The following is a 57514-nucleotide window of genomic DNA, read 5'->3' on the forward strand; positions in this document are numbered from 1 at the left end:
GAATCCCGGTGGCGATGCGATGCGCCTCATAGGCGGCGCTGTCGATGAGGTCGGCGCCGATGAGATCCGCGACCTTGGCTTTCAAGTCTTCCGGCACGAGGATGCGGAAGCCCAGCGCGTCGTTGCGGGGATCGCGGAAGCAGAGGTCGGGCTTCATCGCCGGTTCGCCGTCCCAGGCGGCCAGCACGCCGAGCCCGTCGGACAGGTTCTCGACCGCGACCTTTGCGCGCAGCTTGTAGAAGCGCAGCTTGTCGGTGAGCGCTTGCGCAAGGACGCGCGGGGCGTCGATCAGGAAGCCGCCGCCATCGCCCGCGGGCGCCTCCGTGATCAGGAAATCGACGATGATCTTGCCCTGCGGGGTCAGCAGCGCGCCGAACCGGCCCGCGCCTGGCTCGAGGTCGGTCAGGTCTGATGTGACGAGGCCGTTGAGAAAGTTGCGGGCGTCCTCGCCCGTCACCTTGACCACGCCCCGATCTGGTAGAAATGCTGCTTTCATGCGGCTCTATTCGGCCTTTTCCAAGGTTCCTTTGGGAAACGGAGCTGGCGGATATTCCTTCCGAAGTTAAGGCGCTAAACTGCGCCGAACAAGGCCCGGCAGGCAGCTTGAACACGGGCGCGAGGAGCGATGAATCAGCGTTTTGACACCATTCTAAAATCCGGCACCGTGGTCAATCAGGATGGCGAGGGTGTTCGCGACGTCGGCATCAGGGGCGGCCGCATTGCCGAGATCGGCGGCCTGAACTGCGATTCGGCCGACGAGGTGATCGACTGCAAGGGCCTGCATGTCCTGCCCGGGGTAATGGATACCCAGGTGCATTTCCGCGAGCCCGGCCCGACCCACAAGGAAGATCTGGAGACCGGATCGCGCAGCGCGGTGCTGGGCGGCGTCACGGCCGTGTTCGAGATGCCGAACACCGATCCGCTGACGGTGACGGAGACGGCCTTCGCCGACAAGGTGCAGCGCGCCCGTCACCGCATGCATTGCGATTTCGCCTTCTTCATCGGTGGCACCCGCGAGAATGTGCAAGACCTGCCGGAGCTCGAACGCGCGCCGGGCTGCGCCGGCGTCAAGGTGTTCATCGGCTCCTCCACCGGCACACTGCTGGTCGAGGACGACGAGAGCCTGGCCCGCATCTTCAAGGTAATCCGCCGCCGCGCCGCGTTCCACGCCGAGGACGAGTACCGCCTCAACGACCGCAAATCGCTCAGGATCGAGGGCGATCCGCGCTCTCATCCGCTCTGGCGCGACGAGGTCGCCGCGCTGATGGCGACGCAGCGGCTGGTCAAGCTCGCGCATGAGACAGGCAAGCGCATCCACGTGCTGCACATCTCGACCAAGCAGGAGATCGATTTCCTGCGCGACCATAAGGACGTCGCCTCCTGCGAGGCGACGCCGCATCACCTCACCATGGCCGCGCCGGAATGCTACGAGCGGCTCGGTACCCGCGCGCAGATGAATCCGCCGGTGCGTTCGGCCGACCATCGCGAGAGGATCTGGTACGGCATCGAGCAGGGCATCATCGACGTGCTCGGCTCCGACCACGCCCCGCACACGCTGGAAGAGAAGGCGAAGACCTATCCGGCGTCGCCCTCCGGCATGACCGGCGTGCAGACGCTGGTGCCGTTGATGCTCGATCACGTCAACGCCGGCCGGCTGTCGCTGGCGCGCTTCGTCGACCTCACCAGCGCGGGGCCGGCGCGGCTCTTCAACATCGCCTGCAAGGGCCGCATCGCGGCCGGTTATGACGCCGATTTCACCATTGTCGATCTCAAGCGCAGCGAGACCATCACCAACAAGTGGATCGCCTCGCGCGCGGGCTGGACGCCCTATGACGGGATGCGCGTCATCGGCTGGCCGGTCGGCACGTTCATCCGCGGCAAGCGGGTGATGTGGCAGGGCGAGGTGGTGACGCCGTCGCTGGGCGAGCCGGTGCGGTTTCTGGAGACGTTGAGGGCGTAGCGTCCTCCGTCATTGCGAGCGCAGCGAAGCAATCCATTTCTCCACTTGCGGAGGCATGGATTGCTTCGTCGCTATCGCTCCTCGCAATGACGGCGAAAAAAGCGGCGATGACGGTGTGTTGAAACGGTACTACTGCCGCGCCAGCGTCAGCGAGAATTCGCCGTTGCGCACGCGTGCCGGCAGCCCCTCGACGAACTTCGCCACCGCTTCCTCGCCATAGGTGCCGACCAGTTCGGCCAGCGCGGCGAACAGGCTCGCCTGCGCGAGGCAGTCGCCGTCGATGCCGTCATGGCGCGCTTCGGCCCAGGCCTCGTTCAGATAGGTGAGCGCGGCCTGCTTCTGCTCGTGGTCAGGCAGGGGATCGCGGGCAATCGAGAACGCTGGAATGCGCATGAAACTCACAAGGCATGTCGGCGCGATTCACGGCGAATCGCGTCATGCACAAAGCTGTAGCACGCGGATTGGGCACGCCTAGGCCACTTCTTTAGGAAAGGTTAATGGCGGCGCTCAAGGTGAATCGATCGTCTACGCGGTCAGTTCGCATAGCGCGCGGTCAGGTCCCGGGAGATCTTCGAACCCTCTTCGACGTAGCGGCGGATCGCCACGACGGCGGCCGGCGTGCAGGTGCGGTAGGTCTGCTGGAAGCCGTTATAGCCGCGGTTGAAGCCCGCGATCATGCGGGCGCGGCGGTCGCCGGAGGGGGTTTCGGCGTCGATCAGCGCCTGCATCTCGTTGCGCCATTTGGCGCCTTCGTTGCTGCCGCAGATGCCGCGCAGATAGTGCAGGGTGCCGAGGATCTCGGCGAGCCGCTGCAGATCGCCGTCGAACGGCGCTGCGGCATCCTCCGCCCGCGCAGGCGAGAGATTGCACGCCGTGACGAGGACGAGGGCGGCCAGGAGAACTTTCGACATGGGAGCGTCATATGCCCCCGGATTGTGCTGCAGGCAAGGCGCCGGAACCCGCCCCATAGGGCATCAAATCAGCCGCCGGGCGGCCTGGATCACCTCTTGCAGGCCGCCGGTGACCTTGAGGTCGCCGATCGCCTCGGGCTCCAGCCATTTGAAATCATCATGCTCGTCGTTCAGATGGGGTTCCCGCGCCACCCATCGTGCCGCGAACGACATGATCAGGTAATGCCCGCCACCGGTCGGCCCGGGCAGCACCTCGCGCCAGCCGGCCAGCGCGACAATGTCGATTCGGAGCCCGGTTTCCTCGTCGACCTCCCGGTGCAGCGCCGTATGCAGCGACTCGCCGAATTCGACCCGGCCGCCCGGCAGCGAATAGAAGCCTTTGCCGGGCGAGCGCGCGCGGCGGACCAGCAGCACCTTGCCGTCGCGAAAGATCGCGCCGGAGACGGCAAGCTGGGGGCGGGCAGGCAGGGTGGGGGAGGTCAAGAAGCGATCCAAAACTGTCGGAAACTGGCTGGATCATGCCCGAACAGGGCCGAAAGGTCTAACCGCAGAACTCGTCATGCCCGGGCTTGTCCCGGGCATCCACGCCTTCCTTCGCGGCTCCAGGACGTGGATGGCCGGGACAAGCCCGGCCATGACGGCGAAGGTGCAATTTGCGGCCGGCCAGCTACTCGCTGGCCATGATTCGCTCGATGTCGGCTTCGGTGCCGCCGTTGATGATGCCGCCGGCGAGGGCGACCAGTGGCTTGACCCAGATCGTGGCCTGTTCAGCCAGCTTGGCACGGGTCTTGTCCTGACGCACCTTGCCCATCGCGGCGCTCACCGCGGTCAATATCGAGGTCATCGTGTTCGTAATGTTGTCGAACTCGGCGCGGGTGGTGGGATCGGCCGATTCATAGGCCTCGATCGCGAGGTCGCGCGCCCTGAAATTGGAGGCCGTGAAGTGCTCGGCATAGGACAACGGGTGCCAGCTCATGAAATCCTCGGCACATTCCGGCATATCCGGAATCATCTCGAGTAGCATGATGGCTTCGTTGAAGTGATTGAGGTAATCGGTGGCAAGCCCGGTGCGCGGATTGATATTGCCGGCGCGCAATGCCGCCGCGCGGGCCTCGTCAGGGCCCGCCGGTCGCGGCGTCGGACGATTGGATTCCGCTGCTGGTGAGCCCATGGAGATCATTGTGCGCAGTGTTTGACAGGGGCGGTTAAAAGGTCCTGAACGAGTACTAAATTTTCCCGGATTATGTGCGGACGCTTCGTTATCACCTCGCCGCCGGAGGCGATCAGGCTGCTCTTTGGCTACCTTGAGCAGCCCAACTTCCCGCCACGGCACAATATCGCGCCGACCCAACCCGTTCCCGTGGTGATCCTGGAGAACGGTGGACGGCATTTCCGCCTGATGCGCTGGGGCCTGGTGCCTGCCTGGGTCAAGGATCCCCGTCAGGTCGGCCTCTTGTTCAACGCCCGCTCGGAGACGGTGCTGCAGAAGCCCGCCTTCAAGAACGCGATCCGGCGGCGCCGCTCGCTGATCCCTGCCGACGGCTATTATGAATGGCACGATCAGGGCAGCCGCAAGCGGCCCTTTTTCATCTATCGCCGCGACCAGCAGCCGATCGGCTTCGCCGCGCTGGCGGAAACCTGGATGGGCCCGAACGGCGAGGAGGTCGACACCGTTGCGATCATCACCGCGCCGGCCAGTGCCGATCTGGCGAGGCTGCATCCCCGCGTCCCCGTGACGATTTTGCCCGATGCCTTCGAGCGCTGGCTCGATTGCCGCAACGACGATGTCTCACTGGCGATGCCGCTGCTGAAGGGTCCGGCGGTCGGCGAATTCGCCTGGCACGAGGTCTCAATGCGGGTCAACCACGCCGCCAATGACGATGCGCAATTGCTGCTGCCGATCACGGACAAGGAGCGCGCCGCCGAAGCGCCGAAGCCGACGGCACCACGCAAGGCGTCACCGGCCGTGCCGGAAGACGACGGGCAGGGATCGTTGTTTTAGAGGAATCGTAGGGTGGGCAAAGCGCAGCGCGCCCACCATTACGAACTGAATGCTTGATGGTGGGCACGCTTCGCTTTGCCCACCCTACACCTTACCGAAAAATATTCAGCGCCGCGTATTGCACGAGCATGATGGTCTTGGCGTCGACGATGCGGCCGCCTCTGGTCATTGCGAGCGCTTCATCGATCGACAACTCCAGCACCTCGATGTCCTCGCCTTCGTGCGCAAGGCCGCCGCCGTCGCCGATCCGCATCGAGGAATCATATTCGGCGACGAAGAAATGCAGTTTCTCGGTCACCGAGCCCGGGCTCATATAGGCTTCGAACACCTTCTCGACGTGATGAAGCCGGTAACCGGTTTCCTCTTCCGCTTCGAGCCGGATCCGGTTCTCCGGGGTCTCGTCGTCCAGCATGCCCGCGGCCGCCTCGATCATGAGATCATCATGGCCGTTGAGGAACGGCGGCAGGCGGAATTGCCGCACCAGCACCACGCTGCGCGTCGCGAGATTGTAGGGCAGCAGTGTCGCGGCATTGCCGCGGTCGAAGACCTCGCGGTTCAGCGTCTGCCAGGAACCGTCGCCGCGGCGATAGTCGAAGGTCACCGACTTCAGCAGGTAGTGCTCGTCCGAAAGCACGCGGACGTCCTTGACGCGGACACGGTCGGAAATACTCATGGCGGCGTGCGCCCGTCGATCCATCTGGAAAACACGAGAAGCTGCTGCTCCTCATAGCCGATCGAGTGATAGAACGCGCCGACCTCTGCGTTTTCCCGCCGCACCAGCAATTGCAGCTTGGCGATTCCGGCCGCCCGCAGCCAGTCTTCCGCCGCGCGCATGATCGCGCGGCCGAAGCCGGCACCCTGCCTGTCAGGATCGACCGCGACGTAATAGACCCAGCCGCGATGGCCCTCATGGCCGACCATCGCGGATGCGACGATCACGCCATTGTCGCGGCCGACCAGGATGTCCGAATTCGGCCCCCGTCGCGCCAGCGCGATATCGGCGAACGGATCGTTCCACGGCCGCGTCAGGCTGCAGCGCTTCCAGAGCGCGACGACATCGGCGACGTCGCCGTCTGCGATCGGTGCGACGGCGAGCGCGGCGATGGGGGATCGGGGTGCTACGTTCACAGCACTTTGCCGGGATTCATGATGCCGAGCGGATCGAGCATCGCCTTGATGCTGCGCATCAGTTCGATCGCGACCTTGTCCTTGACGTCGGGCAATTCATCGCGCTTGAGCACGCCGATGCCGTGCTCCGCCGAGATCGACCCGCCCATCCGCAGCACGATGTCGAACACGACGGCGTTGACCTCATGCCAGCGGCTGAGGAAATCGGCGCTGTCGGCGCCGATCGGCTGGCTGACATTGTAGTGGATGTTGCCGTCGCCGAGATGGCCGAACGGCACCGGCCGCGCGCCGGGGATCAGCTTGACGACCGCCGCGTTGGCCTCCTCGATAAAGGCCGGGACTGCGGCGACCGGTACCGAGATATCATGCTTGATCGAGCCGCCTTCCGGCTTCTGCGCCGCCGACATCTCGTCGCGCAATTTCCAGAACGCCTGGCGCTGGCTCAAATTGGCCGCGATCACGGCGTCGTCGACGATCCCGTCTTCCATGCCCTCGGCGAGGATCACCTCCAGCGTATCGCGCGCATCGTCGCGCGGCGAGGAAAGCTCCATCAGCACATACCAAGGGTGCTTGCTGGCAAGCGGATCGCGGATGTCGATGCCGTGGCGGATCGAGAAATCCACCGCGATGTCGGCGAGCAACTCGAAGCTCGTCAGGCTGCCGGCGGCTTCGGCTTGCGAGATCGACAACAGCTTCAAGGCGTCCGCCGGCGATTTCAGCCCGACAAAGGCGGTTTCGATCGCGCGCGGCTTCGGGAACAGTCTTAGCGTCGCCGCGGTGATGATGCCGAGCGTGCCCTCGGCGCCGATGAAGAGGTTGCGCAGGTCGTAGCCGGTATTGTCCTTCTTCAATTTCGACAGCGCGTTGAGCACGCGCCCGTCGGCGAGCACGACTTCGAGCCCGAGCGCCATTTCGCGCGCCACGCCATACGCCAACGCAGCGGTGCCGCCGGCATTGGTCGAGAGGTTGCCGCCGATGGTGCAGCTTCCCTCGGCGCCGAGCGAGAGCGGAAACAGCCGGTCGACGTCGCTGGCGCGCTGCTGGGCCACCTGCAGCACCACGCCGGCCTCGCAGGTCATGGTATTGGAGGCGGTGTCGATCTCGCGGATCTTGTCCAATCGCTTCAGCGAGATCACGACCTCGCCATTATGCGGCGTCTGTCCGCCGACCAGACCGGTATTGCCGCCCTGCGGCACCAGCGCGATGCGATGCTCGCTTGCGAGCTTGCAGATCGCGGCGACTTCCGCGGTCGAGCCCGGGCGCAGCACCAGCGGCGAGCGGCCCTGGAACAGGTTACGCTCCTCGACCAGATAAGGCGCGATGTCGGTGGCGTCAGTCACCGCATATTTGTCGCCGACAATGGCGCGGAACTTATCGATCAGTTCCGGCGGAAGCTGTGGCGCTGGCGGCTCTGCGATGTTCATCCCGGTCTCTTTCACTCCGGCCGCTCTTCATTCGCGGCCAACGGCTGCGCGGCGCAGCCGGTCGTTGATGGCTTCGCCCAGACCTTCACCCGGAATGGGCATCACCGCGATCGCGCGCGCGGCTTTGGTATCGAGCGCGCGCAGATAGCCGAACAGATTGGCGGCGGCCTCGGCAAGATCGCCGCCAGCGGACAGATTCATTACCGCGGCCGCCGAATCAACCCCCGATATGCTCAAGGGCCCAAACGCCAGAAGCGCCTCTCCGGGCTCGATCCTGTCGGCGTTAAGCCGCACGCGCGTGCGCGGCGCGTAGTGGGAGGCAAGCATGCCCGGCGCGAGCGGCCTGCCGCCGTCGCCCGGTGCGAGCGGCTGGCCGCTGTCGCTTTCGACACCCGCCGGCAGTTGGTCGAGCCTGTGGCCGAGCACGCGTTCGATCTCCGCGCGCGGCAGCCCGCCCGGCCGCAGCAGCGTCGCGCGGTCGAAGCAGCCGACGATGGTCGATTCGACCCCGACGTCGACCGGGCCGCCATCGACGATCAGGTCGACGCGCCCCGAAAGATCGCTTGCGACATGTTCCGCCGTGGTCGGCGAGACATGGCCGGAGAGGTTGGCGGAAGGCGCCACCACCGGCCGGCCGAAGGCACGCAGGATGTCGCGGGCGACAGGGTGGACGGGCACGCGCACCGCGACGGTATCGAGCCCCGCGGTCGCAAGCTCCGCCACTGGGCAATCTTCCGTTTTCGGCAGCACCAGCGTCAGCGGCCCCGGCCAGAACGCCTCGGCGAGCGCGGTTGCCACCGCATCGAAGCGGGCGATCCGCCTCGCGGCGGCGAGATCGTCGACATGAGCGATCAGGGGATTGAACGCCGGCCGTCCCTTGGCCTGGTAGAGGTGGGCAATCGCGGTCGCATTGGTGGCATCGGCGCCGAGCCCATAGACGGTCTCGGTCGGGAACGCCACCAGGCCGCCTTGCGCGAGCACGCCGGCGGCCGCCGCGGTCGCGGCTGTTCCGGCCGGCAGGATCCGGGTCTTCAGACTGATTTCCACTGTGACTAAAATCCTCAAATGCGCTGCTTGCGGTCGCCCGAGCCCGACGCTATAAGCCGCGTTCTCAGTCGGAGTGTGGCTCAGCCCGGTAGAGCACTGCGTTCGGGACGCAGGGGTCGCAGGTTCGAATCCTGCCACTCCGACCATTATTTCAATGGCTTATAGTTTCGCTATTCTGGCTGCGCAACGAAATGCGCAGCGAATTGATGCGCTTATGCGCTTCTAAAGCGCCGATTTCCGGCAAATTCCGCCCTTTCGCCGCCGCAATCGAGTAATCAGCCGGACCCGACGTGCGGCGGGCCGGGAATTTCGGCCGACACACCTGCTTAGGTGCTGACGCGCGAAGCATGCGGCGCGCCGGTGCGCGGATGAGCGGTGATGGTCGACGCTGACAGGCCTGTATCAACGACGCCTTCTTGAAGTAGTCAGGCTTCCCGGTCATCCACGTCTCTCACCAAATTGGCCACCACTGTCTACGGTGAGCGTCTCCCATGTGGCGCGCCGCGGACGCCAACTCGGCGTAGCTCAGCGAACGCGAGGGCTTCGTATCGACGTATACGGAGCCGCTGTAGAACATGAGACGATCCGGCCCGGCGCCGAGCAGGTGAGATGCCATCAATCTCATCTTTCGCTTAAGCAACCGGCAGGCGCCGGGACGAACAACCCAGACGCGCCAGAAATTTCTTCAACCAAAAGGCGAGATCCTATTGCAACGTATGCGGGTTATTCATAAAGTGGACAATTATGCGGTGAATTAGTTTTAGAGGGATTTTATGGCCGGTCAGCAGAGCGATTGGCGGCGGCGAATTCATCCAAAACTTCGTATGGCATTGAATGGCGACCCGGAGGTAAACGCCTGCCGGGCCGAAACCATGGGCGCGCTGGTGGTTTCGCCAAAGCTTGCGCGCGCTGCACTGCCACTACAATCCGCAGTGGAAGCCGCTTCATTGCCTCTGGCCGTCGTCAAGAAGAAGAAGCTTGCGAAGGACGCCCCGCGCAGCGATGTCAAAGTGAATGTGTTCGTGCGAACGACCGAACACCTCAAACTCCCCGGTCTGCGCGCGCAAGAGGGAAACCTATCCATTCTGCGCGTGCCGCTGGACGAGGTCGAGAATCTTGCGAAGACGCCAGGTGTCACCTTCGTCGAGCAGGCCGAGAATCTCAAATGGCCCGGCATCATCCGTTCGAGCACAAGCGATCAACCGCCGGCGCCGCGCGCCAAACCGATCGAGCGTAAAGATCTCCATGGCGACGGCGCGAACGTCTTGATCGGCATCATCGATGTCGAAGGTTTCGACTGGCTGCACGAGGATTTCGATGACGGAAAGGGAAACAGCCGCTTCGTCAGAATTTGGGATCAGGGGGCCCTGGACGGAAACCATCCAAAAGGTTTCGACTACGGCCACGAGATCATGCCAGCGGCAATGAAAAAGGCCCGACAGACTGCGGCGAAGATCGGAGTTTCGCCGCACGATGTCCAGCGCCAATCGCAGATGGTCCCCGGGGCTCACGGCACCCACGTTGCCAGCATTGCAGCGGGAAACACAGGTGTCTGTCCCAAGGCGGCAATCGCTGCCGTTCTCATCGCTACGCCTCCTGGAAAGGCGGATCGCCGAAAGTCGTTCTACGACTCGACAAGATTGATCGATGCGATCAACTACCTGCTTGGTGTCGCGCGGGACCTGAAGCTACCCGTGTCGATCAACATCAGCCTTGGCACCAACGGCGCCGCCCACGACAGCACGAGCGCTCTCGATCGCTGGATCGACGCATTAACGGCAGAACCCGGCCGGTGTGTCTGTGTTGCCGCCGGAAACGCTGGTCAGGAGCGCGCCGAGAAGGCAGGCGACGTGGGCTACATGTTGGGCCGCATCCACACATCGGGTCGGATTCCGGCGCGCGGGCTCGATCATGACATTGAGTGGATCGTGGCCGGCGATACCCTGATCGACGTTTCGGAAAACGAGCTGGAATTCTGGTACGAGCCGCAGGATCTCATCGCCGTCAGCATCAAGCCACCGGGTGGTAGTGCGTGGATCGGCCCCATCGCGCCCGGCGAATACCTCGAGAACTATCAGTTGCCAAGCAAGATGATGCTCAGCATCTACAATGAGAGCTACCACCCCGCCAACGGCAACAACTTCATCTCAATCTATCTGACGCCCTTCATCAGCAAGGAGGTGGTCGTCGGTGTCGACGCCGGCACGTGGATGGTGCGCCTGCACGGCCTCGATATTCGCGATGGCCGCTTTCATGGCTGGATCGAACGTGACGACCCCGTTGACGTTGAGGATGGCCGCTACTTTTGGCCATCGTTCTTCTCCAGCCGTTCCAACGTCGACAGCTCTTCCGTCAGCTCACTCGCCTGTGGACACCGCGTGGTATCGGTCGCCAACCTGGACGAACTCCAGCAACGAATCAATATTTCGAGCAGTCAGGGGCCGACCCGCGACGGAAGGCTCAAGCCCGACGTGGCCGCGCGCGGCACCGACGTCCTCGCCGCTAACGGCTTTGGCCGCGAGGATGAGCCGTGGATCGCCATGACCGGCACGAGCATGGCAAGCCCGTTTGTCGCCGGCGTCGTTGGGTTGATGCTCTCGGCCGAGCGCAATCTCACGGCAGCACAGATCAACGGTATCCTGAAGGCCACGGCCAAGCCACTGCCTGGCGGCACTTATGAGTGGGTCAACGATTGCGGTTTTGGCGTGATTGCACCGCAGGCGTGCGTAGAGCAGGCTGCACGGGTCCAGAAGCGAACGGACGTCAAAGGACGATATCCATGAAGCTGACGATTCTGCCTTCGGATAAGGGCGACTGTATGTTGCTCGAAGCTTCCGACGGCACGTCGATTTTGATCGACGGTGGCATGAGCGATTCATATGCCCAGCACGTGCGACCATTCCTCGGCAAGTGGCGGGAGGAGAATGGCCGTCCGCTTGATCTCGTCTATCTATCGCACATTGATCAGGATCACATCGCCGGCATACTTCAATTGATGAACGATATCGCCGAATGGCGCGTCTATCGCCACATGAAGGCGAGTGGCGAGGCACCGAACGAGCCGGATTCCCCGGAGCCGCCAGACGTCGCGCGGTTATGGCACAATTCCTTTCACGATCAAGTCGGCAAGAATGCCGGGCAGATCGGCTCGATGCTCGCTGCGAGGGGGGCGGAGCTGTCGAACAGCGTCAATCTCCGCGCTCAGCGCATTGGCGCCGCCTACCAGGCCATCGCAGCATCCATCCCCGAGGCGATCAAGCTGTCGAGCCGGATCTCGCCCAAGCAACTCAAGATTCCGCTGAACCAGGAGTTCGGCGGCTTGCTTGCCATGGTTCGCGATCCGCCTGACACCATCCAACTGAATGGCGCCGGCTCGCCGGTCATCAAGGTGCTCGGTCCGTTCGAAGAAGACTTGAAGCGACTGCGCACGAAATGGAACGAATGGCTTCGCGATGCCGAAAACCGGGACAACCTCGCACGTACCCGCAGGTGGCGGAACGAGGAGGATGCGCGTTTCGACTTGCGTGGCGCCCTGGTGCGCGAGTTCGATGACGACGAACTCGGCGACCGGGAGGAAGTCACCGAAGAAAATCTCGCCTCGCTGATGCTGATGATCGAGCATGGCGGCGAACGCATGCTGCTAACCGGAGACGGCCATCACACCGATATCTTGGAGGGACTTCGCCACAATGGGCTCATCCAGGACGGCGGCGGGCTGCACGTCAACGTCCTGAAGGTTCCACACCACGGTTCCGAGCACAACACCGATCGCGACTTCGCACGCCGTGTCACCGCCGACCACTATGTCATCTGCGGCAATGGTCGTCACGAGAATCCCGACCGTCGCGTGCTGCAGGTTCTCGCCGAGTCTCGCGTCGGCGGTCCGAGTGTTATTAGCTCGAATCCGCAGGCCGCCGATCCCTGTTACTTCTGGTTCAACTGCAGCGTCGCGTTTCTTGAACGGCAGATCAAGCAACGAAAAGAGGACAAACTTGGCGTGAAGGAATATACGAAGGCACTCGAGCATTTCACGAACGTCGAGAAGGACATGAAGGACTACGCCAAGCTGTCTGGTGGCAAAATCAAGGTGCACTTCCTGAACAAAAAGCCGCTTGAGCTTGACCCCGCCAAGTTCTGATTCCGGTGAGCCTTGAGGGGTGCAAGTATGTCCCATCGCTGCCCCTGCTGCGACGATTCGATCGGATGTCACAAGCATGTGCTTTCGGTCGCCAGCCGGCGATTGGCCGGCTGTCAAAACGTCTCGGTGATCTTGCTCAGGCGAGGGGGACGATCGGGGTCAAATCCGCAGGCGCGCGCTGTCTGCTCGATCATCCGATAGGCTGGAACGAGCATGGTGATCGGGTCGGTGGCGGGGTCATCCTCGGCCAACCAGGGCAGCGAGCCATGCGGTCCGCCGCATAGATGCAGCGCGATCTTTTGTCCGCGCAATTCTTCTGCCAACGCATCCACCGTATCAGCCGTTTCATCCATGAGGCGCATCATGACAACCGGCGTGCGCGATGATAACGCAGCCCGCGGTCCATGCTGCAGCTCGGCCGCGCTCAGACCGATGGAAGGCAGGCGCAGGATTTCCGAAAGCTTGAGCGCGATCTCCCGCGCCGAGCCCAGGCCCAGGCCCCGCGCCGCCACAAACACGGCTGACGCCTTGGCGAGATCATCGGCAATCTCGGACCAGTCGAGCGCCAGCGCGCGGTGCAGGCGCTCGGGCAGCCTGTCGAGGGCTGACCGCAGCGCATGATCTTCCGCCAGCTCGGCAACAAGTCCGGCGCTAGCGGCCATCGAGCCGATCACGGTCTTGGTCGCCGCTACGGAGTGCTCGCTGCCGGCTTCGATCGGAACGACGAACTCCGCCTCGTCAGCCACCGGCGATGACGTCGCGTTGACGATGGCGATGGTGCGGGCGCCCGCGGCGCGCGCCGACCTGGTCGCCGCGACAAGATCCGGGCTGCGTCCGGATTGCGAGATCACGATGAACAGCGCATGGCGCAGCATCAAGGGCGTGCGAAATGCCGTGATCACCGAAGGAGCGCTGGCTGAAACGGGAAGGCGAAGCCGTGTCTCGACAAGGTATCTTAAGAAAACACCTGCATGCCCGGAGCTTCCTCGGCCGCACACGACGCACAGCGGGGCGGAGCCAATCCCAATTCGCTGCGCGATGTCACGCGTGGCGGGGCGGTTACGAACAATTTTGGCGACGACCTCCGCGCCTTCCCCGATTTCGCTCGCCATCGCGGATGCTGTCACGGCTCAACCGCTCCGCCTTGCTTGCGGCCCGTCGCTTCCTTGGGATGCCGGTCATGATCCTTGACGAGATCCTTGGCGAGCTCGGCAAACACGCGCCGAAGGTTGCCGTCACAGTTTTTCAGAATGGTCTCGGCATCAGCCCTGTCGACACCCAACGCCAGAAGGCCTGCCGTCTTGATGTCTCCCCCGGCCTGCTCAAGCGAGCGTGCCGCGTGCTGCGGATCACAGTGCGCGATTTGCGCCACCATGGCTTCGGCGCGCCGCTTCAGCTTGGCATTGGTCGGCTGCATGTTCACCATCATGCCGCGATACACCCCGGCCAAGGCGCAGCATGATCCCTGAGGAGATGAGGTTCAGCACAACCTTCTGCGCGGTGCCCGCCTTCATCCGCGTCGAGCCGGCGATCAGCTCGCGGCCGGTCTCGATCAAGATCGGAAACTTTGCCGATGCCAGCAGTGTAGTGCCGGGATTGTTGGCGACACCGATCGTCACAGCACCGTAGGAGCCTGCCTGCTGCAGCGCAGCCACCGTGAATGGCGTTGTCCCGCTGGCGGCAACGGCGATCACCACGTCGTGCGGCGTGAGCCGGGCGGCATTGATCTGCGTGACCGCATCATCGACATCGTCCTCCGCGCCCTCGATGCTGGTGACGAACGCGCTGTCTCCGCCGGCGACGATGAAGCGGACGCGCTCGTTGGGCCAGGCGAAGGTCGGCATCAGTTCGGCGCCGTCCTGGACCGCCACGCGGCCCGAGGTGCCGGCGCCGACATACACAATGCGTCCGCGATCGCCCAGCGCCGCCTTGGCCGCTTCGGTCGCCGCAGTGATCGCGGGAAGGGCGTGGCCGATCGCCGCGACTGCCGCAAGCTGGCCCTCCCACATCGCTTCCATCGCCGACGTCAGCGACCATGCATCAAGATCGGCAAAGCGGGGATCGACTTCTTCGGTGGCCATATAGTTGATCCATGCGCCGTCAAACGCGGAACTTTGAGCCTTGTTCATGGTCAGCTTCTCTCTTGGGCAGGTCAAGCCGCCCTCGCGCCACCAGTAACGCGCCGGCCGCCGCGTCGGCGTCAGGGCGCCTCAGGCGGGCGCGCAGGTCAGGCGTCAGCCAGGGCGTAATGGAATCCGCGAGCCCGCCCACCAGTGAGAGCCGGTCAATTCCTCTCGCCAGGAACAGATCGAGCAGATCGCCGATGGCATCGGCCGCGCGTTCGACAATGCGACGGCCGACCGGATCGCCCTGATTGGCGTGCCGTATCACGATCGGCGCGAACGCAGCGTAGTCTGTGGCCCTGGCTTCTTCAGACCAAGCCACCGCCTGATAAGGATCATCATCGAACGCGCCCAACACCTCTGAAAGCAATGGGGTCAATTCGCCGCGGCGATCCGCAGCCCGCAGAGCCAGTCGAACAACCTGCAGGCCGATGTCGGCGCCGCTGCCCTCATCCGACACGGGAAAGCCGTAACCGGCGAGACGGATTTCGCGGCCGCCGATCAGGCCGACACCCACCGAGCCTGTGCCGGCTACCACGATGGCCCCGTCCGCTCCGCTATGGGCGCCGAGACAGGCCGCCAGGCCATCGCTGATGAAGATGACGGACGCAAAGGGATGCGCGATCTTGTTGAGCGCCGCTTCCGCGCCCCGACGACTAAGACCGGCAAGGCCAATTCCGGCGTGCATCCGCGCGAAATCCTCGTGCGTCAGTCCGGCCTGTGCGGCTGCCGCTTCAGTGGCCTCCATGATGGATCGCCAGGCTTTCTCGAAGCCAATCCGCGTCGTGGCAGGCCCCGAGTTCGCTTCACCGAGGACCCTGCCGTTTTCGTCCTCGATCCGGGCGCGGCAGCGGGTTCCGCCGCCATCAATGCCGAGATACGTGATACCTTCTGTTCCCATGGAAAGTTAACGCGAGGGTTTCGCTCTGGGTCCTCCCAAAGCCCCTTCGTGTACATTATGAAGTCTTGTACGGGACTCGCCTCACGAGTCCGTGACTGCCACCCTCGGATCGATACTGATGGGCCACGCCGGGTCTTCCGTCTCTCTCTCGATTGCCGCGCAGCACATCTTTGATGGTGTCGACATGCGGGGGCCGGGGGCGGTCAGGCTCTCGCAGGGGCGGATTGAAAGCATCACCTTCGGTGAGGCGGAGCCGCGCGCCTCAATCCACCTTCCCGCAGATGCAATCCTTGCACCCGGATTTATCGACATCCAGGTCAACGGAGGCGGGGGCGTTCTTCTCAACGATCAGCCAACGGAGGCTGGCGTTCGACGCATCGTTGAGGCGCACCGCAAGCAGGGGACCACGGGCTGCTTGCCGACCCTGATCACCGATCGCAGTGAGGTCATCGAGCGATTGGCTGCGGTTGCCCAGGCCTGTCTGAAGATTCCCGGCGTGCTCGGCTTTCATCTGGAAGGGCCGGCCCTCAACAGGTCTCGCAAGGGCATTCATCCGGAAGCCGAGATACGCGTGCCTGATCGGCGCGATCTCGCCGCGATCAAAAGCTTTGGGGGCCGCGGCCGCTCCATCGTCACCTTGGCCCCGGAATGCGTGCCCGCGTCGATGATTGATGAATTGATCGGCGCCGGACTGCGTATCGCGGCCGGCCACAGCGACGCCACCGCAGCCGAAATCGGCCAGGCGGTCGATCGCGGTGTCTCGGGGGTGACCCATCTGTTCAATGCCATGTCGCAGTTGAACGCCCGGGAGCCGGGCTTGGTGGGTGCCGCGCTTTGGGATGACCGGCTGTTCGCAGGGATCATCTGCGACGGCATCCACGTTGACCGCGCCGGTTTGCGTGTTGCCTTCCGCTGCAAGGGACGCGATCGATTGATGCTGGTCACCGATGCGATGCCATTGGCGGGCACGAACGACCGGCAATTCATGCTGCAAGGAAGGCAGATCACGTTGCACGAAAATCGCCTGACTGGCCCCGATGGAACACTCGCGGGCGCTCACCTCACCATGATCGAAGCGGTGCGCAACGCTGTTGCGCTGCTCGGAATCTCCCTTGTCGATGCCCTGATCATGGCCTCTCGGACACCAGCGGCGTTTCTCGGCCTTGAGTCCGAGCTTGGACGGATCACGCCCGGATACCGCGCGGACCTTGTTGCCTTCAATCCGAACTTCGAAGTCGTCGGCACATGGATAGGAGGTGTCGGTTCGACGGGCGAGGCGAGCGAGGCTTATCACCGAGGTTAGATGAGCAACCATCCCATCATCGTGCAAAAATATGGCGGTGTCTGCCTTGAAACACCGGAGAAAATCCGCGCGGTTGCGCGCTGTCTCGCCGACCTGCACGGCCGTGGTTATCGTGTCGTGGCGATCGTCTCCGCCATGGGCAAGACCACCGACCAATTGATCCGGATGGCTTATCAGGTAAGCCCTAATCCCAATCGCCGTGAACTCGACATGCTGCTAACGACCGGTGAGCGCATCAGCATGTCGCTGATGAGCATGGCGCTTTCCGACCTCGGTGTATCAGCGATCAGCTTCACCGGCAGCCAGGCCGGCGTGATGACCGACGACTCGCATTCCTCGGCACGCATTCTGGATGTACGGCCCATTCGCGTGCGTGAGGAACTTGATCGTGGGCGCGTCGTGGTGCTGGCAGGATTTCAGGGCGTGAACCCGGCGACCAGGGAAATCACCACGCTCGGCCGGGGCGGCAGCGACACCACGGCCGTTGCGATGGCCGCGGCGCTGAAAGCCGAGCGCTGCGAGATCATCAAAGAGGTCGACGGAATTTGTTCGGCCGATCCGCGCCTCGTGCCGGATGCAAAGCCCCTGCGGCGAGTGGACTTCGCATCCCTGTCCGAAATGTGCTTCTGGGGTGCAAAGATCCTGCACTTTCGCAGCGTAGAGCTGGCGCAAAGTCAGGATGTGCCTCTGGTTCTGAGGCAGTGGGGTGGCCTTGAACACAGCACGCAAGTGATGAAAGAGGTTGCAGGCATGGAAAACGGAAAGGTTCTGGCCGTCAACTCGATGGCTCGCGTCGAGCATGTGGAAATCGATTCCAAGGATCTCAATCACGGTTTCGAGAAATTTGCGCAGCATCTCAAGCAAAACAGCCTGTCCTGGCCACAGCTTCTCGCCTCGAGCTTCACCGCGGGAAAAACCAGCATGACCGTGGCCTGTGATTCAGAGTGGCTCGACGCCCTGTTGCGCACGCTGGAGGAAAGCAAGGATCTGCGCAAGCAGCGCGAGGCCTCAAGCTCGGTGAGTCTCACCTGCTTCGGCGGCGTTTCGTCGGAATTGCCATTCAGGGCGTTGCAGGTTCTCGGACATCACGGGATTGTCCCCGACAAGTACGTGTTGTCGCCGCATTCGGTCAGCCTGTTTGTCGCTGTTGAGAACCGGGAGGCCGCGGTCAAGGCGTTGCATTCGCTCGTCCAGCAAACATAGGTTTGAGAAATGGACTCGCATTCTGCTCTTGCGCAGGACGGTATCCCGCGCTCTCATGCAGGAAAGAGCAGGAGATCGTCGGCGTTCCAGGATATCGTGGTCGGCTGGCCAACCGTCGTGGCCGCCTTGGCAACGTCGGCGCCTGCATTTGGAAGAGCGACGGAAATCGAGCCGGCATCGGTCTGCACAAACACGTTGAGGCGCTCGCCATTGAAGACGGCATCGCTGGTCACGCCCGCCAACATCCTGTCGAGGTCGCCCACCTGACAGAACTGCATCCGCTCGGGACGGATCATGGCCAGTGCTTCGTCGCCGATCGCGAGCGCGGGGTTGTCGCGGGCCTTCAAGGGAGTCTGCAGTTCCGGAACGGCCAGCAGCGCATATCCATTGGCACGGCCGACGATGCGACCACCAAGGCGATTCATCTGGCCGATGAAATCGGCGACGAAGGCGGTGGTTGGTGCATCGTAGATGCGCGCAGGCGTATCGAGCTGTTCGACGCGGCCGGCACGCATCACCGCGATGCGGTCGGCCATGCTGAGCGCTTCCGCCTGGTCGTGGGTGACGAAGATCATCGTCATCTTCAGTCGGCGCTGCAGGCGGCGGAGTTCGATCTGCATCGATTGCCGCAATTTGGCGTCGAGCGCGCCGAACGGCTCGTCGAGCAACAGCACGGAGGGACTGGTCACCAGCGCCCGGGCGAGGGCGACGCGCTGTTGCTGTCCGCCGGATAGTTGCGTCGGGAAGCGTTGCTCGAACCCCTTCAACTGGACCAGGTCCATGGCGTCGGCGACCCGTCGGTCGGCCTCGCGCTTGTCGACCCGGTGCATCTTGAGCCCGAAGCGGATGTTGTCGATGACGTTCATGTGCGGAAACAGTGCGTAGCTCTGGAACACCATGCCGAGGCCGCGGCGGTGTACGGGAGTGCGCACGATCGAGCGCCCGTCGACCAGGATATCGCCGGCAGTCGGATCGAGCAGTCCGGCGATGCATCGGAGCAGCGTCGTCTTCCCACAACCCGATGGACCGAGGAGGGCGAGGAATTCGCCCTCGCCGACGGTCAGATCGATCGTCTCCAGCGCGCCGACGCCGCCGAACGCCCGGCGGAGCCCGCGGATCTCCAAATGCGTTGCTGTACGGTTATCGACCATTGCGTGCATGCGATGCCGTTCTATCTGGAGGCGAACATGACATTGCGGATCCCGAACAGCCTTTCGAGGATCAGCAGGACAACGATCACGATCGCGATCTGGATGGTCGAGATCGCCGCGACCGACGGATCGTAATTGTAGACGAGGTAGCTCAGGATCGAGACCGGTAGCGGCGTCGTGTCGGTGTTCGACAGCAGGATCGACACCGCGACTTCATCGAACGACATCAGGAACGCGAAGATGCCGCCGGCGAGGATGCCGGGCCGGATCGTCGGCAGGGTTACGTACCAGAATGTCTGAAGCGAGTTTGCTCCTAGCACCCTCGCGGCATCCTCCGTCTCGCGGTTGGCGCCGATGTAGACGCCGAGCACGGTGCGCAGCACGTAGGGAATCACGATCACGACGTGGCCGATCAGGAGCGAGGTGAACGACGCGCCGAGCCCGATCCGTGCGGTGAAGAACAGAAGGCCGACGGCGAGAATGATCGTCGGCAGGCTCAGCGGCGCCAGCAGGAAGCTTTCAACCAGGCGGCGGCCCGGCACATCGCCACGGACCAGCGCAACCGCGGCCGGGACCGCCAGGACGGCGGCGACGACGGTGGCGCAGGCGCCAAGGCGGATGCTGTTCCAGAGCGGCGCGATGAATTCCGGATCGCGAATGACCTTGTCGAACCAGCGCAGCGAAAAGCTCTGTGGGGGAAAGGTGATGAATTCGCCCGATGTGAAGGCCGCGATCACTACCACGACGATCGGCGCGACCAGGAACACCGACATGATGATGACATAGGCGTTCAGCGCGGGCGAAAGCTTGCTCACGGCCGACCTCCACGCCTGCCGAGCAGCCGACCTTGCAGCCAGAGGATCGCGGAGACCAGGACCAGCAGAGTCACACCCATCGCTGCGGCGAAGGGCCAGTCGGAGGCAACCGTCAACTGCTGATAGATCAATAGCGGCAGGATCATGGTCGAGGTCTTGCCGAGCAACAGCACGGTCACGAAGCTGCCGATCGAGAGCGTGAAGCAGAGGATCGAGCCTGTGATGAGGCCCTGTGCGCTCATCGGCAAGGTCACATGCCGGAACACCTGAAGCGGCGGCGCGCCGAGCACGCGTGCCGCGTCTTCGATCCTCCGGTCCAGCGTTTCCAGCGCTCCGGCCACCGAGAGCGCCATGAACGGCAGCAGCACATGGATCATGGCGATGCTGACGCCGATCCAGTTGTAGAGCAGGTTGAGCTTCGGCAGGCCGAGGGCCCGCATTGCCGCATTGATCGCTCCGCTGCCGCCGAGAATGACGAGCCAGCCGAACGAGCGCACCACGACATTGACGAGGAGCGGCGTCACCACGAGGAAGATCAGGATGACCTTGAACGCGCCTTCGGCGCGCGCCACGGCATAGCCTAGCGGATATCCCAATAGTGCGCAGGCAAAGGTCACCGCCAGACCGAACAGCAGGGTCTGGCCGATCACCGTCAAATAATAGGCGTCGCCGAAAATCCGGACGAACTGGACGACCCCGCGCGTTCCGTCGGGATCGCGAAAGCTCTCGAGCAGGTTGATGAGCAGAGGTGCAACGAAGAAGACGGCCAGGAAGATCAGGACCGGGAGGAGCCCGAACGGAAACCTGCGCACCCCGCCGCCATCGCGGACAGCGGGATGTGCAAACCCGGCAGGATCCACCAGGGTCTCCATGCCGCTACCGGATTTCTTTGTTCCAGCGCTCGATCCAGGAACCGAAGCTGTCGAATATCTTGTCATAGGGCGGGATCAGGATCTTGTCGGCCGGAACGACCTTGTCCTTGATGCTGGCAGGGTAGACGACTTTCTAGTTGGGCACAGCGTAGAGGATGGTCTCGGCGTGCTTGCGCTGATTTTCGGGATCGAGCGCACAGTTGATGTATTCCCAGGCGATGTCAGGCGCGTTCTTCGCCTTCGACAACATGGCGAGGCCGACGATCGTGCCGGGCTCGGGGATGTAGAAGCCTGCCCAGGCGTTGCCCTTGTCGATGAAGTTGTTGGATCGGCCGTCCCAATAGACCACGGCGTCCACCTCCTTGGTGCCGAACAGGTTCAGCGCCTCGACCGGCGTGGTCCAGAACTTCACCACGCTCTTCTCAGATGCCGCCTTCATCTTGGCGAAGGCAGCATCGATGCTGCCGTCATATTGCTGCGAGACCAGCCACAGGAATTCCGGCCCCCATGTATAGGTGCCGGCGGGCAGGGAAATCTTCTTGCCGAACTTGCCGTCGGCGACCGCGTCGATGAATTCGCGCCAGGTCTTGGGGGGATTGGGGATCGCTTCCTTGTTGTACATCACGCCGAATGCGCCGATGTTCTGCGCAATGGCATGGTCACCCCAGGGCTTGTGGAATTTGTCGGGGATGTCGGCAAGGTTAGGGACTTTTGCGACGGTGGCCTGGTCGAGCAGGCCTTCGCGCGTGGCGCGCAGGTTGTCGGCTTCGGCGAGCGCCAGGATGTCGATCGGCGGCTTGTTCGGATTGGCGCGGATGCGCGCGAGCCAGTCGGCGGATTCGCCGGTGATCACGTCGACCTTGACGCCGGTCTTCTTCTCGAAGCACGGCACGAAATTCTTCTTGATGGATTCGGCCCAGATGCCGCCATAGGCGGCGACGACGATCTTGTCGGGCTTCGCAGACTGCGCAAAGACCGGCATCGGATTGATGAGCGCCGCGGCGAGGGCTGCTACCAGGAACCTGCGCATTTCAAACTCCTTTGGTGATATCGATCTTCAACCATGGGATATTCGGTCTTCATCAGGCGGTTTCCCTGACGTCCAGCCGGTAGCTGGCCAGGGCCTTCTCGCGACTGACCTTGCCGTCGGCGATGTCGGCGAGGACCGCCGATCGCGACCGCTCGGAAGCCGGTCCATTGCCGCCGCCGCCCGCGGTTTCCACGACGACGCGATCGCCCTTGTGCAGGGTCGTCATCTGCTTGGACGGAATGACCTCCTGCGCGCCATCGCCACGCAGGATCACGGAATGCGCGAACGCCGCTTCCGCACCGCCCTGCGCGCCCTGCGGCGCGAAGAAATGGCGCTCGCCGCGATAGGTGAATGAAACGTCGCCATCGAGGATTTCGTACTCCTTCACCACGCCGAGCCCGCCGCGCTGCCGTCCGGCGCCGCCGGAATCCTGCCGCAAGGCAAGCCGGTTCACGCGGATCGGCGTTTCCATTTCCATGGCTTCGGCCGGCAGGTTCATGCAATTGGTGACGTCGGTTTCGATGACGTCCACGCCGTCGGCCGACTTGCCCGCACCGCTGCCACCGGCGATCAATTCACCGGTGACGAAGGCGCGTCCATCGCCATAACGGCCGCCGAACATCACCGCCAGCAGTTCACCGCAATTGTCGGCCGGCACCCGGTCGGGAAGCACGTCCTTCAGCGCGCCGAGGATGCATCCGGTGATGCGCTTGATCGTGGCGGTTCGCGAATTGACCGGCGCGGGCTCGACAGGATTGACGATCGATCCTTTCGGCAATTCGAGCGTGATCGGCCGAAAGCAGCCGGCATTGGTGGGGATATTGGGATCGGTGATGGCGCGCACGGCATAACAGGCGGCGGCCAGCGAACCCGACGGCACGCAATTGAACGGCCCTTTGACCTGGGGCGAGGAGCCGGTGAAGTCGCAATGGAAGGTGCCATCCTTCACGGTCACCGCCACCTCGAAGCGGATATTCTTGTCGAGCTCGATACCGTCATTGTCGCTGAAATCGACATAGCGGTAGGTGCCGTCAGGCACGGTCTTGAGCGCCGCACGGGTCAGGACCTCGGAACGGTCGAGCAGGTCCTCGAAGATCGCAAGCGTCTGGTCGTGGCCAAAGCTCTCGGTGAGCTCGGCGATGCGCCGCGCGCCGACATTGCAAGCCGCGAGCTGCGCATTGAGATCGCCCATCACAGTGTCGGGAATGCGAACATTCTGGCGGATCATCGAGACCAGCGTCTCGTTGTAGGCGCCCCTGTCGCGAAACTTGAGCGGTGGGATGCGCAGCCCCTCCTGGAAGATCTCCGTGGCGGTGGTCGGAATCGAGCCCGGCGACATGCCGCCCATGTCCTGGTGATGGGTCATGGTGGCGGAGATCGCCACCGGCCGGCCGACGGCAAAGATCGGCTGCACCAGCGCGATGTCGGGCAGGTGCGTACCGCCGAGATAGGGGTCGTTCATGATGTAGACGTCGCCCTCCGACATGGTCGCGAGCGGGTAGACGCTGAGAATGCGTGCGATGGCCGGAATGAGCGTCGCCAGATGGATCGGAATCGCGATCGCCTGCGCCAGTGTCTCGCCCCGAAGCGTGAACAGGCTGGCGGACGCGTCGAGCCCTTCCTTGACGATCGGCGAGAACGACGAGCGCAGCAGGGTCTGCTGCATCTCGTTTGCGATCCCTTCCAGCTTGTTGCGGACCACCTCGACGGTGATAGGATCCAGTGAGTTCGAAATGATGGTCACTTCTGATCGACTCCGCTTGACGTTTGGCGCGTAAGGACAAGGTTGCCGGCTTCGTCGACGAGGCCGGACCATTCCGGTTCCACCAGTGTCGTGGTGTCGGATTGCTGGACGATCGCGGGACCGGTGAAGCGGAAACCTGCCGGCATGGCGTCCCGGTCGTAGACGACGGCTGTCACTGGCTCAGGGTGATCGGCCACGCGGATGGCGCGGTGGCCGATCTCGACCGGACCCGTCCGCGGCACGAATCGCATTTCTTCCAGCACTTCGCTGCCATGCGCCTGATGGATCGTGCGGATGTTGACGATCTTCGCCGGGCCCTCCACGGCATGGCCGTAGATGCGATCGTGCGCGGCGAGGAAATCCCGGTAGAGGCTGGCGGCGATATCCTTGTCGTCGAGGCGCAGCGGAATTTCCAGGTTGTAGGATTGCCCGACGTAGCAGACGTCAGCGAAATAGCTCACGGTCACCTCTTCCGGAGCTACGCGCTCGGCCGCGATGAGGCTGGCGGCCTTGGCGTCGATTTGATGGAGCGCGTCCCGCAAGGCGGCAGGATCGAGCGAGTTGATCGGCGTCGCAAAAGCCGCGGAGACCTCGTGCTCGATGGGCGCGGCGAGGAGGCCCGCGGCCGCGAGCACGCCGGGAATGCGCGGTACCAGCACGCGCGTCATCCCGAGTTCGCGAGCAAGCGCGGTCGCGTGGATGCCGCCGGCGCCGCCGAGCGGCACCAGCGCGTAGCCGCGGGGATCGACGCCCTGACGGACCGAGACCAGGCGAATGCCTTCCGCCATCTGGGCATTGAGGACGCGGTGAATGCCGAGCGCTGCACTTTCGGTAGCGAGGCCGAGGGGACCTGCCACCTTCGCCACCGCAGCCTGGGCCAGTTCAGCCTTCAACTTCAATGTGCCGCCGGCGAAATAGGACGGGTCGAGCCAGCCGAGAACGACCGAGGCATCGGTCACTGTCGGTTCGGTGCCTCCGCGGTCGTAGCATGCAGGTCCCGGTTCGGAGCCGGCGGAATGCGGCCCCACGCGCAGCGTTCCCGAAGCGTCAATGCGAGCGATGCTGCCGCCGCCGGCGCCGATGGTGTTGACGTCGACCATGGCGACGCGCACCGGATAACCGCCGATCACACCTTCGGAGCGGATCATCGGCTTGCTTCGGCTGATCAAGGCGATATCGGCCGACGTGCCGCCGATGTCGATGGTGATGAGGTTATCGGTGCCGGCGGACGCGCCGACGATACGGCCGCCGATCACGCCGGCTGCGGGACCGGAAAGAAACAGACGCACCGGCCGTTCGCGCGCGATCGGCGCGACGGTGAGACCGCCGCGTGACTGCATCACCTGCAGTGGCGCTTTCACGCCGGCCTTGGCCAGGCCGCCCTCGAGTTCGTTCAGATAGTTGTCGACCACCGGCTTCACGTAAGCGTCGAAGGCCGTCGCGACCGTGCGCTCATACTCGCGGAAGGCCGGATCGACATCGTGGGAGAGCGAAAGCATCAGCTTGGGATGCCGCCTGGCGATCAGCTCGCGGGCGCGCAATTCGTGAACCGGGTTGAGGAACGCGAAGAGGAAGCACACGGCAATCGCCTGGACGCCTTGCGCCACCAGGTCGTCTGCGGCGGCAAGCAGCGCGTCCTCGTCGAGCGGCGTGACGATCTCGCCCTGCGCCGACAGCCGTTCCGGCACCTCCTTGCGAAAGCGGCCGGGTGCGAGGAACACCGGCGTCTCGGGGTCCAGCACGATCTTGTAGACCTGGGTCCGAAGCTGCCGGCCGATCTCGATGACATCGCGGAAGCCCGACGTCGTGATAAGGCCGATACGGGCGCCTTTGCGCTCCAACACCGCGTTGGTGGCGACCGTGGTACCGTGAATGAACCGGCTGATGGCAGTGACCGAAAGCCCCCATTGCTCGGCCATGGTCTCCAGCGAGCGGATCACGGCTTGCGAGGGATCACTGCGCGTGGTCGGCACTTTCATGAGGCGCATCGCGCCACCCGGCTCGCGACAGACGATGTCGGTAAAAGTGCCTCCAATATCGACGCCAATCTCGTAGCGGCCGGATGAACGGGCAGTCGCGGTCATAACATCACTCGCAAAGGATTCGTCGCCGATGCTGTTCGGCAACCGATGACACCATTCGACGTCCCGCGCTCAAGACGCCGCCTCCTCTTGGCGGAGAGCCCTGGCATCGAGATGGCGATACCAGGCCGCCACGATCTGCATGCCGATGATCCGGAACGCGTGAAACGGCACCGGGTCGAACGGGTTCGAGCCCATGGGCCCGGCATCCACGGCTTCGCCGCGCACGATCGCGGCGAGGAACTTGCCCAGCACGTTCGAAAGCGCGACGCCGCGGCCGCCATAGCCGAGCGCATAGGAGACGCGCGGCGAGAGGCGGCCGATATGCGGGAAGTCATCGAGCGTCACTGCGACCTTGCCGGACCAGCGCTGCGCGATCGCCGCGCCCGCCACTTGCGGGAACGTCTCTACGATCTGGCGCTCGAGCATGCCGTAGACCGATGGCGCCTCGCTGCGGCCGGTGATGTCGCCGCGTCCGCCGAAGATCAGGCAGCGGTCGTCGGTGATGCGATACCAGTTCATGATGTGTTTGGTGTCCGCCACCATGCGCCGGCCGGGAAGGACGGTGGCGGCGACGTTGTCGCTGAGCGGCGCGGTGGCGATCACCGATGTGGTGACCGGAATGATGCGACGGTCGAGCCGCTTCGGTGCGAACGGCTCCATGTCGGTATAGGCATTGGTGGCGATGACGACCTGCCGGGCCTTCACGATTCCGGACGGCGTTTCGAGGCGGACGCCTTCGTGATCGTCGATCAGGCGCTTGACGGGGGAGCGTGCGAATATCCGCACGCCGCGCTTGACCAGGGCGCCCGCGAGACCGCGGGAATAATTGAGCGGGTGGATGCCGGCGCCGCGTGGATCGAGCCACCCTCCGACATGCCTGCCGCCGCCGACCTCCGCTGTCACTTCACGGCGATCGAGGATTCGCGCAGTGCGGTCGTTGGCTTCCGCGGCCGCCCAGTCGCAATCCGCCTGAAGCGCCGCGAGATGCTGGCGCGAATGCGCCGCCGTCAATTGGCCGGTGCGTGCGAAGCCGCAGGGAATGCCGCAATCGGCGACCGTCTGCTCCACGGTATCGATGGCATCGAGGATGATGGCGTGAAGCCGGCGGGTCCGCTCGTTTCCGTATTTGGCGGCAACGGCTGCGAAGCCCTTCTTGTACCGCGGCGGCAGCATCCCGCCATTGCGACCGCTGGCGCCCCAGCCGGGATCCTTCGCATCGAGAACGAGCGCTTCGACACCACTCCTGGCGAGGTGATAGGCGGCCGAAAGGCCCGTAAAGCCGGAGCCGATGATCGCGACATCGACGGTTCGCTCGCCCTCGAAAGCGGGAAGTTGTGGTGCGGGAAGCGCCGTGGCCGCCCAATAGGACTTCGCATGATCCATGCCGGCGGGGCTCCCACGCTCGGTCATGGCCTAAGCCTTGCTTTTGGGGAGGGAGGACATCTGGGCGGGATCGTTATTCACTACAGCTAAATTTCATGGCACTATATTCACAGTCACTAAATGTCTCGTCAAGAGGCGATGTGGCTGCTATGTCAGCGGCCGTCTTTCGCAAGGAATTCAAAATGCGGGCTTCCAAAAGCCGCCGTTCGGTGGAGCAGGCGCCCCTCGTCAGCTCCGAGCCTGAAGTGCAACGTTCGAGAATCGAGCCGGTCGAAGATGCCGACGGCCGGGAAGAAGACCGCAGGTTGGGGCAGCGGCTGCGGATGTTGCGCCGCGAACGGAAGCTTTCGGTTCAGGCCTTGGCGGAGGCGGCTGCACTGTCTGCGGGAATGGTGAGCCAGATCGAGCGCGGGCTTTCCACGCCTTCGCTGCGTTCATTGCGCCTCTTGGGCATCGCGCTTGGCGTGCCAATGTCCTGGTTCTTTGCGGCGCTGGATCACTCGGCGCCGTCAGGTTCGCCCTATGTCGTCCGCAGGGGTGATCGGCGTCTGCTCCGCCTGACGCAGACCGGGGTCATGAAGGAATTGCTGAGCCCGGATACCGAGGGTCGGCTGATGGAAATGTATGAATTGACCATCGAAGCCGGCGGAAGCTCGGGCGTGGATTTCTACAATCACGAGGGCGAGAAGGCCGGCGTGGTGGTTGCGGGGTCGCTGCGGTTGTGGTTGCGGGATGATCTTTTCACCTTGGAAGAGGGCGATAGCTTCCAGTTTCCAAGTCTGGTTCCGCACCGATTTGACAATCCGGGACGGCAGTTGGCCCGTATTCTGTGGATCAACAGTCCGCCGACACCTAGGAGTGCTCCGGTGCAAACTCCCCTGAGAGATCCTGCCGACAATTCGGGCTGAGAGCGTCACTGCTCAAGGCTCTCTGGGTATTGTCGAGAAACTCAACTCAGGCAGGATCGTATACCCGACGACCTTCTGCGCTTGGTTCGAGATCCGGAGCGCTACCGAGAGGTCTCTTGCGATCTTCGGACGGGTTGGTGCCAAACGTGGATTTGTACGCCTTGCTGAGATGGGATCCGTCGACGAATCCGGTTTCCGCAGCGATGGCGGCAAGCGTCATCTCGGTCTTCATCATCCAGCGCGCATGCTTCAATCGCAGGCGCAGATAGGCGTTCTGAGGGGATTGGCCCGTTTCGTCCTTGAACAGGCGCTCGAGTTGACGCGTGCTGAGGTGAACCTTCGCTGCCAGCCGGGCGATGGAAAGGGGAGACGACAGGTTCTGCTCCATGATCAGCAGGGCGCGCGAGATCCGACTATCGTTGCCGACGAACTCCGTAGGCGGAGCCGATTGAGCGGATGAGCCGGGTCGCATCCGGTCGATCTGCATGATGTGAAGCGCTTTCTGCGCGTTGGACAAGCCAAGACGCAACTCGACGATATACGCCGCAAGATAGGCCGCGCCGATCCCGCCCGAGCACGTGATGCGCCGACCGTCGACAACGAACAATTGGTCCGCAATCGGCAACGTGTCGCCGAACTCCTCCAGAAAGTCGCGATAGTGGTACCAACTGATACAGCACTTCTTCTGGCGCAGGAGGCCCAGGCGCCAGAGAATGAAGCTGCCGGTGCAGACGCCGACGATTGCCGCGCTGGAGTCGGCCGCCGTCAAAAGATATTTGCCCGTGCGCTCGTCTATCTGTGGACCGTCGTGAAGCAGGCCTCCGACCACGACGATATAGTCGAGCTCGGACGGGTCGATGAATTTGGAGGTGGGCGTGACCTGCACCCCGCTGCTGGACCTGATCGGATCGCCCCCCGCGGACATGATGTGCCATTGGCATCGGATCGGGCGGCTGTTGTCCCCGTCGTCGGCCGCCAACCGCACGACGTCCAGGAAGTTCGAGAACGCCGTCAGCGTGAAGTTGTTCGACAATATAAAGCCGACACGAAGCGGTCGTATCGTCCTCTCCATCCTTGCCTCCGTGCGTATCCGCGCGAAAGCCGGGGCTTCGGCCTTGTCGTGGAACCGCATCTCCTCAATCTCACGATCGGGACCACATATTGGGGGTATTGCAGAAGCGAAAACAAGACCATTCAGGACACCGACCCGGGCTCCATACCAGCGACCGGCCAATCGCGGGTGCCCTGCGGCAGATCGATCGCTCAGGCCGGTCCGCTTCCGTCGTCCTCCAGATCGACGTAGGACGGATCGTGGCCCGTAACGGCCAGGAACTTCTCAAGCGACTCCCGGGACAGCGATGTCGTCCTCTGGTTGCTGAGGGGATGGCAATTGATCGCCGTCGCGCCGACCAACCGCTGGTCGAGCACAACCCTGACCTTTCGTTCCTTGTCGTTGACGACCGCCAGCACCGAGACGGCGCCGGGTCGAATGCCGAGCAACTCCATTAGCGCATCAGCCGATCCGAACGACAGGCCTCCTTTCGCTCCGATCTTTCGAGCCAACTGCTTGAGATTGATGGCCGCGTCTTCGTCGGTAACGAAAAGAAAGTAGTTCTTCTTGCCGTCGCGCAGGAACATGTTCCTGGTGTGCAGGCCGGGAATATCGCCGCGAAGGCTCTTCGACTCCTCGACGGTATGCACCGGCGGATGTTGGAAAGTGCGCGCCTCGATGCCGCTGCTCTCGAGATAGGCCAGAAGTTCGTCGCTTTGGTTCATGCTGCTGCCCATAGATCGCCTTCCTCTAGCCGCTGCTCATGCTGGCCGCAACGGCAGCTTGATGTGCGAGGCATTGCCGCCGCCACGAAGCACCTCGATCCGCAGCGGGCCCGTCGCGGGGATTCGCTGGAAATGATCCGCATCGGCGCCTGCGAGAGACAATCTGATCCTGCTCCCCGCCAGGAAGGTCCAGGCGACCGGAAGCAGCGAAAAGCGAAACAAATGCGGCTCACCCGGCGCCAGCTCTCGCGCCTGATCTCGCGTGCAAGCGTGGAATATGCCAGGCGTTTGATAATTGCGCGGTGCGGGACTTTCCGCGCGATGGCGCGCACGAAGGCACCCTTCGGTAACGTAGAGGGATTCCCCGTCGGGAAGGATCTCGGAGAGATAGGCGTGGATCGCGAAATCGGGCGCCGGAGCCGAGATCCAGAGATTGACCAGGCAATGGCCGCTCAGCTCGGCGTTGTGAGAGAGCTCGGAGCCTGTGTAGTTCAGCATGGAATGATCGCGGCCGTCCCAGTCCATATGGTACTGGCGACTGTCGATCGCCGCGATCCGCTCGTATCGCGTCTGTTTGCCTGTTCCCACGTCAAAGTCGATGTCGTGGGAGTCGGTCGCCGGCTTGCCTGCCGCATCCCCGAGCTTTCCCTCGCGCGCCAGAAACAGCGTCTTCGATGAGTCGAACGGCGGCCAGGTATCGGCGCCCCGCCACTTCTCATCATGCACGGAGAAATAGTGCACCGGCTTCTCCGAGCGTAGCCCGGTGTCATGCCCGACGAGGTGCTCGTCGAAGAACCGCAAGACCTCAGCGAAAATGTCGAATTCCGGGAGTTCGTCTGCGCGCCACCGTGAGCAATTGATGCGCGCGCCATGATCCCATGGGCCGAGGAGAAGGTACTTGTTCTGGTTCGGCAAGGTGAGAAACCGGCTGATCGCTCCGTTCGCGTAGCCGGCGCCGTCCATCCAGCCGGAGACGGAATAGACCGCCACGTCTCTTCTGATACCCTCGCAATAGTTCGCCGGGCTGATGGCATCGGACGATTGCCGATCGAATCGGGAAAGGGGCTCGCTCCTGTATTCCATGGCGCGCATCAGCTCCGGCATGCGGAAATTGCCTGAGTGTTCGTCGATCGCCGCTCTGCAGTCGCAACCATCCGGATCGTCATCGACCGGATGCGGTCCCCTGAAGGCGGGATTGGAGTAATAGACAAACTCCCTGAGCAGATCGCGCTTATCCTGGTCGAGGCCGGCCATCAGGCGATCGTAGACATCGGCGAGGTTGGTCAGGAGAATCCCGCCCGGGTAATAGTTATCCAGATACGTGTCCCAAACGGAGAACAACGGCGCGATCGCCTTGACCGCTGGATGCGATGTGGAGGCAAGGAAATCGCTCGCTGCTCCGAGATAGGATATGCCGGTTGCGCCGATCGCGCCGTTGGCCCAGGACTGATCGACGATCCATTGGGCCACCTCGTAGGCGTCGTCGCGCTCGCGAGGAGACCGGAAAATGTCGCGCGTACCGAAGCTCGCTCCCGTGCCTCTGATGTCGACGACGACAAGTGCGTATTCTCGAGGGACGAAAGTATCGCGATATTTGGCGACGTTCGGCGACGGCTCCGCATTTTTGGCCGCTGGATCGACCGCGAAACGCCGGTAGTACGGCGTTTGAATCAGGATGGTCGGCCAGGGCCCACCCTTTTCCGTTCCGTCGGGAACGTACACATCGACGGCTAGCCTGCAGCCATCGTTCATCCTCAGGTAGATCGACTTCGGCGGAGTGACCCGATGGATCGCGGGCCTGTCGCGGATGTACCGGCTCGGCGGCACTGTCCAGGCATCTCCGCGCATGTCGTTATCGGCCATCTGAAAATCCGGAAATTCTGTCGTTTTGCCGCCTCGCGATGAGCGGCACGGGCAGGAGCCGATCATCACGGCTGCGCGTCCAGAGGCAAGATGCGAGGCCGCTCGTGTCGCGTTGCTACGCGAACGATGTCGCAAGCTTCCAACCGCGAACGGATGCGAAAGTGCACATTGGTCTAGCGTTCACGTAGCTGCACGACTCGGCTCGTCCGCGAGCCGACCAGATAGTCAGGGGGAAACTAAATGGGAGATATCACGGTCTATCGGGCGCGGAAGGTCATCACGATGGATCCGGGCCGTCCTTTCGCCGAGTGCGTAGCGATCAAGGATGGTCGCGTTCTGTCAACCGGCACGATCGAGACCATGCAGCCCTGGCTGAAGCGGTACCCCTACAAGGTCGACGATAGTTTTGCGGACAAGGTCATCCTGCCGGGATTCATCGATCCTCACACGCACTTCGCGTTCTCGGCCGGCTATCTCGCGATGCACTACATCGGCCCGATCGACTCGCCGGGACCGCACGGTATCAACAAGGGCTTGCGCACCCGCGCGGAGGTTGTCGCCAAGCTTCGTGAAGCCGCCAAGGCTGACGCTGATCCGAATGCGCCGCTGATTGCGTGGGGATTGGATCCCGCATCGCAGGGCGGTCACCTGCATCGCGACGAGCTCGATGCCGTTTCCCTCGACCGGCCGATGTGGGTGATCTCCTATGCCCCGCATTTCATCTACTTGAACAGCGCGGCGCTGGAGCGGGCCAAGGTTCCGGACAACACCAACGTGCACGGCGTGATGCGGTATCCGGACGGCAGATTGAACGGACAGTTCGTCGAACTGGAGGCAGGACGCCTGGCTCTAGGCGCGATGCGCGAAGCGATCGCCGAGCGCGGCGGCGTCGATGGCCTGAAGAGAATGGGCGACATTGCGCGAAAGGCCGGCGTCACCACGACTGCTGAAATGATCTTCGGCAAGGGAAACTTCGAGAGCGAATGGGCGCTTCATTCGAAAGTGGTTCTGGATGAGAGCTTTCCGCTGCGCATGGGCCTGGTTTCGCTCGAACTCGCACTCCACGCAGATCACGGCAGCAAAGGCGCGGATTTTCTGCTCGACGCGATGAAGCGGAGCGGCGACAAGCTTTTCTTCCACGGCGTGAAATTTCTGTCCGACGGGTCGTTCCCCGCGATGTCGCTGCGGCTGAACTTTCCCGGCTATCTCGATGGAAGCAACGGTCTGCGCAACGATGTCCCATGGGATGAGCTCCACGAGCGGATGCTTCCCTACTGGAAGGCGGGTATCCAGATCCACTGTCATGCAAATGGTGACGAAGCGGTGGACGCCTCGCTCAATGCCCTGGCCAAGCTCCAGAAGGCGCAGCCGCAATACGACCATCGTTTCACCTTGGAGCACTACTGCATCAGTACGCCCGACCAGGCCCGCCGGCTCAAGGCGCTCGGCGGCGTTGCCAGCGTGAACAATTATTTCGTGCACTATCGCAGTCAGCTCCACGCCGAAGAGGGATTCGGACCGGATCGTTCCGAGGCGGTGGCGCGATTGGGATCGCTTGAGCGCGAAGGGGTGATCTTCGCGCTGCACTCCGACTACTCGCTGGTCCTGGTTCCGCTTCATCCCTTGACCGCCGCCTGGGTCGCGGTCAATCGCATCGCCCTGGACGGAAAGACGGTGTTGGCTCCAGGCGAGCGGATCGGCGTCGAACGAGCGCTGCGTGCGATCACGATCGATGCTGCTTACGTGCTGGGCGCGGAACAGCGACTGGGCAGTCTGGAGCCGGGGAAGTTTGCCGACTTTGCCGTCCTCGAAGCCGATCCGTTCGAGGTCGATCCCGTCGATCTCAAGGACATCAAGATCTGGGGCACGGTTCTCGGCGGCAAGCCTCAACCCGCATGACCGCCGAATCCCGCGATCAAGCCGACGACATTCCCGTGCCGGTTAGTCCGGCCGCCGGCAAAGAAACGCTGGCCATGTTGATGGGCATCTTTGAGGCCGCAAGGGTCGTTCCCCGCGCGGTCGCCCCGATATCCCTGCCGTTGACGATTGTCAGCGGATTCCTGGGGGCGGGAAAGACGACCCTGGTGAACCGTCTCCTTTCCGATCCCGGCGGCAGGAAGATAGCCGTACTCGTCAATGATTTTGCAGCCGTGAACATCGACGAGGAATTGATCCGCTTCCAGAGCGAGGACACGATCGGCCTGACAAACGGTTGCGCGTGCTGTTCCATCAACGGCGATCTGGTCAACGCGATCCAGCGGCTGGTCGAGCGAACGGAGCTTCCCGACGCCATCGTTCTCGAAGCGAGCGGACTTGCGGATCCACGTGGCGTCGCACAGGTCGCATTGGCCAATCCTGCGATACGGCTCGACGCCATCCTCACGCTGGTGGACTGCGAAACGTTCCCCGAGCGCATCAGGGATGAAAGAACCCGGCCGACCATGCTGGTGCAGTTATCTGCGGCCGATATCGTCGTGATAAGCAAATCCGATCTCATCGATGATCGGCGGGACGTGATCAAGGGGCTGATCTGTTCATCGGCTCCGGGCCGCACCGTTCTCGAGGCGATGCACGGCAATATTCCTGCGGATATCGTGCTGGGCGTGAGCACTGGTCCGTCGTCCGCGTTCAGATGCTCGGCCGCCGACCATCACACCTCATTCGCCTCGACGACGCGTAGCTGGTCGACGCCGATAGACCGAGACGTGACCGTGCGGGCATTGCGCGAGCTTCCGCAGAATATCATACGGGCAAAGGGCATCTTCTGCTTCAAGGACGACGAACGACGAAGATTCGTCTATCAGCGGGTTGGCAAGCGCGAGAGCCTTGAGGCCGCACCGGCGTCGTCATCGGTTGGCGAGCATGGCTCGAGGCTTGTCCTCATCGGCTTCGAAGAACAGTGGGACGAAGCCGAGCTGTCCCGGCTCCTGCCGTAAGCGGGCGCCGGCGACGGCAGCCGCCGGGATGTCGCTTTCATCCAACGAGCACGGCGAGCCGATGCTGGCGGGATCGTATCGGCAGGCGATAATAAATCGCAGTCAGTTTGGTACGGGCACCCATGAGACGATTCTCTGCAATTTCCTTGTTTCGCGAAGCTCTCGGGGGGCACGAGAGGTGGCCGCGGCAGTGGCGTTCCCCCGAGCCGAAGCCTGCTTACGACGTCGTGATCGTCGGAGGCGGCGGGCACGGTTTGGCGACGGCGTTCTACCTGGCCGAGCGGTACGGAATAACTGATGTCGCCGTCGTGGAGAAAGGATGGATCGGAGGCGGCAACACAGGCCGCAACACGACGATCATCCGATCGAACTATCTCTTTGACGAGAGCGCGAGACTCTACGAGCATGCCCTGAAGCTCTGGGAAGGGCTCTCACAGCAACTGAATTACAACGTGATGTATTCCCCGCGGGGCGTCCTGATGTTGGCCCACAACATTCACGACGTCCAGAGCTTCAAGCGGCATGTCCATGCCAACAGGCTCAACGGCATCGACAATGAATGGCTGTCTCCGGAGGAGTGCAAGGAGTTCTGTCCTCCGCTCAACGTCGGCGGCGCCATGCGTTATCCCATCCTTGGTGGCGCCTTGCAGCGGCGCGGGGGCACGGCCCGGCACGATGCCGTCGCGTGGGGATATGCAAGGGCCGCGGACGCGCGTGGTGTCGACATCCTGGAGAATTGCGAGGTCCTCGGCATCCGCCGCGCGACATCGGGCCGAGTGGAGGGGGTCGAGACGTCGAGGGGTTTCATCCGGGCCGGAAAGGTTGGGGTCGTCGCGGCCGGCAATACCAGCGTTGTCATGGATATGGCCGGGGTGAGGTTGCCGCTGGAGAGCTTTCCGCTCCAGGCCCTGGTCTCGGAGCCCGTCAAGCCGGCCTTTCCCTGCGTGGTCATGTCAAACACCATCCACGCCTACATCTCGCAATCCGACAAGGGCGAGATGGTCATCGGCGCCGGCACGGACGCTTACACATCCTATTCACAGCGGGGCGCGCTGCATATCGCGAGCCACACGCTCGACGCCATCTGCGAGCTTGTGCCGATGTTCAGAAGACTGCGGATGTTGCGCAACTGGGGTGGCGTCGTCGACGTGACCCCCGATCGGTCTCCGATCGTGGCGAAGACGCCGGTGCCTGGGCTCTACGTTAACTGCGGCTGGGGCACCGGAGGGTTCAAGGCGACGCCGGGTTCAGGTGACGTCTTCGCATGGACGATCGCAAAGGACGATCCTCATCCGATCAACGCGCCGTTCACGATCGAGCGCTTTCGCGATGGCGTGATGATCGACGAAGCCGCTGCTGCGGCGGTGGCCCACTAGTTTTGGAAATCCAGTCAAATGCTTCTCATCAAGTGCCCGTTCTGCGGCCCGCGGCCGGAACTCGAGTTCTCCTATGGAGGGCAGGCTCACATCGCTCGCCCCAAGGATCCGACGTCTCTCGATGACGAATCGTGGGCGGAGTACCTGTACATAAGAAGCAATCCGAGAGGGCTGCACGCGGAACGCTGGCGGCATATTCACGGTTGTGCGCGTTTCTTCAACGTACAGCGGAATACGGTCTCCGATGCGATCGTAGCGACTTATAAGATTGGCGAGGAGCCTCCCGGGCCGGTCGACCCGGGGCTGGAAGAGCGGTCCAGCAGGAGCGGGGCGGCGCTATGAGATACCGGCTCCCTGCGGGTGGCCGCATCGATCGCAGCAAGCCTTTGTCGTTCCGCTTCGACGGCAAGAAATATTCCGCCTTCGCGGGCGACACGCTCGCTTCGGCACTGATCGCCAACGGCGTCCATCTCGTCGGCAGGTCGTTCAAGTACCATCGTCCTCGCGGCATCATGTCCGCGGGCGCGGACGAACCGAATGCACTGGTAGGCGTGGGCAGCGAGGAAGCGCGTTATGCGCCGAACCTTCGCGTCACCCAGGTTGAGCTGTACGATGGTCTCGTGGCCGAGAGCCAGAACCGGTGGCCGTCCCTGTCGCTGGATTTCAGCGCCGCAAACGACCTCTTCTCGCGATTCCTCCCCGCCGGCTTCTACTACAAGACCTTCATGTGGCCGGCATCGGCCTGGAAGAAGCTCTACGAGCCGATGATCCGGCGGGCGGCCGGGTTGGGGCGCGCCCCGGAAGCCGCCGACGCCGACCGTTATACGCAGGTGTACGGGCATTGCGATGTCCTGATCGTCGGTGCAGGGCCGGCCGGTCTTGCAGCCGCACTGGCGGCGGCGCGATCGGGAGTGAAGGTCTTCGTCTGCGACGAGCAGGACCAGATGGGAGGTTCGCTGCTGTCGGAGCGAGAAGCAACCATCGACGGGCAGGGGGCCGCCGATTGGCTTGCACAGACGATCCGGGAATTGAGCTCGCGAACCAACGTGGTCCTGTTGCCGCGGACCACGGCGTTCGGCTGGTATCCGCACAACTTCCTTGGACTATGTCAACGCGTCACGGATCATTTGGGGCCGGCCATCACAAAGCTGCCGCGGGAGCGGATGTGGCAGGTGCGGGCCAGGGAAGTGGTTCTCGCGACCGGCGCCATCGAAAGGCCGCTGGTGTTTCCGGACAATGATCGTCCCGGAATCATGATGGCCGAGGCGGCGCGGACATATCTCAATCGCTATGGCGCTCTGCCCGGCACCCGGGTGGTTGTCTTCACCGCCTGTGACAGTGCTTATCGTGCGGCGCTCGAGCTAAAGAACGCGGGCGTAGAGATCGCGGCGATAGCGGACGTGAGGTCAACTCCGAATGGGAGGTGGATCGAGCGGGCGCGGGCCGCCGGCATAGACGTGCGTCCCTCCACTGTGGTCACCGGGACCTATGGCCGTTTGCGCATCTCGCACGCCGATCTGACCCGGGTCTCGGGAGGACGTGCGGGGCGTCCCGAAACTTTCGCATGCGACCTTCTGCTGATGTCGGCCGGCTTTACGCCGAGCGTCCACCTGTTCTCGCAGTCGCGCGGCAAGCTCGTCTATGACGAGGATCTGAAAGCATATCTGCCGGGCGTCTCGGTCGAGCGCGAACGTTCCGTGGGAAGTTGTCGCGGCGTATTCGACCTCGGCGCATCACTCGCCGACGGATTCGCGGGAGGGCTCGGTGCGGCGAAAGCGTCGGGAGGAACTGCGGCGGCCGAGCACAAGTTCTCGGTTTTCGCTCAACCGTTGGGGAAAGACGGTTTCGTTGGCGCACCGCCGAGCGACGGAAAATCGCGACGAACACGGGCCTGGGTCGACTTCCAGAACGACGTCACCGCAAAAGACATCGAACTCGCGACGCGCGAAGGCTTTCGCTCCATCGAGCATGTCAAGCGCTACACGACCACCGGCATGGCGACCGACCAGGGCAAGACTTCCAACATGAACGCGTTGGGCATCGTCTCGCAAACTCTGGCGCTGCCCGTCTCCCAGGTCGGCCTGACCACATTCCGCCCGCCATATACGCCGACAACCTTCGGCGCGTTCGCCGGGCAGTCCAGAGGTGAGTTGTTCGATCCGGTTCGGAAAACATCAATCCACGAATGGGCGCGCGAGAACGGCGCCGTCTTCGAGGACGTGAGCCTTTGGAAGCGAGCTCATTATTTCCCGCAGCCGGGCGAGGACATGCATGCGGCGGTCAGACGCGAATGCAAGGCGACGCGGGAATCCGTCGGCATTTTCGACGCCAGCACGCTCGGCAAGATCGAGGTCGTCGGCAAGGACGCCGCCGAATTCATGAACCGGATGTACACCAATGCGTGGACGAAGCTCGAGCCGGGCCGTCTGCGCTATGGAGTTATGCTGCGGGAGGACGGCTTCATCATGGACGACGGGGTCGTCGGGCGAATGTCACCCGACAGATTCCACGTCACGACGACGACGGGTGGCGCAGCGCGCGTGCTCGCCCTCATGGAGGACTACCTGCAGACGGAGTGGTCGGACCTCGACGTCTGGTTGACGTCGACCACGGAACAATGGGCCGTCATCGCCGTTCAGGGGCCGAATGCCCGCAAGGTGCTCGAGCCGCTGGTGCAAGGCATCGACATCTCGCAACAGGCCATGCCGCACATGAGCGTGCGGGAGGGGCATATCTGCGGGGTGCCGACGCGGCTCTTCAGGGTCTCCTTCACCGGCGAACTGGGCTTCGAGGTCAACGTCCCCATGGGATACGGGCGCGGTGTGTGGGAGGCGATCCACGCCGCCGGACGCAAGTTCGGCATCACGCCCTATGGCACCGAAACGATGCACGTTCTCCGGGCTGAGAAGGGATACATCATCGTCGGCCAGGAGACGGACGGCACCGTGACCCCTGATGACGTGGGGCTGGCCTGGGCGATCGGAAAGGCCAAGAAGGACTTCGTCGGCAAACGTTCGCTGGCGCGGCCCGCCATGAGCCGAAGCGATCGAAAGCAGCTGATCGGGCTGCTCACTGTGGATCCGAAGATCGTGCTGGAGGAGGGGGCGCAGGTCGTCGCCGACCCGTCCGAGCCGATCCCCATGACGATGATCGGTCACGTCACGTCATCGTACTGGAGTGTTGCGCTCGACCGCTCGATCGCTCTGGCCTTGGTGCAAGGAGGCCGGGCGCGCATCGGCTCACGCCTGAGCGTTCCGATGCCAAGCGGGCCCGTGACGGTCGAAGTCGTTCAGCCGATTTTCTACGATCCGGAAGGGAAGCGTCTCGATGGTTGAGGCAACGATCGTCAGGGTGAACTCACTGTCGGCCGTCAGCCGCGACAGCGCCAGTCCTTCGCAGGTTTCCCTAGCGGTGCTGCCCGATGCTGCGAAATTGGTGTTTCGCGGGAGACCCTCGGCAATAGGCGCCGCAGGAGAGGCGTTCGGCGTCGGGTTGCCTCAGACCGCCAACCGTTTCAGCGAGGCGGCAGGACGCAGGGCCTATTGGCTGGGCCCGGACGAGTGGCTGCTGGAAGCGATCGGAGAGGATCCTTCGGAGTTGTTCTCGATGATGGCCGAAAAGCTCGCCTCCCATTCCTGTTCTCTCGTCGACGTCAGTCATCGATCCGACGCCATGGAGATAAGGGGACCGATGAGCGAGTATGTGCTCAACCACGGCTGCCCGCTCGATCTCGCCGAACGAGCATTTCCGATCGGGATGTGCACGCGCACCATCCTCGGCAAGTCGCCAATTGTGCTCTCCCGACCAGAGCAGGAGATGTTTCATCTGGACGTTTGGCGCTCGTTCTCGCCTTACGTCTGGTTGCTCCTGGACGAGGCCCGCCAGGAATTCCTCCACGATCAGGTTGCAAGGTCACACACGTGATTTCATGATCGGAACGTTCGAGCTCTTCAAGATCGGTATAGGCCCATCGTCGTCCCATACGGTCGGCCCGATGAAGGCGGCTGCCGTCTTTGCCGAGCGCGTGGAGCGTTCTGGACTGCTGCAGCGCGTCGTGCGGGTGCGGGTCGATCTGTTCGGATCGCTCGCCTGGACCGGTAAGGGGCACGGCACGGACAAAGCCGTCATTCTCGGTCTTGCCGGCGAGCGTCCTGATGCGGTCGATCCTGATGATGCCGACAAGATCGTGGCGTCGGCCCGGCAGGAAAAGGTGCTCCGTTTCGCAGGGAAGCATCGGATCGCCTTCGATCCCGAGGCGGACATCGTGTTCGACGGCGTCACCCCTCCGGCCCATCATCCAAACACGCTGGCGCTTGCGGTCCTCGATTCGGCCGGAGAGCGGCTCCTCGAACAGCGATGGTGCTCGATCGGCGGTGGTTTCGTTGTCCCGGAAGAGGAGCTGGAAAAGCCGCCGTCCGTCTCGTCCGCGCCGGTGCCCTATCCGTTTCGTTCCGGCCGCGACCTCCTCACGATGGGAGCTTCGTCCGGCCTGTCCATCGCCGAGATGGTTCTGGCCAACGAGACGTCGCGGCTGCCGCGGGAGGAGGTGGAGACCAATCTCGATCGCGTCGTCGCGGTCATGATGTCTTGCATCGACCGCGGCATGGTGACCGAGGGAGAACTCCCCGGCGGCCTCGAGGTGCGGAGGCGGGCGCCTGCGCTTCATCGGAGGCTTCTGGTGGCATCCGAATCGAACAATCGCGCGCAACACGCCGTCATGGATTGGGTCAGCCTGTATGCGATCGCCGTCAACGAAGAGAACGCCGCGGGAAGCCGCGTCGTCACCGCGCCGACCAACGGCGCGGCCGGCATCATTCCGGCCACGCTGCGTTACTTCCGCGATCATTGTCACGACGCCGACACGGAAGGACTGCGCCGCTTTCTCCTGACCGCCTCCGCGATCGGAGCCCTGTTCAAGATGAACGCGTCCATCTCCGGCGCGGAGGTCGGATGTCAGGGAGAAGTCGGTGTCGCCTGCTCGATGGCGGCCGCGGGATTGGCGGCGGTTCTTGGCGGCACCAACGAGCAGATCGAGAACGCGGCCGAGATCGGCATGGAGCACCATCTCGGCATGACCTGCGATCCCATCGGCGGCCTGGTGCAGATACCCTGCATCGAGCGAAACGCCTTCGGCGCCATCAAGGCCATCAGCGCCGCCTCGCTGGCTCTGCAAGGCGACGGGACGCACGTGGTGTCGCTCGACAAGGTGATCGCGACGATGCGCGAGACCGGCCGGGACATGCAATCCAAATACAAGGAGACCTCGCTCGGAGGACTCGCGGTAAATCTGGCAGAATGCTGAAGGAACACACATGGGACAAGTTTCGTCGAACAAGTTCTTCACCACCGACATCTCGATCCTGGATCCCGAGGTGGCGTCAGCCATCGGAGACGAACTGCGGCGACAGCAGGAAGAAATAGAGCTGATCGCCTCCGAGAATATCGTGTCGCACGCGGTCCTGCAGGCGCAAGGCTCGGTTCTGACGAACAAGTACGCGGAAGGCTATCCCGGACGGCGCTATTACGGCGGATGCGCGCATGTCGATGTGGCGGAAGAGGTCGCGAGGGAGCGCGCAAAGAAGCTTTTCGGATGCGCCTTCGCGAACGTGCAGCCGAATTCAGGCAGCCAGGCCAACCAGGGCGCCTTCATGGCCCTCATGAGGCCGGGCGATACTTTCATGGGGCTCGACTTGGCCGCAGGGGGGCATCTGACCCACGGCGCCAAGCCCAACATGTCCGGCAAATGGTTCAACGCCGTGAGCTACGGCGTGCGTCCGGAAGATCAGAGGATCGACATGGAGGCGCTGGAGCGCCTCGCTCACGAACACAAGCCAAAGGTCATCGTCGCGGGCGGGTCGGCCTATTCACGCTTCTGGGATTTTGCGGAATTCCGTCGGATTGCGGACGCCGTGGGCGGATATCTCATGGTCGACATGGCGCATTTCGCAGGCCTGGTCGCCGGCGGCGTGCATCCGTCGCCCATTCCTCACGCGCATGTCGTTACCTCGACCACCCACAAGACGCTGCGTGGTCCGCGCGGCGGTCTGATCCTGTGCAACGACGCGGAGCTCTCAAAGAAAATCGACTCGTCGATCTTTCCAGGCCTTCAAGGTGGTCCGCTGATGCATGTGATCGCTGCAAAAGCGGTCGCATTCGGCGAAGCGTTGGCGCCGGAGTTCCGCCAATACGCGAGCGATGTCGTCAGCAACGCGAAGGCGTTGGCGAATGCCCTCATGGAACGGGGATACTCCGTCGTCTCGGGTGGGACCGACAATCATCTGTTCCTGGTCGATTTGCGTTCCAAGAACCTCAATGGCAAAACGGCCGAAGCCGCGCTCGGACGCGCCAACATCACCTGCAACAAAAACGGGATACCTTTCGACCCGGAGAAGCCGACCGTGACCTCGGGGATCCGGCTCGGAACCGCGGCGACGACGTCGCGCGGCTTCGGCGAAAGAGAATTTCAGACGGTAGGCAATCTGATCGCGGACGTATTGGACGCTGTTTCCCTCGCGAATACCGACGCGTCTCCGGCCGTCGAGCAGCGGGTGAGAGGGCAGGTCGCCGAGCTCACGAAGGCATTCCCGATCTATCCGCTAGGCTGAAGAGAGGCGCAAATGTCGAGCAATTTGGCACTGGGGAACTTCCGGCTCAGCTACGGTCCTGATGCCGGCGAGGGCGCATTCACGACGAGGCCGGAAATCGTCGGCGCGTTCGGCGTGGTTGCTTCGACTCATTGGCTGGGGACCGCCGCAGGCATGCGTATCCTCGAAAAGGGAGGCAATGCCTTCGACGCCGCCGTGGCCATCGGTTTTGCGCTGCAAGTCGTCGAGCCGCATCTCAACGGCTTCGGCGGCGAGGTCCCGATCATCTTCCACGACGCGAAATCGGGGCGCGCGCGTGTGCTGTGCGGGCAAGGGGTCGCACCGGCGGGCGCCACGATCGAGACGTTTGCCAAGCTCGGCCTCGATATCATTCCGGGAAGCGGGTTTCTTCCCGCGTGCGTTCCCGGCTCGTTCGGCGCCTGGATGAGACTGCTCCGCGACTACGGGACAATGGGCGTCGGTGACGTCCTGGAATCCGCCATCACCTACGCTCGCGACGGTTATGTGATGCTTCCAAGGATTGCTGCCGCGATCCAGACGGTTGCTCCCCTTTTCCGGGAGGAGTGGCCGACCTCGGCGGGCGTCTATCTGAAAGACGGCGTTCCGGCGGCAGGCTCCCTGTTCACAAACCCCGACCTTGCGTCGACGTATGAGCGGATTGTTCGGGTCGCGGAGGAAACGCGGGGGACGAGAGAACAGAAGATAGAAGCCGCGCGCAAGGCGTTCTACCAGGGGTTCGTCGCCGAGGCGATCGAGCAGTTCGTCCGGGCGCCGGCGATGGATACCTCGGGATCGCGGCATGCCGGAATCATCTCCGGACAGGATCTCTCGCTCTGGCAAGAGACATACGAGGATCCGCTTTCCCTGAGCTATGGTGAGTTTCAAGTGCTGAAGCCGGGACCGTGGACGCAGGGGCCGGTATTTCTCCAGCAGCTCGCCCTGCTCAAGGGTTTCGATCTGTCCTCGATGGATCCCCTTGGCGCCGACTTCCTTCACACCGTCACCGAATGCTCCAAGCTCGCGTTCGCCGATCGCGAGAAGTATTACGGCGATCCGAATTTTGTCGATGTGCCGATGGCAAGGATTCTGAGCGAGGAATACGCGAACGCGCGACGAGAGCTGGTGGGTAGCACGGCCTCGCTCGATTTTCGGCCGGGCTCGATCGATGGTTTCGATCATGCCGTGCCCTATGCCGTCGGCGACGCCGAGGATGGGAGCGCAGCGCTGGGCGCCGGCGAGCCCACGGTTGCCCGTTCCTCGGTCGTCAGCGGAGAGCCCGCGATCAGCCGCCGCGGGACTGTGCGCGGCGATACTGTTCATCTCGACGTGATCGATCGGCACGGCAACATCGTCTCGGCAACGCCGAGCGGAGGCTGGCTGCAAAGTTCGCCGGTGATCCCCGGACTCGGGTTCGCGCTCGGCACGCGAGCGCAGATGTTCTGGCTCAAGCCGGGGCTTCCGTCGTCGCTTGCCCCCGGCAAGCGTCCAAGGACCACCCTTTCCGTTTCCCTGGTGTACAGGGACGGGGAGCCATACGCGAGTTTCGGCACGCCGGGCGGCGATCAACAGGATCAGTGGAGCTCCGTCTTCTTTCTGCGCCACGTGCATCACAATCTCAATCTGCAGGGCGCGATCGACGCACCGATGTTTCACAACGACCACATGCCAAGCTCGTTCTTTCCGCGCCGTGCCAAGCCCGGCTCACTGACCATGGAAGGTCGTTTTTCGACGGAAGTGCAGCAGGAACTCGCGGACAGGGGTCATCGCATCGAGATCGTCGACGGATGGTCCCTGGGAAGGCTTTCGGCGGTGTCGAAAAGAGGGAAGGTGCTGCGGGCGGCGGCGAACCCTCGCTACATGCAGGGTTACGCCTTTGGCCGTTGAGTAGTGCGGCACCGACGTCAATTGAGAGACAGGGCCCGTGCTCGGCCAGCTCAATGACGGCGAGACGGACAGCCTCTCGCCGCGCCGATCGGATGGCTCGGTAGCTACAGCGACAACATCACCAGCGCTTCGACATACTCGCCTGATGGCCGACGGAAGGCGAGTGGAAGGCGGCCGATGTCCCTAGTACAGAGAACGGCGATCCGAGTCCTCCGGGCCAGGTCGACGGCGATGCGATCGCGTGCCGTTTGCTCAGCAGATGAGCGGCCATTTGCATACTTACTGCACATCGCTCGGCGCGTGCGACGCGACGTCCTTGGCGTCTTCCAACAGCTACAATTTTCATGTCGCATACATACAAGCCGCGGCTGGCGCTGCACGTATACATTTTTGTGACTTTCGAAAGACGAGAGCAAGAGGGGAAACGGGAGGGCATTCGCAGCCTTTGGCAATGGCGCCAAAGAGCGAGTGGCACCACGGAGGGACGCATGAGCTATCTGATCAACAGGCGCGGGTTTCTTGCGGGTGCGACGAGTGCGATGGCGCTCATGTCCAGCGCGGGCGGGGTCCGCGCCGAAGGTGGCCAAATCATCGTCGCCAATTGGGGCGGCGACTGGAACGACCGCACGGTCCAGTTCTTCGAAGCGCCCATCGTCGAGAAGGCCGGTTACACCGTCGTCCGCGACCTTGACGGGTTCGACCAGCGCAGAACAAAGATCATTGCAAGCCGCAGGCTGCCGCGCGCGCCGATGGATGTCGCGCATATGGACGACGCGACCGCGTTCGAACTGGCTTCGCTGGAAGCGCTTGACGCGATCGACGAGCAGGCCGTCCCGCGACTGAAGGATACCCCGCCCATCCTGCGAACGCCTACGTTCGTCCCTTGGCAATACAGCGCCTGGATCATCGGCTACAATCCCAAGAAACTGAAGGAAGCTCCCAAGAGCTTTGGCGATCTCTGGGACCCCAAGTACAAGGGCATCGTCGGCTTAAGCGACGCCCACTGGTTTCACCACATCGAGTCCACGGCGCTCAAGCTCGGAAAGTCCCTCGACAACATCAATATCGAGGCCGTGAAAGCCAGCATGATGGAATGGAAGAAGGCGGCCAGTCCGCGCATCTATCCGAACCATCTGCAGATCGAGCAGGCGCTCAAGAACGAAGAGATCCTCGTCGCGCCCGAGTACAAGGCGCGAATCCTGCAATTTGCCTCGGAGGGCGTCGATGTGGTCTCGGCCTATCCCGCGGAAGGCGGCATCGGCATCATCTTCGGCCTGGTGATGCCGAAGAAGGGCCCAAACCCTCAGGCCGCGAAATTCTACTGTAATGCGCTGCTCGACCCGGACGGGCTGACGGCTCTGGTCCAGAAGTCATTCTATTCGCCGTCGAACATCAAGTCGGTGCTGCCTGAAGCTGCCGCCAAGCAGATCGAATTCACCGAGCAAGAGAAGAAGGAGATTCACAACCGGCCTCATGCATTCTGGCTGAAGAACCGTAATGAACTGCTCGACTGGTGGAACAAAGAGTTCAAGAGCTGAACGCGCCTAGATGACCACGCTAGTAGCTGCGCGAGATACCACCGGCATGCTTGCCGTCGCGAAACGCGGCCGATGGGCTGCTCCGTACGCGTTGTCAGGCCCGGCCTTCGTCTTCGTCTCGCTACTGCTGATGCTCCCGCTTCTTATGATGCTGCGGCTGAGCTTCTACCAGTACGACGCGGCGCAGATGTACATCCAGGCGTTCACGCTGGATAACTACGTGCGGTTCTTCAAGGATGAATTCTACCGTCAGGTGTTGTGGACGACCCTCTGGGTCTCGGCGGTCACCACCTTGCTGTGCCTGATCGGCGGACTGGCCGTCGCGTATTTCATGGCGAGGACGACTTCGGCCATACTGAAGCGGTATCTGATCATCGCAATCGTCTTGCCGCTGTTCATGGGTAACGTGGCGAGGACCGCCGGATGGATCATCATCCTCGATAACAAGGGCCTGATGAACTTCCTGCTGCAAAAAGTCGATCCAGGCGGCGGAACGCTGCAACTGCTCTACACGTCCGGCGCGGTGATCACGGGTCTGACGTCGGTGCTGTTGCCATTCATGATCGTGACGCTCAACAGCGTCATGCACAACATCGACGTATCGCTGGAGGAGGCTTCGCTCAATCTGGGGGCTTCGGCGCTGACAACGTTTCGCCGGATCGTCCTTCCTCTTCTGATGCCGGGTATCTTCGCTGGCTGCGTGCTCTGCTTCATCCTGTCGATGAATGCCTATGCGACGCCGATCCTCATTGGCGGGCCCAAATTCTACATGATGGCGCCGACCATCTACAAGCAGATATCGGCGGCCATGAACTGGCCGTTCGCTTCGGCGCTCGCGTTCATGCTGATCTCGCTGACCATGGTGCTCACCGTGGTCTCCGCCGTCATGTTCAATCGGACGGCACGGGTAGGTGCCGTTCGATGACGAGCATCCGCAAGGCAAGCCCGCTCAGGTGGGCCTATCTGACCTTCGTATGGGCCATCATACTGTTCGTGCTCGTTCCGCTGGCGACAACGATATGGGTCGCGTTCTTCAGCAACAAGATCCTTTCGTTTCCTCCCGAGGGATACACGGGAACCTGGTTCGTTCAGGCCTGGAGCCTCGACGCCTTCAGGAGCGGATTCTTCCTGAGCTTTCAGGTCGCGGTCAGCGCGTCGGTGCTCGCGCTATGCCTGGGCGTTCCCGCGGCGCTCGCGATCGGCAGATACAAGTTCCGGGGACGGGAGTTCATCAACACCGTCCTGATGTCGCCGCTAATGATCCCGGCCATCGTTGCCGGCAGCGCGATCTACCTCTTTTATGTTGAACTCCAGATCTGGAGCGACGTCCAATTCGCCTCCACCGTCTACGGCCTGACGTTAGCCCACGCTCTGATCGCGATACCGTGGGTGTTGCGGCTGCTCGTGGCGTCCCTCGCCGGGCTCGATCCGGCGATCGAGGAAGCATCGCTTAGTCTAGGCGCCACGCGGCTTACGACTTTCTTCCGCGTAACTCTTCCGCTGATACGTCCGGGTATCACGGCCGGCGTCCTGTTCGGATTCATCGCTTCGTTCGGCGATCTCGAGAAGTCGCTCCTGCTGGTTGGGCCTGGTCGCATCACGCTGCCGATCGCCATGCTCAACTATCTGGAATACAGAACGGATCCGACAATCATGGCGGTTGCGACGATCCAGGTCCTCATCATCGCGATCGCGCTCATCATTTCCGACCGATACGTTCGTCTCGGCCGAACATTCTGAAGAACAGAAGGGCTAACGGTGTCCAAGGTCACCCTCAAGAACGTGGTGAAACAATACGACTCCTTCGTCGCCGTGAGGGAAATGTCGCTCGATATCGCGAACGGAGAATTCCTCGCGCTCCTCGGGCCAAGCGGGTGTGGAAAGACCACGACCCTTCGGATGATTGCGGGTTTTGTCGAGGCCAGTGCCGGCCGGATCTTTTTCGGCAATCAGGATGTGACCGATCTTCCACCCAACAAGCGCAACACGGGAATGGTCTTTCAGGGCTTTGCCTTGTTTCCCCATATGAACGTCCATCAGAATATTGCCTACGGACTGGAGATGCGCCGTGTTGCCAAAGGCGAGATCCGGGAGCGCGTCGCCAAGGTGCTGGATCTGGTGCAACTCGGCCGTTTCGCAGAACGCATGCCGCGACAATTGTCGGGAGGGCAGCAACAGCGGGTCGCATTGGCTCGTGCACTGGTCATCAATCCGCACGTGCTGTTGCTGGACGAACCGCTGTCGGCTCTCGATGCGAAGCTGCGACACGACGTTCGGTTGCAGATAAGACAATTGCAGCAATCGCTTGGGCTGACGACCGTGTTCGTCACACACGATCAGGAGGAAGCGCTCAGCCTGGCCGATCGGCTTGTGGTGATGAACGGTGGTGCCATCGAGCAGATCGGAAGCCCCGCCGATCTCTACGAACGCCCGGCCACGCCCTTCGTCGCCGATTTCATCGGCAAGACAAATTTCTTCAAGGGAACGCTGGCTGGGGATAGGTTCGCGACCGATGCGGGAATTTCCCTCAAGGTTGCGCCCAAAATCGGGCGGGCGACGCTGCTCGGGGTGAGACCCGAGAAGATCAAGATTGCCGTCGGCCCGGTATCAGCGGCAACGGTGCACGGCGGTGCGAACGAGATCGACGGCGTAGTCGAGCTCATCAGCTATCTCGGACCTTTCACCGAGTATCAAGTCAGGATCTCCGGCGAGCAGCGCCTTCTGGTCCAGCAGGCCAATCGAGACGTGCTGGAGGCGATACACCCGGGACAGGCCGTCAGGCTCACAGTTCCTCCGGAGTGGTGCTTTCTCTTCGACGCCGACCCGGGCACGGAAGCAGACCTGAAGGGTGAGCCCTAACGACCATCGCTTGGCAGCGGCGGCGTCCGCATTCTCGCCGCCGAACGTTCGAACATCGATTTGCGTCAGGAGAACAGAAACATGTCGTCGCAACTGCACGAGCAGTCGATCGTCATTGACGGTCTGATCATCTCCAATTTCGGCCGAGACATATTCGAAGATATGCGAAAGGGCGGTCTTACGGCCGCCAATTGCACGTGCTGCGTTTGGGAGGGGTTCACCGAGACCATGCGGAACGTGGTGCGCTGGAAGCGCTGGTTCCACGAACATGGTGATCTGATCAAGCAGGTCTATACAACCCAAGACATCCTGGCTGCGAAGAGGGAAGGCAAGACGGGGATCATCCTCGGATGGCAGAATATCACCGGGATCGAGGATCAGATCGGCTATCTCGGCCTCTTCAAGGAGCTCGGTGTCGGCATTATCCAGATGGCCTACAATACTCAGAACCTCGTGGGTACCGGTTGCTACGAAAGCAACGATGGCGGGCTGTCGGATTTCGGACGCGAGGTGGTTGCAGAAATGAATCGACTTGGCATCCTCTGCGACCTCTCGCATGTCGGTCCTCAAACGAGCACGGACGTGATCCTTGCTTCCACGAAGCCGGTGACCTATTCGCACTGCCTGCCCGCCGGGCTCAAGCCCCATCCGCGTAACAAGAGCGACGAGCAACTGAAGTTCATCGCCGATCGCGGCGGGTTCGTCGGCGTTACGATGTTTCCTCCCTTCCTCAAACGCGGCGCGGAAGCATCGGTGGACGATTATGTCGAGGCCATCGAATACGTGATCGATATCTGCGGCGAGCGAAACGTCGGCATCGGAACCGACTTTACCCAGGGCTACGGCCAGCCCTTCTTCGATTGGATTACGCACGACAAGGGATACGGACGCAAACTCACGGACTTCGGGAACGTGATCAATCCCGAAGGCATGCGCACCATTGGCGATTGGCCAAATCTCGCTGCCGCCATGGAGAAACGGGGCTGGAACTCGAACAGGATCGAGGGCGTGATCGGAAAGAACTGGCTATCGGTCTTGCGCGAAGTGTGGGGTGCTTAGGTCGTCGGGCGTATGTAGATCGTCCTGGACAGGCTTTGTGGCGCAGTATTCGGACATCTGTGTGGAACAGATTCATTGGCCGCATCCCGGAGGCTGTGTAGTTATCTGGCTGCGGTACCAGTCCAGGATTTCCGCACCGGTCCACATCACGACGCCCGGGTGTCCCAGGATGTAGTCGTACAGCATCTCCAGATATTTGATCCGGTGTGGCACGCCGGTCAGGTAGGGATGAATGGAGATCGCCATCACCCGCGGCGTCTTTGCACCATCGACATAGAGCCGGTCGAACTGATCGCGTCCCCGGCGGAAGATCTCGTCCGACGGCTGCTGCTGCACGGCGCTGATCACGACGTCGTTGATCTCCACTGTATAGGGAACGGAGACGATCTCGCCGGCGCGGGTCTTCAGCGTCACGGGCTGCTCGTCCAGCACCCAGTCGGCGACATATTCGATGCCCGCTTCGGCGAGCAGGTCCAGCGTCTCGTCGGTCTCGGTGAGGCCGGGGCTCTCCCAGCCGCGCGGCGGCTTGCCGGTGAAGCGGGTGATCGCCTCGATCGTCAGCGCGATCGCCGCCTTCTGGTCGTCAACCCTGTGCATCGGCCGTTGTACGAAGCCGTGGCCCATGAAGTCCCAGCCTGCGTCGCGCGCAGCCTCGCAGGCGTCGGGATAGAGTTCGCAGACGCTGCCGTTCACGGCGAAGGTGGCTTTCAAATTGCGACTCTCGAGCGCTTCGACGAAACGCCAGAACCCGACCCGCATGCCGTATTCATGCCAGGCCCAGTTCGGAATGTCGGGCAGCAGCGGTTGTCCCATCGGCGGCGGAAGCACGGCCCGCGGCATCGCGCCGTCCGGGCTCCAGTTCTCGACATTGACGATGGTCCACACCGCGACGCGCGCATCGCCGGGCAGCCGCAAGGCCGGACGCTTGTGGATGGGTGTGTAGGGAATGCGGCTCCGGACGCTGCTGCCGATAGTGTCGGTCATGTCGTGCTCCTGTGGAGGCTCAGGCTTCGCAAAGCAGTTGCAACGCGGTGCCGCAGCAAAGGCATTGACGCTCGCGCAGCGTGAGACGGGGCACGGCATCGATGGTCGCTGCCGGATTCTCGTCGGCCATGTCGAAGGGCGAATCGGAACCAATGCAGATGTGATCGGCGCCGACGAGGTCGATCAAATAGCGCAGCGCCTGCGGTTCGAACACGAGGCTGTCGAAATAGATCCGCTTCAACAGCTCCTTCGGCGACGATCTCGACTTGGCCTGAGTTTCGCTCCGCACCTTGTGGCCGTGCACGAGCCGTCCGATCTGGTATGGCGTAAAGCCGCCGCCATGCGCCAGCACGATCTTCAACTCCGGCAGTTCGTCGAGCGTGCCGGAGAACATCAGGTTTGCCAGCATCACCGTGGTGTCGAGCGGATTGCCGATCAGGTTGGTGAGGTAGTAGCTCTCCAGTCCGCTCTTCGCGCCGACATAATAGGGATGGGCGAACACGAAGACGTTCAGCTCTGAGGCGCGGCGCAACAGCGGCCGGAACCGCTCCGCCGCAAGCTGCTCGCCCTCGATCGAGGTGCCGATCTCGACCGCCTTGAAGCCGTATTGCTTGACCACGCGCTCGAGTTCGGCGACCGCGGCATCCGGATGTTGCATCGGAACGCTCGCCATGCCGCGCAGGCGGGAGGGCTTCGCGGCTACCATGTCGGCGATTCCGTCATTGACCAGCGTCGCGACATCCAGCGCCAGGTTGGCGTCGGCCCAGTAATAGAACATCGGCGGCGCCGGCGAGATCACGGAGATGTCGATGTTCTTGCGATCCATCGATTCGAGCTTGGCCTCGGCCTGGTGGAATTCCGCGAACAGCGGATAGACGTAACCCTGGTCGTGGACGACCTTGCGCGCGGCACCGTCGCCGTCGATGCGGGCCTGGAACCGCTTCGGATCCCTCGCGATCGCGGAGACGATGCGAACTGGAATGACGTGACTGTGAATATCGATCTTTGGTTCAGCCATGGAGTGGGTTCGATCCGCATTAGCTGTTGGCGCGCGAGCGTTCTCAGTGAACGCCGAGGAAGCGTGTCATGGAGGTGGGGTCATCGGCGAGCGCGGCGGCTGGTGCCTCGAACACCACCTTGCCGGTCTCCAGCACATAGACGCGGTCGGCGACCGCGAGCGCGCTGTACAGGTTCTGCTCGACAAGCAGGATTGCAAGCCCCTGTTCCCTGAGCTTGACGATGATATCTTCGAGATGCTGCACCATGACCGGTGCAAGGCCTTCCGACGGCTCGTCCATCAGGATCAATTCGGGATCGATCATCAGCGCGCGGCCGACGGCCAGCATCTGCCGCTCGCCGCCGGAAAGCTGGTTGCCGCGATGCTGGCGGCGTTCGGCCAGCCGCGGAAACAGTTCGAACACACGCTCGACCGTCCAGCCTTCCGTTGCGCGCGCCGACTTCAACAGCGTCAGGTGTTCGGTGACGGTGAGCGACGGAAACAGCCGCCGCCCCTGCGGCACCAGTGCGATCTTGCGCCTGGCGATCTCGTGCGACTTCAGGCCGACCAGCGCCTCGCCCTTCCAGGACACACGGCCGCCGCGCACCTGCGGCAGTGCAAGGCCCATGATCGAGCGGATCAGGCTGGTCTTGCCCATGCCGTTGCGGCCGAGCAGGGCCACGACCTCGCGGTCGCGGACGGTCAGCGATGCACCCTGAACCACATGAGCGTCGCCGTAGAAGCTGTGGAGGTCGTTGATCTCAAGCATGATGGCGTGCCCTGCCGAGATAGACGTTCTGGATATCCGCATTGTTCCTGATATCGGCCGGCGTACCCTCGGCAAGGAATTGTCCGTTGTTGAGGCAGGTGACCCAGTCGACCAGCGAGAGCACGAGGTCCATATCGTGCTCGATCAAGACGATGGTGATGTCCTTGGGTAGTGCGCGGATGATGTTGGCGACGATGACGCGCTCGGCGGGCGAGAGTCCAGCGGCCGGCTCGTCGAGCAGCAGCAGCCGAGGATTGGGCGCGAGCGCCATCGCGATCTCGAGCTGACGCTGCTCGCCGTAGGACAATTCGTTGACCGAGGAATCCGCGCGCGATGCCAGTCGTGAGATGGTGAGCGCGCCATCTGCCTGCGCGCGTTCATCGTCGGTGGCGGCGGGCGGGCCGAAGAAGGAGAACTTGCGCGGCGTGAGCCCGCGAATCGCAAGCTCCATGTTCTGCCGCACGGTCAGGCTCGGAAACAGATTGGTGATCTGGAAGGTGCGGCTGATGCCCCAAGCCGCGCGCCGATGCGGCGGGGCATGCGTGATGTCGCGCCCTTCGAACGTCACGCGGCCGGAACTCGGCGGCACGACGCCGGTGATGGCATTGAACAAAGTGGTTTTGCCGGCGCCGTTCGGACCGATGATCGCGCGCCGTTCGCCGTGCTTGACGTCGAGGGACACGTCGTCGACCGCCCGCAACGCATCGAATCGGACGCCGACATGATCGAGTTGGAGGATAGAGTCGGACAACGCGCCCTCGCCGAAGAGATCAATCAAGCCTTCTTGATGCCCTGGAAGTCGCGCGAGTAGGGCGGCTGCTTCAGGTACGTCTGCGGATCGTATTTCCAGAACTGCGAGACCTGAGGATAGGTCTCGATCGGGACGTTCCAAAACTTGCCGTCCTTGTTCTTGACGACTTTGCGGATGAACACGTCATAGATCGGATTGCCGTAATCGTCGAAGCGGACTGGCTTGCCGAGCGGGCTGTCCGGCAGGTCGGTCTTCAGCACGGTCTCCAGGAACAGCTTGCGGTCCTCGACCTTGCCGCCGATGCTGTTGATCGCCTTTGCGACCCACATCGCGCCGACGTAATGCGAGAAGGCGTAGAGTGAGGGGATCTTGCCGAACTTGCCGGAGTAGGTCTTCACGAAGGCCTGTGTGGCCGGCAGGTCGGCGCCTTCGGCGAAATGCGCCGAGGTCACGATGCCCTCGCATTCCGGACCGAGCGTGCGGATCACCGATTGGTCGGTGGCGTTCTGCGCGCCGAGCATCGGGATCTGGCCCTTGAGGCCGAAACTCGCGTATTGCTGGATCAAGCGGCTCGAATCCGCGCCGGTTTCCATTGCAAACACCGCGTCCGGCTTGAGGCCCGAGATCTGGCCAAGATACGGGCTGAAGTCCGAGGTGTTGAGCGGATGCCAGAACTGGCCGACGATGCCGCCGCCACCTTCCGTGAAGGTTTGCGCGAAGCCGCCGCATTGCTCGTGGCCGAACGTATAGTCCTGCGAGATCGTGGCGATCTTCTTGTAGCCCTGCTTCAGCGCCCAGTCGGCGAGGGGACGAGAGAACTGGCTCGCCGAGTAGCCGCCGGCGCGGATGACGTTATTGATGCGGGAACGCTGCGTCAGATCATCAGCGGCGATCACCGGAATGAAATAGGGGGTGCCGTTGCCCTTGACGTAGTTCGCCACCGCAAGCCCGGTGTTGGCGAGCAGGTTGCCAAACAGGAAGTCGACCTTCGCCTGTTCGACCAGGCGACGTGCTTTCTGCAGGGCGGTGTCGGGGTTCGACGCGTCGTCCTCGACGATCAGCTCGACGCCGCGGTCACCAACCCGATTGCCGGCGTTTTCCCAGAACAAGGTGAAGCCGTCGACGATCTCACGGCCACCGGCGGCGACGACGCCGGTCTGCGGCGCCATCAGCCCGATGCGGATCGGCGCGGCCTGCGCCCGCACGATATGCGGCGCGGCGAGCGTGCCGGCGCCGGCTGCCAGCGTCAGGGCGGTGGTCTTCAGAAATTGTCTGCGGTCCATCGATTTCTCCTCAATTCAATGATCTGGATGACTGACGCTTGCGTCGACGTGAGAGCAGGATACGAACACGGCCGACGACACCCTCCGGCGCGAAGATCATGATCAGCACGAAAGTCACCCCGAGCACGGTCGGCCAGCGCGCTGTGAAGGCGCTGACGACGTTCTCGAGCGAGATGATGAGCGTTGCGCCGACAAAGGAGCCGAGCAGCGTGCCGACACCGCCGGTGATTGCCATCAGAAGCGCGGCGACGGATTGCGAGAGTTGAACCGTCGACGGGCTGACGAAATTGTTGAAGAGCGCATAGAGCGCGCCCGCTACGCCAGCGAAGAAGCCCGAGGCAACAAAGGCAATGAAGAGGTGCAGCGGCACATTGTAGCCGAGGCTGCGCATCCGGCTCTCGGAATCGCGGATGCCACGCAAAGTGAGGCCGAACGGCGAATGCACGAAGCGCCACATCGCCAAGGTCACGGGAGCGACGACCACCAGCACCGCATAATAGAAGCTGACATGATCGGCAATGAACTCCGGTCGGCCGATGCCGCGCAACCCATTCTCGCCGCCGGTGACGCTGGTCCAGCGCAGACAAAGCCCCCACACGATCATGCCGAGCGCGAGCGTCAGCAGGAGGAAATAGACGCCGGAGGTGCGGATCGCGAGCAGCGCGAAGATGGCGGCAAGCAGGGTGGCGCAAAGGATGCCGAGGGCAATGCCGATCCAGATTCCGCCTCCCATCACCGCCGTCCAATAGACCACGACATAGGTCGAGGCGCCGAATATGGCGCCATGGCCGAGCGTGGTGCGTCCGGCATAGCCCGCAAGCACGTCGATCGACATCGCGAGCACGCTGAAGATCAGGATCTGTGTCGCGAGTGAAACCTGATAGCCCGGCAGCACCAAAGGCAGCGCGATCAGCGCAATCGCAATGATGGTGATCCAGGCTGCCATGCGCGAAGGACGCATGCGCTCCTCGTAGCTTGGGGCGACTTGGCTGATCGGTGTCGCCATCACGCAGCCTTTCCAAACAGGCCGAGTGGCCGGAACGCGAGCAGCAGCGCCATCGGGCCAAAGATCACGAAATAGGCGAGTTCGGGAAACATCACCCGCCCAATCGAGTTGAGCAGCCCGACCAGAAGGGCGCCGATGGCGGCGCCGACCAGGCTTCCGCGTCCGCCGATGATGACGACCGCGAGCGAGAACACCAGGATCTCGGCGTCGGCCGTCGGATAGAGGGTGAGGAATGCGCCGCCGATCACGCCGCCAAGACCGGCGAGCGCCGTGCCCAGCATGAATGTGCCGAGAAACACGCGGCGAATGTTGATGCCGCTGGCCTCGACCATTTCAGGGTCGTCGACACCGGCACGGATCAGCGCGCCCAGCCTGGTGTGGTTGAGCAGCAGCCACAGTGCTGCGAACACGATGACGCCAAGCACCAGCACGAAGATCCGGAATTTTGGATAGAACACGCCGCCGATCTGCATGGCGCCCTGCAGCATCGGCGGCACCGGAACCGTGAAGGTGTCTCCGCCCCAGATCACCAGCGCGATATCGTTGAGAATGAAAGCGACCCCGAGCGTCAGCAGCACCTGGCGCAGTTCGGCGCCGCGCACGAACCGCATCAAGCCTCGTTCGAGCACCGCGCCAAGCAGCGCGACGAGCGCCATGGCCGCGACCGCGCCGAGCGCGGAACTGCCGCTTGCCTCCGCTACCGAATAGCCGGCGAGTCCCCCGATCAGATACAGCGCGCCGTGCGCGAGATTGACGATCCGCAACAGGCCGAAGATCAGCGTGAAGCCGGATGCGACGATGAACAGCAGCGCCGCGAAGGTGAGACCGTTCAGGATCTGAAAGAGGTTGATCCCCGTCATGAGGCGCCGCCGCCGAGCGCGCCCGGCCGCTGCTCCAGGTACCAGTCGTAGATCTGTTCGCCGGTCCAGAACACGACGTCCTCGTGCTTGCGAATGTGCTCCAATGCGCCGGCGAAATATTTCAGCCGGTGCGGCGCGCCCATGATGTAGGGATGGACGACCAGCGCCATGACGCGGGCGGCGGCTTGCGAATCCGCATGGATCTGATCGAACTGATCGATCGCGCGATCCTGATATTCCGATGCCTTGTGATGCTGGATCAACATCATCGCGACGTCGTTGCATTCCTGGGTATAGGGCACGTTGACGATTGGCTTGGTGCGCGTCTTCAGGACGACCGGCTGGTCGTCGAGCACCCAGTCGCAGACATATTCGAAACCTTCTTCGACGAGAATATCAGGCGTTTCCCAGGTCTCAGTGAGGCCAGGGCCGAGCCAGCCGCGCGGGTTGCGCTTGGTGAAGTCGCGGATGGCATCCTTGGTCTTGCGAATATCCTCGCGCTCGTCGGGCACCTTCTGCATGTTCTTCTGGCCGAAGCCATGACCGATGAATTCCCAGCCGCGTTCGAGCGCTGCGCGCGCGATCGGCTCATAGCTCGCGATTGCCTTGCCGTTGATGGCGAGCACCGCCTTGATCCGGTAACGGTCCAGCACGTCAAGCATGCGCCAGAAACCGACGCGGTTGCCATATTCGTGCCAGGCCCAGTTCGGGATGTCCGGCATCGGAGCGCCGCCTGCAGGCGGCGTCAGCACCGTGCGCGGCATGGTTTCCTTCGGATCCCATTCCTCGACATTGACGATGACCCATACGGCCATGCGCGCCTTGCCAGGCAAGGTGAGCT

The 57514-nt window shown here is 62.9% G+C and carries 51 protein-coding genes, 1 tRNA gene and 1 pseudogene (2 of these 53 only partly in view); 22 read left to right on the forward strand and 31 right to left on the reverse strand.

Annotated features, from left to right (window positions below):
• Positions 1–496: the 5' portion of a CAF17-like 4Fe-4S cluster assembly/insertion protein YgfZ gene (gene ygfZ / locus ACVJGD_RS37075; RefSeq protein ID WP_456638836.1), read on the reverse strand. Its footprint begins 386 nt before the window's first position; the window shows 496 of its 882 coding nt (coding positions 1–496); the start codon lies at positions 494–496; its stop codon lies beyond the left edge, outside the window.
• Positions 497–625: 129 nt separating this feature from the next.
• On the opposite strand from ygfZ, the gene ACVJGD_RS37080 reads away from it, so the two are divergent.
• Positions 626–1960, forward strand: a complete 1335-nt coding sequence (locus ACVJGD_RS37080) for a dihydroorotase (protein WP_456638837.1) — start codon at positions 626–628, stop codon at positions 1958–1960.
• 129 nt (positions 1961–2089) lie between these two features.
• Here ACVJGD_RS37080 and ACVJGD_RS37085 read toward each other — a convergent pair whose 3' ends face one another.
• The 4 genes from ACVJGD_RS37085 to ACVJGD_RS37100 all read right to left on the reverse strand — a co-directional run bounded on the left by ACVJGD_RS37085 (position 2090) and on the right by ACVJGD_RS37100 (position 4042).
• Entirely contained in the window at positions 2090–2353 is a 264-nt protein-coding gene (locus ACVJGD_RS37085) for a hypothetical protein (protein WP_454617336.1), read from the reverse strand.
• Positions 2354–2493: 140 nt separating this feature from the next.
• On the reverse strand, positions 2494–2871 hold the full coding sequence (locus tag ACVJGD_RS37090; RefSeq protein ID WP_456638838.1) for a TIGR02301 family protein: 378 nt from the start codon (positions 2869–2871) through the stop codon (positions 2494–2496).
• A 63-nt stretch (positions 2872–2934) separates the two neighbouring features.
• A complete protein-coding gene (locus ACVJGD_RS37095) occupies positions 2935–3354 on the reverse strand; it encodes an NUDIX hydrolase (RefSeq protein ID WP_456638839.1) in 420 nt (139 codons plus the stop codon).
• 184 nt (positions 3355–3538) lie between these two features.
• Positions 3539–4042, reverse strand: coding sequence for a hypothetical protein (locus tag ACVJGD_RS37100; protein ID WP_456638840.1), 504 nt, complete (start codon positions 4040–4042; stop codon positions 3539–3541).
• A 72-nt stretch (positions 4043–4114) separates the two neighbouring features.
• Between ACVJGD_RS37100 and ACVJGD_RS37105 the strand changes: the two genes are divergently transcribed.
• The gene (locus ACVJGD_RS37105) at positions 4115–4873 is read left to right on the forward strand and encodes an SOS response-associated peptidase (RefSeq protein ID WP_456638841.1); all 759 of its coding nucleotides are present in this window, start codon (positions 4115–4117) and stop codon (positions 4871–4873) included.
• A gap of 91 nt (positions 4874–4964) precedes the next feature.
• Here the strand turns inward: ACVJGD_RS37105 and ACVJGD_RS37110 are convergent, their stop codons facing one another.
• From ACVJGD_RS37110 to ACVJGD_RS37125, 4 genes are read right to left on the reverse strand one after another with little or no spacing between them, the layout of a single operon-like run.
• Positions 4965–5546: an NUDIX domain-containing protein gene (locus ACVJGD_RS37110; protein ID WP_456638842.1), complete on the reverse strand. Its 582-nt coding sequence runs from the start codon at positions 5544–5546 to the stop codon at positions 4965–4967.
• The gene (locus ACVJGD_RS37115; protein ID WP_456640494.1) at positions 5543–5977 is read right to left on the reverse strand and encodes a GNAT family acetyltransferase; all 435 of its coding nucleotides are present in this window, start codon (positions 5975–5977) and stop codon (positions 5543–5545) included. The genes ACVJGD_RS37110 and ACVJGD_RS37115 overlap by 4 nt, the downstream gene beginning before the upstream one ends.
• Positions 5978–5997: 20 nt before the next feature.
• Positions 5998–7425, reverse strand: coding sequence for an FAD-binding oxidoreductase (locus ACVJGD_RS37120; protein WP_456638843.1), 1428 nt, complete (start codon positions 7423–7425; stop codon positions 5998–6000).
• A gap of 27 nt (positions 7426–7452) precedes the next feature.
• Entirely contained in the window at positions 7453–8472 is a 1020-nt protein-coding gene (locus ACVJGD_RS37125) for an L-threonylcarbamoyladenylate synthase (protein ID WP_456638844.1), read from the reverse strand.
• 69 nt (positions 8473–8541) lie between these two features.
• Here ACVJGD_RS37125 and ACVJGD_RS37130 point away from each other — a divergent pair.
• Positions 8542–8618 (forward strand) — tRNA-Pro (locus tag ACVJGD_RS37130).
• A gap of 5 nt (positions 8619–8623) precedes the next feature.
• On the opposite strand, the gene ACVJGD_RS37135 is transcribed toward ACVJGD_RS37130, so the two are convergent.
• Positions 8624–8914 carry a hypothetical protein gene (locus ACVJGD_RS37135; protein ID WP_456638845.1) on the reverse strand — a complete coding sequence of 97 codons (291 nt, stop codon included), beginning with the start codon at positions 8912–8914 and terminating at the stop codon, positions 8624–8626.
• Between the two features lie 331 nt (positions 8915–9245).
• Between ACVJGD_RS37135 and ACVJGD_RS37140 the strand changes: the two genes are divergently transcribed.
• On the forward strand, positions 9246–11255 hold the full coding sequence (locus ACVJGD_RS37140) for a S8 family serine peptidase (protein ID WP_456638846.1): 2010 nt from the start codon (positions 9246–9248) through the stop codon (positions 11253–11255).
• The gene (locus ACVJGD_RS37145) at positions 11252–12610 is read left to right on the forward strand and encodes an MBL fold metallo-hydrolase (RefSeq protein WP_456638847.1); all 1359 of its coding nucleotides are present in this window, start codon (positions 11252–11254) and stop codon (positions 12608–12610) included. The genes ACVJGD_RS37140 and ACVJGD_RS37145 overlap by 4 nt, the downstream gene beginning before the upstream one ends.
• Before the next feature lie 113 nt (positions 12611–12723).
• Here the strand turns inward: ACVJGD_RS37145 and ACVJGD_RS37150 are convergent, their stop codons facing one another.
• From ACVJGD_RS37150 to ACVJGD_RS37160, 3 genes and pseudogenes are all read right to left on the reverse strand, one after another.
• Positions 12724–13722, reverse strand: a complete 999-nt coding sequence (locus ACVJGD_RS37150) for an SIS domain-containing protein (protein ID WP_456640495.1) — start codon at positions 13720–13722, stop codon at positions 12724–12726.
• Positions 13723–13733: 11 nt separating this feature from the next.
• Positions 13734–14691: pseudogene (locus ACVJGD_RS37155) on the reverse strand (N-acetylmuramic acid 6-phosphate etherase).
• Positions 14692–14710: 19 nt separating this feature from the next.
• Positions 14711–15634 (reverse strand): BadF/BadG/BcrA/BcrD ATPase family protein, encoded by a 924-nt coding sequence (locus ACVJGD_RS37160; protein WP_456638848.1) that lies wholly within the window; start codon positions 15632–15634, stop codon positions 14711–14713.
• 118 nt (positions 15635–15752) lie between these two features.
• On the opposite strand from ACVJGD_RS37160, the gene nagA reads away from it, so the two are divergent.
• Both nagA and ACVJGD_RS37170 read left to right on the forward strand, forming a co-directional pair.
• Positions 15753–16937, forward strand: a complete 1185-nt coding sequence (nagA, locus tag ACVJGD_RS37165; protein WP_456638849.1) for an N-acetylglucosamine-6-phosphate deacetylase — start codon at positions 15753–15755, stop codon at positions 16935–16937.
• A complete protein-coding gene (locus tag ACVJGD_RS37170; RefSeq protein WP_456638850.1) occupies positions 16938–18140 on the forward strand; it encodes an aspartate kinase in 1203 nt (400 codons plus the stop codon).
• Positions 18141–18193: 53 nt separating this feature from the next.
• On the opposite strand, the gene ACVJGD_RS37175 is transcribed toward ACVJGD_RS37170, so the two are convergent.
• The 7 genes from ACVJGD_RS37175 to ACVJGD_RS37205 all read right to left on the reverse strand — a co-directional run bounded on the left by ACVJGD_RS37175 (position 18194) and on the right by ACVJGD_RS37205 (position 27246).
• Complete coding sequence (locus ACVJGD_RS37175; RefSeq protein ID WP_456638851.1) at positions 18194–19291, reverse strand: ABC transporter ATP-binding protein; 1098 nt, start codon at positions 19289–19291, stop codon at positions 18194–18196.
• 20 nt (positions 19292–19311) lie between these two features.
• The gene (locus ACVJGD_RS37180; RefSeq protein WP_456638852.1) at positions 19312–20106 is read right to left on the reverse strand and encodes an ABC transporter permease; all 795 of its coding nucleotides are present in this window, start codon (positions 20104–20106) and stop codon (positions 19312–19314) included.
• On the reverse strand, positions 20103–20966 hold the full coding sequence (locus tag ACVJGD_RS37185; protein ID WP_456638853.1) for an ABC transporter permease: 864 nt from the start codon (positions 20964–20966) through the stop codon (positions 20103–20105). Before ACVJGD_RS37185 ends, ACVJGD_RS37180 begins: the two co-directional genes overlap by 4 nt.
• A gap of 145 nt (positions 20967–21111) precedes the next feature.
• The gene (locus ACVJGD_RS37190) at positions 21112–22008 is read right to left on the reverse strand and encodes an extracellular solute-binding protein (protein WP_456638854.1); all 897 of its coding nucleotides are present in this window, start codon (positions 22006–22008) and stop codon (positions 21112–21114) included.
• A 52-nt stretch (positions 22009–22060) separates the two neighbouring features.
• Positions 22061–23752, reverse strand: coding sequence for a hydantoinase B/oxoprolinase family protein (locus ACVJGD_RS37195; RefSeq protein WP_456638855.1), 1692 nt, complete (start codon positions 23750–23752; stop codon positions 22061–22063).
• Positions 23749–25836, reverse strand: a complete 2088-nt coding sequence (locus ACVJGD_RS37200) for a hydantoinase/oxoprolinase family protein (RefSeq protein ID WP_456638856.1) — start codon at positions 25834–25836, stop codon at positions 23749–23751. Before ACVJGD_RS37200 ends, ACVJGD_RS37195 begins: the two co-directional genes overlap by 4 nt.
• A gap of 69 nt (positions 25837–25905) precedes the next feature.
• A complete protein-coding gene (locus ACVJGD_RS37205; RefSeq protein ID WP_456638857.1) occupies positions 25906–27246 on the reverse strand; it encodes an NAD(P)/FAD-dependent oxidoreductase in 1341 nt (446 codons plus the stop codon).
• 68 nt (positions 27247–27314) lie between these two features.
• Here ACVJGD_RS37205 and ACVJGD_RS37210 point away from each other — a divergent pair, with 68 nt between their 5' ends.
• Entirely contained in the window at positions 27315–28127 is an 813-nt protein-coding gene (locus ACVJGD_RS37210) for a helix-turn-helix domain-containing protein (RefSeq protein ID WP_456638858.1), read from the forward strand.
• A gap of 46 nt (positions 28128–28173) precedes the next feature.
• On the opposite strand, the gene ACVJGD_RS37215 is transcribed toward ACVJGD_RS37210, so the two are convergent.
• The 3 genes from ACVJGD_RS37215 to ACVJGD_RS37225 all read right to left on the reverse strand — a co-directional run bounded on the left by ACVJGD_RS37215 (position 28174) and on the right by ACVJGD_RS37225 (position 31766).
• A complete protein-coding gene (locus tag ACVJGD_RS37215; RefSeq protein WP_456638859.1) occupies positions 28174–29112 on the reverse strand; it encodes a GlxA family transcriptional regulator in 939 nt (312 codons plus the stop codon).
• A 278-nt stretch (positions 29113–29390) separates the two neighbouring features.
• Positions 29391–29903 carry a prolyl-tRNA synthetase associated domain-containing protein gene (locus ACVJGD_RS37220; protein ID WP_456638860.1) on the reverse strand — a complete coding sequence of 171 codons (513 nt, stop codon included), beginning with the start codon at positions 29901–29903 and terminating at the stop codon, positions 29391–29393.
• Between the two features lie 36 nt (positions 29904–29939).
• Positions 29940–31766 carry a CocE/NonD family hydrolase gene (locus ACVJGD_RS37225; RefSeq protein WP_456638861.1) on the reverse strand — a complete coding sequence of 609 codons (1827 nt, stop codon included), beginning with the start codon at positions 31764–31766 and terminating at the stop codon, positions 29940–29942.
• A gap of 240 nt (positions 31767–32006) precedes the next feature.
• On the opposite strand from ACVJGD_RS37225, the gene ACVJGD_RS37230 reads away from it, so the two are divergent.
• The 14 genes from ACVJGD_RS37230 (at position 32007) to ACVJGD_RS37295 (ending at position 50023) form a co-directional block, all read left to right on the forward strand.
• Positions 32007–33665, forward strand: coding sequence for an amidohydrolase (locus tag ACVJGD_RS37230; protein ID WP_456638862.1), 1659 nt, complete (start codon positions 32007–32009; stop codon positions 33663–33665).
• Positions 33662–34702, forward strand: coding sequence for a CobW family GTP-binding protein (locus ACVJGD_RS37235; protein ID WP_456638863.1), 1041 nt, complete (start codon positions 33662–33664; stop codon positions 34700–34702). The genes ACVJGD_RS37230 and ACVJGD_RS37235 overlap by 4 nt, the downstream gene beginning before the upstream one ends.
• 122 nt (positions 34703–34824) lie before the next feature.
• Positions 34825–36078 (forward strand): sarcosine oxidase subunit beta family protein, encoded by a 1254-nt coding sequence (locus tag ACVJGD_RS37240; RefSeq protein WP_456638864.1) that lies wholly within the window; start codon positions 34825–34827, stop codon positions 36076–36078.
• An 18-nt stretch (positions 36079–36096) separates the two neighbouring features.
• The gene (locus ACVJGD_RS37245) at positions 36097–36420 is read left to right on the forward strand and encodes a sarcosine oxidase subunit delta (protein WP_456638865.1); all 324 of its coding nucleotides are present in this window, start codon (positions 36097–36099) and stop codon (positions 36418–36420) included.
• Positions 36417–39413: a sarcosine oxidase subunit alpha gene (locus ACVJGD_RS37250; RefSeq protein WP_456638866.1), complete on the forward strand. Its 2997-nt coding sequence runs from the start codon at positions 36417–36419 to the stop codon at positions 39411–39413. Before ACVJGD_RS37245 ends, ACVJGD_RS37250 begins: the two co-directional genes overlap by 4 nt.
• Entirely contained in the window at positions 39406–40002 is a 597-nt protein-coding gene (locus ACVJGD_RS37255) for a sarcosine oxidase subunit gamma (protein ID WP_456638867.1), read from the forward strand. Before ACVJGD_RS37250 ends, ACVJGD_RS37255 begins: the two co-directional genes overlap by 8 nt.
• Before the next feature lie 4 nt (positions 40003–40006).
• Positions 40007–41380, forward strand: coding sequence for an L-serine ammonia-lyase (locus ACVJGD_RS37260; protein WP_456638868.1), 1374 nt, complete (start codon positions 40007–40009; stop codon positions 41378–41380).
• Between the two features lie 10 nt (positions 41381–41390).
• Positions 41391–42683, forward strand: coding sequence for a serine hydroxymethyltransferase (gene glyA / locus ACVJGD_RS37265; RefSeq protein WP_456638869.1), 1293 nt, complete (start codon positions 41391–41393; stop codon positions 42681–42683).
• Between the two features lie 12 nt (positions 42684–42695).
• The gene (locus tag ACVJGD_RS37270) at positions 42696–44567 is read left to right on the forward strand and encodes a gamma-glutamyltransferase family protein (RefSeq protein WP_456638870.1); all 1872 of its coding nucleotides are present in this window, start codon (positions 42696–42698) and stop codon (positions 44565–44567) included.
• Between the two features lie 488 nt (positions 44568–45055).
• Positions 45056–46105 carry an ABC transporter substrate-binding protein gene (locus ACVJGD_RS37275; RefSeq protein WP_456638871.1) on the forward strand — a complete coding sequence of 350 codons (1050 nt, stop codon included), beginning with the start codon at positions 45056–45058 and terminating at the stop codon, positions 46103–46105.
• 10 nt (positions 46106–46115) lie between these two features.
• Complete coding sequence (locus tag ACVJGD_RS37280; protein WP_456638872.1) at positions 46116–47030, forward strand: ABC transporter permease; 915 nt, start codon at positions 46116–46118, stop codon at positions 47028–47030.
• Positions 47027–47845: an ABC transporter permease gene (locus ACVJGD_RS37285; RefSeq protein ID WP_456638873.1), complete on the forward strand. Its 819-nt coding sequence runs from the start codon at positions 47027–47029 to the stop codon at positions 47843–47845. Before ACVJGD_RS37280 ends, ACVJGD_RS37285 begins: the two co-directional genes overlap by 4 nt.
• Before the next feature lie 81 nt (positions 47846–47926).
• On the forward strand, positions 47927–48964 hold the full coding sequence (locus ACVJGD_RS37290; RefSeq protein ID WP_456638874.1) for an ABC transporter ATP-binding protein: 1038 nt from the start codon (positions 47927–47929) through the stop codon (positions 48962–48964).
• 81 nt (positions 48965–49045) lie between these two features.
• Positions 49046–50023 carry a dipeptidase gene (locus tag ACVJGD_RS37295; protein ID WP_456638875.1) on the forward strand — a complete coding sequence of 326 codons (978 nt, stop codon included), beginning with the start codon at positions 49046–49048 and terminating at the stop codon, positions 50021–50023.
• Between the two features lie 72 nt (positions 50024–50095).
• On the opposite strand, the gene ACVJGD_RS37300 is transcribed toward ACVJGD_RS37295, so the two are convergent.
• The 8 genes in view from ACVJGD_RS37300 to ACVJGD_RS37335 are tightly spaced (at most 43 nt apart) and all read right to left on the reverse strand, a layout consistent with a single transcriptional unit that may run on beyond the window.
• Positions 50096–51007 carry a polysaccharide deacetylase family protein gene (locus tag ACVJGD_RS37300; RefSeq protein WP_456638876.1) on the reverse strand — a complete coding sequence of 304 codons (912 nt, stop codon included), beginning with the start codon at positions 51005–51007 and terminating at the stop codon, positions 50096–50098.
• A 19-nt stretch (positions 51008–51026) separates the two neighbouring features.
• Complete coding sequence (locus ACVJGD_RS37305) at positions 51027–52025, reverse strand: amidohydrolase family protein (RefSeq protein ID WP_456638877.1); 999 nt, start codon at positions 52023–52025, stop codon at positions 51027–51029.
• 43 nt (positions 52026–52068) lie between these two features.
• Positions 52069–52773: an ABC transporter ATP-binding protein gene (locus tag ACVJGD_RS37310; RefSeq protein ID WP_456638878.1), complete on the reverse strand. Its 705-nt coding sequence runs from the start codon at positions 52771–52773 to the stop codon at positions 52069–52071.
• Positions 52766–53524 carry an ABC transporter ATP-binding protein gene (locus ACVJGD_RS37315; protein WP_456638879.1) on the reverse strand — a complete coding sequence of 253 codons (759 nt, stop codon included), beginning with the start codon at positions 53522–53524 and terminating at the stop codon, positions 52766–52768. Before ACVJGD_RS37315 ends, ACVJGD_RS37310 begins: the two co-directional genes overlap by 8 nt.
• A gap of 23 nt (positions 53525–53547) precedes the next feature.
• Positions 53548–54807 carry an ABC transporter substrate-binding protein gene (locus tag ACVJGD_RS37320; RefSeq protein WP_456638880.1) on the reverse strand — a complete coding sequence of 420 codons (1260 nt, stop codon included), beginning with the start codon at positions 54805–54807 and terminating at the stop codon, positions 53548–53550.
• A 10-nt stretch (positions 54808–54817) separates the two neighbouring features.
• On the reverse strand, positions 54818–55813 hold the full coding sequence (locus ACVJGD_RS37325) for a branched-chain amino acid ABC transporter permease (protein WP_456638881.1): 996 nt from the start codon (positions 55811–55813) through the stop codon (positions 54818–54820).
• Positions 55813–56673 carry a branched-chain amino acid ABC transporter permease gene (locus ACVJGD_RS37330; RefSeq protein ID WP_456638882.1) on the reverse strand — a complete coding sequence of 287 codons (861 nt, stop codon included), beginning with the start codon at positions 56671–56673 and terminating at the stop codon, positions 55813–55815. Before ACVJGD_RS37330 ends, ACVJGD_RS37325 begins: the two co-directional genes overlap by 1 nt.
• Positions 56670–57514, reverse strand: partial view of a polysaccharide deacetylase family protein gene (locus ACVJGD_RS37335; protein WP_456638883.1) — the 3' portion only. Its footprint extends 49 nt past the window's final position; 845 of the gene's 894 nt are visible here — the last part of the coding sequence; its start codon lies beyond the right edge, outside the window — the gene reads right to left on this strand; the stop codon is at positions 56670–56672. Before ACVJGD_RS37335 ends, ACVJGD_RS37330 begins: the two co-directional genes overlap by 4 nt.

The sequence above is a fragment of the Bradyrhizobium sp. USDA 10063 genome, assembly GCF_054063735.1.

Bases quoted from the DNA above. Each gene is read 5' to 3' on its own strand.
- ACVJGD_RS37240 (WP_456638864.1), top strand. From the start codon at position 34,825: ATGAGACGATTCTCTGCAATTTCCTTGTTTCGCGAAGCTCTCGGGGGG.
- ACVJGD_RS37080 (WP_456638837.1), top strand. From the start codon at position 626: ATGAATCAGCGTTTTGACACCATTCTAAAATCCGGCACCGTGGTCAAT.
- ACVJGD_RS37295 (WP_456638875.1), top strand. From the start codon at position 49,046: ATGTCGTCGCAACTGCACGAGCAGTCGATCGTCATTGACGGTCTGATC.
- ACVJGD_RS37220 (WP_456638860.1), bottom strand. From the start codon at position 29,903: ATGAACCAAAGCGACGAACTTCTGGCCTATCTCGAGAGCAGCGGCATC.
- ACVJGD_RS37100 (WP_456638840.1), bottom strand. From the start codon at position 4,042: ATGGGCTCACCAGCAGCGGAATCCAATCGTCCGACGCCGCGACCGGCG.
- ACVJGD_RS37200 (WP_456638856.1), bottom strand. From the start codon at position 25,836: ATGACCGCGACTGCCCGTTCATCCGGCCGCTACGAGATTGGCGTCGAT.
- ACVJGD_RS37085 (WP_454617336.1), bottom strand. From the start codon at position 2,353: ATGCGCATTCCAGCGTTCTCGATTGCCCGCGATCCCCTGCCTGACCAC.
- ACVJGD_RS37325 (WP_456638881.1), bottom strand. From the start codon at position 55,813: ATGGCGACACCGATCAGCCAAGTCGCCCCAAGCTACGAGGAGCGCATG.
- ACVJGD_RS37270 (WP_456638870.1), top strand. From the start codon at position 42,696: ATGTCGAGCAATTTGGCACTGGGGAACTTCCGGCTCAGCTACGGTCCT.
- ACVJGD_RS37190 (WP_456638854.1), bottom strand. From the start codon at position 22,008: ATGCGCAGGTTCCTGGTAGCAGCCCTCGCCGCGGCGCTCATCAATCCG.
- nagA (WP_456638849.1), top strand. From the start codon at position 15,753: ATGGGCCACGCCGGGTCTTCCGTCTCTCTCTCGATTGCCGCGCAGCAC.
- ACVJGD_RS37170 (WP_456638850.1), top strand. From the start codon at position 16,938: ATGAGCAACCATCCCATCATCGTGCAAAAATATGGCGGTGTCTGCCTT.
- ACVJGD_RS37145 (WP_456638847.1), top strand. From the start codon at position 11,252: ATGAAGCTGACGATTCTGCCTTCGGATAAGGGCGACTGTATGTTGCTC.
- ACVJGD_RS37305 (WP_456638877.1), bottom strand. From the start codon at position 52,025: ATGGCTGAACCAAAGATCGATATTCACAGTCACGTCATTCCAGTTCGC.
- ACVJGD_RS37090 (WP_456638838.1), bottom strand. From the start codon at position 2,871: ATGTCGAAAGTTCTCCTGGCCGCCCTCGTCCTCGTCACGGCGTGCAAT.
- ACVJGD_RS37285 (WP_456638873.1), top strand. From the start codon at position 47,027: ATGACGAGCATCCGCAAGGCAAGCCCGCTCAGGTGGGCCTATCTGACC.
- ACVJGD_RS37210 (WP_456638858.1), top strand. From the start codon at position 27,315: ATGGCACTATATTCACAGTCACTAAATGTCTCGTCAAGAGGCGATGTG.
- ACVJGD_RS37140 (WP_456638846.1), top strand. From the start codon at position 9,246: ATGGCCGGTCAGCAGAGCGATTGGCGGCGGCGAATTCATCCAAAACTT.
- ACVJGD_RS37105 (WP_456638841.1), top strand. From the start codon at position 4,115: ATGTGCGGACGCTTCGTTATCACCTCGCCGCCGGAGGCGATCAGGCTG.
- ACVJGD_RS37160 (WP_456638848.1), bottom strand. From the start codon at position 15,634: ATGGGAACAGAAGGTATCACGTATCTCGGCATTGATGGCGGCGGAACC.
- ACVJGD_RS37310 (WP_456638878.1), bottom strand. From the start codon at position 52,773: ATGCTTGAGATCAACGACCTCCACAGCTTCTACGGCGACGCTCATGTG.
- ACVJGD_RS37280 (WP_456638872.1), top strand. From the start codon at position 46,116: ATGACCACGCTAGTAGCTGCGCGAGATACCACCGGCATGCTTGCCGTC.
- ACVJGD_RS37205 (WP_456638857.1), bottom strand. From the start codon at position 27,246: ATGACCGAGCGTGGGAGCCCCGCCGGCATGGATCATGCGAAGTCCTAT.
- ACVJGD_RS37290 (WP_456638874.1), top strand. From the start codon at position 47,927: ATGTCGCTCGATATCGCGAACGGAGAATTCCTCGCGCTCCTCGGGCCA.
- ACVJGD_RS37245 (WP_456638865.1), top strand. From the start codon at position 36,097: ATGCTTCTCATCAAGTGCCCGTTCTGCGGCCCGCGGCCGGAACTCGAG.
- ACVJGD_RS37300 (WP_456638876.1), bottom strand. From the start codon at position 51,007: ATGACCGACACTATCGGCAGCAGCGTCCGGAGCCGCATTCCCTACACA.
- ACVJGD_RS37135 (WP_456638845.1), bottom strand. From the start codon at position 8,914: ATGACCGGGAAGCCTGACTACTTCAAGAAGGCGTCGTTGATACAGGCC.
- ACVJGD_RS37150 (WP_456640495.1), bottom strand. From the start codon at position 13,722: ATGGCGAGCGAAATCGGGGAAGGCGCGGAGGTCGTCGCCAAAATTGTT.
- ACVJGD_RS37330 (WP_456638882.1), bottom strand. From the start codon at position 56,673: ATGACGGGGATCAACCTCTTTCAGATCCTGAACGGTCTCACCTTCGCG.
- ACVJGD_RS37255 (WP_456638867.1), top strand. From the start codon at position 39,406: ATGGTTGAGGCAACGATCGTCAGGGTGAACTCACTGTCGGCCGTCAGC.
- ACVJGD_RS37230 (WP_456638862.1), top strand. From the start codon at position 32,007: ATGGGAGATATCACGGTCTATCGGGCGCGGAAGGTCATCACGATGGAT.
- ACVJGD_RS37260 (WP_456638868.1), top strand. From the start codon at position 40,007: ATGATCGGAACGTTCGAGCTCTTCAAGATCGGTATAGGCCCATCGTCG.
- ACVJGD_RS37110 (WP_456638842.1), bottom strand. From the start codon at position 5,546: ATGAGTATTTCCGACCGTGTCCGCGTCAAGGACGTCCGCGTGCTTTCG.
- ACVJGD_RS37275 (WP_456638871.1), top strand. From the start codon at position 45,056: ATGAGCTATCTGATCAACAGGCGCGGGTTTCTTGCGGGTGCGACGAGT.
- ACVJGD_RS37250 (WP_456638866.1), top strand. From the start codon at position 36,417: ATGAGATACCGGCTCCCTGCGGGTGGCCGCATCGATCGCAGCAAGCCT.
- ACVJGD_RS37235 (WP_456638863.1), top strand. From the start codon at position 33,662: ATGACCGCCGAATCCCGCGATCAAGCCGACGACATTCCCGTGCCGGTT.
- glyA (WP_456638869.1), top strand. From the start codon at position 41,391: ATGGGACAAGTTTCGTCGAACAAGTTCTTCACCACCGACATCTCGATC.
- ACVJGD_RS37120 (WP_456638843.1), bottom strand. From the start codon at position 7,425: ATGAACATCGCAGAGCCGCCAGCGCCACAGCTTCCGCCGGAACTGATC.
- ACVJGD_RS37225 (WP_456638861.1), bottom strand. From the start codon at position 31,766: ATGGCCGATAACGACATGCGCGGAGATGCCTGGACAGTGCCGCCGAGC.
- ACVJGD_RS37175 (WP_456638851.1), bottom strand. From the start codon at position 19,291: ATGGTCGATAACCGTACAGCAACGCATTTGGAGATCCGCGGGCTCCGC.
- ACVJGD_RS37320 (WP_456638880.1), bottom strand. From the start codon at position 54,807: ATGGACCGCAGACAATTTCTGAAGACCACCGCCCTGACGCTGGCAGCC.